Origin of the sequence: Pseudofrankia asymbiotica (genome assembly GCF_001983105.1) — a bacterium.
GTDB lineage: Bacteria > Actinomycetota > Actinomycetes > Frankiales > Frankiaceae > Pseudofrankia > Pseudofrankia asymbiotica.
This window is the reverse complement of the sequence record NZ_MOMC01000014.1, coordinates 230,687-281,180: the sequence shown is the minus strand read 5'-3', so window position 1 is coordinate 281,180 and position 50,494 is coordinate 230,687. Positions and strand designations below refer to the sequence as shown.

Genomic DNA, 50,494 nt, shown 5'->3' with positions numbered 1-50,494 from the left:
ATCCCGACCGGCTGCCGGCGACCTACCGGCGCACCCACGGGATCCGTTACCTCCACGGCTGCTACTCGATCGGCGACGACCAGCTCTGGGGCGTGGTCCGCACCCACAAAAGCGCCGAGAACACCCTGGCCGCCTTCCAGTCGATCCGAGCGGCCCGCCCCGACAACGCCCCGGTCTACGTCATCTGCGACAACCTGTCGGTCAACACCACCCCGAAGATCCTGCGCTGGGCGGCGCGCAACGACGTGCACCTGTGCCTGACCCCGACCTACGCCTCCTGGGCCAACCCGATCGAGGCCCAGTTCGGCCCGGTCCGGTCCTTCGTCATGAACAACTCCAACCACCCCAACCACCCCGCGCTGGCCCGCCACCTRCAGGCATACCTACGCTGGCGCAACACCCACGCCCGCGACCCCTCCGTCCTGGCCGCCCAACGCCGCGAACGCGCCCGCGTCCGCTCCGAACGCCAACAACGATGGGGACGACCACGACCACACGCCGCCTGACCCACCCCGGCACACGTTCGCGGTCAGCGCACTAGCAGCCGAATGCCAGGCCGCGCGAAGCGCGGTGCCCGCGGCCTGGACGGCGTTTCCTACAGGCAACATCGCTACTTCGGCGAGGCGGTCGCGAAGCCCCGCCGATCGGCCGCGGATGGCCTGCCGCGTTGGACCGAGCGTCGGCCCGGAAGGGTGGACCGGGTGCCTGCCCCGGAGGGAAGGTCGCGCGAAGCGCGACACCGGGGGTCTGGGGGTCGCCCCCCGGGGCGATATCGCTACCGCGGCGAAGTTGCCCAAAGGGCAACGAGCAGCGTCGGCCCGGAAGGGTTGGACCGAGCGCCTGCCCTGGAGGGAAGGTCGCGCGAAGCGCGACACCGGGGGTCCGGGGGTCGCCCCCCCGGGGCGATATCGCTACCGCGGCGAAGTTGCCCAAAGGGCAACGAGCAGCGTCGACGGTAGCCCGGGTGGGATTCGAACCCACACTGTCGGTGGTTTGAGCACCGTCTCTCTGCCGTTGGAGTACCGGGCCTGGCTGGGGGAGGTCCCTGGGAGGTCTCCGAGGTGAATGCCGCGTGGCGGTCGCGCGTTGCTGTGGCTCAGGAGGTGCTCCCCCTGATGACTCTAGCCGGGTAGGGTGCGTTTCGACCTCTCGCCCCGCCCGTCGGGGCTCGGGCGGTATCCCGGGATCGGGCCGCGGTGTCGGTGTCAGGCACCCGCCGCGGTGGATGTGCTCCCGGCTCCGCCGTCGCCATGTCGGGTGGAGCGTGACGTCGCCGCGTGCCAGGCGGTGGCTGGCGCCCGGTGGGACCTATCCGGTCCCCGGGGCGTCGCCGCCAAACCATGACGGTGAGCTGCCGCCAACCGGACGCTGGGTGCATCCACGTGCGCCCGGTGCCGGCAGAATGGTGACGACGCCGACCGATCCCCATCGACGCCGACCTCAGGAGAACGTCTCGATGAGCAGCCAGCCATCCTCGACGCCGCGCCGGGTGCTGATCGCCGAGGACGAGGCGCTGATCCGTCTCGACCTGCGCGAGATGCTGCAGGAGGAGGGCTACGAGGTCGTCGGCGAGGCCGGTGATGGCGAGATGGCCGTCGCCCTGGCCGGCAAGCTGCGGCCGGACCTGTGCATCCTCGATGTGAAGATGCCGAAGATGGACGGCATCGAGGCCGGAGCGAAGATCGCCAAGGAGCGGATCGCCCCGGTTGTCATCCTCACCGCGTTCAGCCAGCGGGAGCTGGTCGAGCGGGCGCGGGAGGCTGGCGCGATGGCGTACGTCGTGAAGCCGTTCCAGAAGAAGGACCTGCTGCCGACGATCGAGATGGCCATGAGCCGGTTCACGGAGATCGTGAGCCTGGAGGCCGAGGTCGAGGACCTGCAGGGCCGGCTGGAGGCCCGGAAGATCATCGAGCGGGCCAAGGGCGTTCTGCAGACCGAGCACAAGATGACCGAGCCGGACGCGTTCCGCTGGATCCAGCGGACCTCGATGAACCAGCGCCGCACGATGCGCGYGGTCGCCGAGGCGGTCCTTTCCGGGGAGGCCCTTCCCGGCCAGTGACCCGCGAAGACAGGCCCGACGACGCGGACGACGGCGACCGCGGCGGCGATGGCCAGAGCGCCGCGCGTACGGGCTCGGCAGGGTCGCCGCTGCGTCGGGTGGGGCGGTGGCTCGCCGGGAGCCCGCGGGGGAGCGAGATAGTCGCCACCGACCCGGTGGTCGGTGGCGGGGTCGATCCGGACGGGCCCCTGGTACCGGGCTGGCAGGCCGCCAAGGTGTGGCTCGCGGCGGCGGGGCGGCGGACGCGGCACTCGGCTGGGACGGCGGCGGCCTGGGTGGGGCGGCGGCGGACGCGGCGCGGGCAGGCGCTGCTGGCGGGGCTGCTTGCTCTGTTGGTCGCGCTTCCGACGGGTCTGACGCTCGGCCTGCTCACGCTGCGCGACGGGCGGGCGGGCGGTGGGGCGGGCGGCTCGCGCGGGCCGCAGGTGATGCGGATCGGGGTGATGGCGCCGCTGTCCGGCGACCTCGGCAACATCGGCGGGTCGGTGCGCGACGCGGTGACGCTCGCCGTCGACGAGTTCAACAAGTCCGAGGCGATTCCCGGCTGGAAGGTCGAGCTGGTCGCCGAGAACGACCTTTCCCGGCCCGACGGGGGCGCCGCCGCCGCTGAGGCGTTCGCCAAGGACTCGGCGTTGGTGGGGGTCGTCGGGCCGCTCAGCTCCAACGTCGCCCGGATCGCGGTGCCGGTGCTGGACGCCGCCGGCGTACCGGTCATCTCGCCGTCCAATGGCGATCCCGCGCTCACCGCGCAGGACGAGCCGCCCTACGCCCGCAAGCGCCCCTACGACCGGTACTTCCGGCTCAGCGGCAGCGACGCGGTGCAGGCCAGGGCGGGCGCCGACTACGCCGTGCGAGTCCTGCACCTAACAAAGATCATCGTCGTCGACGGCGGCCCCAGCTACGGGGACACGCTCGCCGGGCGCTTCGCCAGCTACGCCCTCGCGGCCGGCGCCGAGGTGCTGACCACCTACCAGGTGAAGGGCGCCGACGCCGACGGGAAAGAGGTCCAGGAGGTCGCCGAGGGCATCCAGGAGTTCAACCCGGACCTCGTGTACACCTCCACCGGTTACCTGTTCGCCAGCGCGCTGCGCCAGCGGATGGCCGACGAGGCGATCTCGGTCCGGATTCTCGGAACCGACGCCATGCTCAGCGCCCGCTACCTCGATTCCGCCGGCGGGGCGGCCGAGGGCGACCTGGCGACCGACCTCGCCGTGCCGCTGTCCCGCCTGCCCGCCGGCGCCTTCGCCACCGAGTACCTGAAGCGCTGGGGACCGGTCGCCGGCGGCCCGGAGCAGCCCGCCATCCCCGACAAGAAGACCGGCTCGCCGACGCCGACGCCGACGGACGGCGCGACTGGTCCGGCGGCCCCGCCGGGCGGCCCGATTCGGGATGGGCAGGGCACGAACACGCCCGGTGGGTCCGGATCGAGTGCGCCGGGAGCGGTGGTCCCGGGCGACAATGGCTCGGGCCGCGGCGACGAGCCGTCGGCGGTGACCGGGCAGGAGGCTGACATGATCCCCGCGCTGGCCGCCTACGCCTACGACTCCGCTCGCGCCCTGCTGCGCGCCGCCGCCGTCGTGCTCCCCGGCCGGGTGGCGGTCGACGACGCGACCAGGGCGGCGATCACCGCCCAGATCGCCCGAGGCTCGTTCGCCGGCGTCACCGGCCAGGTCGCGTTCGACATCTTCGGCGACCGCCGCGACCCGTCCGCCGTGATCTACGCGATCGTCAACGGCCGCTTCGTCCCCACGGTCATTCCGGCCAAGTAGTCCGCCGCGCCTGGATCTTCGCCGGTCGCCGGCTGTGCCGGTTGCCGGCCGTGCCAGTCGCGGCGGCCGTGCCAGTCGCGGCGCTTGCGCCGGCCACCGAGACCCTCGTGGTCGCCGCCGCGTACCCGAACAGTGATCTTCTGTCCGCCGGACACGGCGTTGGCCCAGCGAGACTACAAGAAGTGACGACACGCTTACATTTAGCTTTTGGTTTGGCCTGATCGACCGTTAGTTTGCCGGCCGTCCGGCGATAGTCGGGCCCGCGTGGGTGGGCGCGGTCGGCATGGCTGGGCGAAGGGGCGGACCATGGGTGGTCTGGGTCGGCGGCTTCGGCTGCTGGAAGCCGCCGCGGCGGTGGCCGCGGTGGCGGTGGCGGCGGCCGGGTGCGGCGGGGGCGGTGACAAGGCCGGGGCGAAGAAGGAGTTCGCGATCGGTTTTCAGGGCCCGCTGTCCGGCGAGAACCAGCAGCTGGGCATCAACGCCTACAACGGCATGCTGACGGCCGTCGACGCGGCCAACCGGAGCGGCAAGCTACCGTTCACGCTGCGCATCGTCGCCTCCGACGACCAGGGTTCCCCCGAGCAGGGCCCGACCGCCGCGCAGAAGCTCGTCGACAACTCACGGGTCATCGCCGTCGTCGGCCCGATCTTCTCCGGGGCGACGAAGTCCAGCGAGCCGCTGTACAGCCAGGCCGGCCTGCTGTCGGTGAGCCCGTCCGCGACCAACCCCCAGCTCACCAGCCTCGGGTTCGGCAGCTTCTTCCGGGTGATCGCGCCGGACACCATCCAGGGTGCCGCCGCCGCGGACTACATCGCCAAGGCGCTCAAGGCCAAGCGGGTGTTCTCGCTCGATGACCGTAGTGACTACGGCGCAGGCCTCTCCACCGCGCTCGAGAAGGCGCTGAAGGCCGACAACGTCACCGTCACCCACGACGGCGTCAACCCGACCAAGGACTACACCTCCGAGACGACGAAGATCATCGCGGCCGATCCGGACGCCGTCTACTACTCGGGGTACTACGCCGAATTCGCGCTGCTGGTGAAGGCGCTGCGCGGCAGGGGCTACGAGGGCAGGATCCTCGCGGGCGACGGCTCCAACGACGACCAGCTCATCGAGCAGGCCGGCGCCGACACGGCCGAGGGCACGCTGCTCACCTGCGCCTGCGGCGACGCGAACTCCGACCCGAAGGCGGCGTCCTTCGTCGCCGAGTTCAAGCGGGTGAACAGCGGCACAAAACCCGGCACCTACTCCGGCGAGGCCTACGACGCCACCGAGGCGATCATCTCGGTGCTCGCCAGGGAGGGCGCGGACGCCACCCGCACCTCCGTCGTCAGCGGATTCCGCGCCATCGACATGCCGGGCGTCACCAAGCAGATCAAGTTCGACAGCCACGGCGAGGTCCTGGGCTCGACGGTGTACGTGTACGAGGTCCGGGACGGCAAGCGGGTCGTCCTCGGCCCGACGAGCGCGCTGCTGAAGCCGTGACCCCTGCCGACGACACCGCGCTGGTCACGCTGGCCGGCGACGCCGCTGGCGCCCCCGTGTCGACGGGGGTGCCAGCCGCTGGGTCCGCGGCCGTGGACGCGTCTGGGCCCGTGCCAGAGCCCGTCGCGCCGCCCGCCGGCTCGACCGCCGCCGGGGACGGCGCCCGCCTGACCGATCTTGCCGGTAGCTGGGACCGCCGGGTGCGCACGGCGAAATGGGGAGCGCGATCCGCGCGTGGGTAGCGGGGGGCAGGTCGCGCGGCTGGCCATCGACGGGCTCATGGCCGGTGCGGTCTACGCACTGATCGCGCTCGGCTACACCCTCGTCTACGGCGTGCTGCGGCTGGTCAACCTCGCGCACGGCGAGGTGTTCATGCTTGGCGCGTTCGGCGGCCTCTACGCGGCGCGGGCCGCGCTGCCCGCCGGGGCGGGCGGTGCGGGCCCCGGTGTCCTGGCCTGCGTCGGGCTGGTGGCGGCCGGGACCGCCGCCGGCGGCCTCGGCGGCGCGGTGGCGGCGCTCGGCCTGGAGCGGGCCGCCTACCGGCCGCTGCGCCGCCGGCGCGCGCCGCGGCTCGCGTACCTGGTCAGCGCCGTCGGCGCGTCGATGTTCGCCGTGAGCCTCGCTGGCAAGGAGTTCGGCCGGCGCGACGTTCCCGTGCCGAACCTGTTCACCGACCGGACCGTGCTGCGCGTCGCCGGCGCACCCGTCTCCGCGGAGGCGCTGGCGGTCGTCACCACCGCGCTCGGCCTGCTGCTCGCCGCCGACCGGCTGGTCGCCTGGTCCAGGCTCGGCCGGTCGATCCGGGCGGTGACGCAGGACGCCGAGTGCGCGGTCCTGCTGGGAGTCAGCCTGGAACGGGTGATCGTCGCGACGTTCGTGCTCGGCGGGGTGCTCGCCGGCGCCGGCGGCTTCCTTTACGCGATGACCTTCCAGGCGTCCTACACCATGGGCTTCGTTCCCGGGATCAAGGCGTTCACGGCCGCCGTCCTCGGTGGTCTCGGCAACGTGCGCGGGGCGCTGGCGGGCGGGCTGCTGCTCGGCCTGGTCGAGAGCTTCGGCGGCTACTACCTGCTCGACGCGGACTATCGGGACGTCATCGCCTTCGCCGTGCTGATCGCCGTCCTCCTCCTGCGCCCGTCAGGCCTGCTCGGCGCCCGCCTCGGACGCCCGGCATGAGCGGCGGTCCGGACGAGCCGGTGGGCCCGCCGGTGGGCCCACCGGCGGGAATGCCGTCGGTCGCCGAGCGGGTGGCCCAGCTGCGCGCCGAGGACCGGCCGCCGGACGGCTGGGCGGGCGCCGCGACGACGACGGGCACGGCGGATGCCCTGGCTGCCGCGGAGGCCGGGAACGTCGGAGACGGCGAGGGTGTCGAGGGCTTCGGAGACGAGGCCGGGCCGGGCCGGTGGGGGCGCAGGCTGGGCGGGTGCCTGGTGCTCGCGGCGCTCGCGGCGCTGGTGACCGGGCCGTCCGGGAACGCGGACCGGCCGCTCGCCGGGGCCAGCGGGTCGCTCGCGGGCGAGCGCGGCGTCCTCTTCCTCGCCGCCGCACTGCTGGCCTGGGCGGGACTGACCGGCTGGCCGCGGCTGCGCGGCCTGCTCGGCCGCCCGGCCGCGTACCTGACGGGCGTCGCCGCCGAATGGACGCAGGACGCCCGGGACCGGTCAGGATCATCCGGCCGGCGGCGCCCGTCGCTGGACGAGGCGGTCTCGCGGCGCGACCGGATGGTGGCGGAGGCACAGCCCCGGCCGGCGACCTCGGCCCGTGTCGGGCCGAAGCGACCGGACCAGCGCGAGGACAGCGCCCACCTCGTGCCACCCTCGGACCGGACCTGGGCGGTCCGGTCGAAATGGGTGATCTGGCCGGCGCCGCGGGTACCCACCGAGCCGCCCGCTCCCACGTCCGCCTCCGGCCGACTCGCCGCCGGGCTCGCCGTGGGCGCGCCGGCGGTGGAGGCGGGAACATCCGGCCGGCGGCGCTGGTACCGGCGCCCCTGGGCACGGTGCGCGGGATACGCGCTGGCGCTGGGGGCCGCGGCGGGCGCGCCGTTGGTCGTCTCGACCACGGTCCGGCAGGCGATGGTCAACGACATCGGGCTGTACGCGCTGCTCGCGCTGGGACTGAGCATCGTCGTCGGGCGCGCCGGACTGCTCGATCTCGGCCATGTCGCCTTCTGCGCGATCGGCGCCTACACCGCGGCGTACCTGTGCGCCCCGGGGGCGATGCCCTGGCACGCGCCGGTCACCGTCTCGCCGCTGGTCGCGATGCCGGCGGCGATGGCCGCGGCGGCGCTCGCCGGCCTCGCGCTGGGCGCGCCGCTCCTGCGCCGGCACGCCGACCTCCTGTCGATGGTCACGCTCGCCTTCGGCGGGGTCGTCCAACTGGTCGCGAACAACGCGGACGGGATCACCGGGGGCGCCGGCGGCGTGTTCGGGGTACCGCCGCCGTCGGTGCGGATCGGTGGTCTCCACTACGGCTTCGGGCTGGACCCGCTGCCGTACTACTACCTGCTGCTCGGCCTGGTCGTGCTGGTCATGGCGGCGCTCGCGGGCTGGGACCGGACGCGGGCCGCGCGGGCCTGTGCCGCGCAGCGCCAGGACGAGGTGGCCGCGGGGGCCCTCGGTGTCCGCGCCGCCGGGATGAGGCTGCTGGCCTTCACGACCGGCGCGGCGGTCGCCGGCCTCGTCGGCGCGGTGCTCGCGGCCAAGCAGTTCTTCAACCCGCAGACGTTCAGCCCGCAGGCCTCGATGCTCGTGCTCGCGATCGTCGTGGTGGGCGGGGCCGGCTCGCGCCTCGGCGCCGTCCTTGGCGCCGTCGTGCTGCAGGGCCTGGCCTTCCTCCTGCGTGACCACGTGCCAGCCGCGGACCGGTTCCTCTACTTCGGCGCGCTGGTCATGATCATGACGGCTCTTCGCCCGCGGCGCCTGCTGCCCGCGGGCCTCCAGCGCGTCGGCCCCCGCGACGGAGGGCCATGACCTTCCCCGAGCCGCGCCGCCGGCCCCCGGCGGTGGTGCCCGCGCGCCCGGGCCCGCGCGTCGGTTGGAAGCCGGACGCGCCGACCGTGCCCGCGCCGAACTCGGCGCCGCCGCCACGGCCGATCCTGGACCTCGCGGGGCTGACGCTGCGCCTCGGCGGCCTGACCAGCCTCGCGGACGTCTCCCTGCGGCAGCAGCGGGGCACGGTGCTGGCCATCGTCGGCCCGAACGGCGCGGGCAAGACGTCGCTGCTCGACTGCCTGACCGGAATCCGGCGTCCGAGCCGCGGCAGCGCCCACTTCTGGCCGACCCGCAGGGTGCGCGGGGCGGAGGGCGCCGGTGCCGAGGCGCGCGGGCCGGTCGAGCTGGTCGGGCGCTCGGCGCCAGCCGTGGCCCGTCTCGGCATAGCGCGCACGTTCCAGGAGACCAGGCTGTTCGACCAGCTCACCGCCCTGGACAACGTCCGGGTCGGCATCGAGGCGAAGGCCGGCGGCGGCACCTGGCGGGCGCTGCTCCCGAGGTCGCGCGAGCGCCGGGAGATCCGCGCGGCCAGGTCCGCCGCGTGGGACCTGCTGGAGTTCGTCGGGCTCGCCGACCGGGCGGGCGACCGGGCGGCCTGCCTGCCGCACGGCGCCCGGCGGCGGCTCGAGATCGCCAGGGCGCTGGGCACCCGCCCGTCGCTGCTGCTGCTGGACGAGCCGGCCGCCGGCGTCACCGCCGTCGACCGGGCCTGGTTCGCCGGGCTGGTCGGCCAGCTCCAGGCCCGCGGTGTGAGCGTCCTGCTCGCCGAGCACGACCCGCGCCTTGCCCTGGCGGTCGCGGACGCGGTCGTCGTCCTTGAGGCCGGCGCCGTGGTCGCGGCCGGCACGCCCGCCGAGGTCGGCGCGAGCCTCGCCGGCCTCGGCGCCTACCGGGCGCCGGGCGCCGCCGGCCGCTGACAGCCGGCAGCCGGCAGCTGGCAGCCGGCAGCTGGCAGCCGGCAGCTGGCAGCCGGCATCGGCGGGTGCCGGGTTCTCGACGTTTTCGACCGGCCAATCAGTGGGGGAGGCGCGCCGAGCGTGCCAAACAGGGAGATGAGTTGGCGGATACGGCGTGCCCGCGTCCGGGAACGCACAACAGCCGGCCGCCGTGCGCGGGCCACGTTGACGTCGTTACCGAACGCTCCTAGCGTCTCACCCGCAGTGTGGGGACCGGGGGCGGGCGAGTAGAAAACGTCCTGGCTTGGGGAAGGCCCGGACGGCGCCAAAGCTCGCCCCCGGATCGCCGCACTAGTGTCCCGCGTCGTCCCAGGTGTGGCCCGCGCCGACGGAGACGTCGAGCGGGACGGACATGGTGTACGCGCCGCTCATCTCGGAGCGGACGAGTGCCTCGACGTCCTCGCGCTCGCCGGGGGCGATCTCGAGGACGAGCTCGTCGTGGACCTGCAGGAGCAGGCGGGAGCGCAGGCCGCGCTCGCGCAGGCCGCGCTCCACCCCCAGCATGGCGATCTTGATGATGTCGGCGGCGGAGCCCTGGATCGGCGCGTTGAGGGCCATCCGCTCGGCCATCTGCCGGCGCTGGGAGTTGTCGCTGGTCAGGTCGGGCAGGTACCGGCGGCGGCCGAGGATCGTCTCGGTGTAGCCGTCCGTGCGGGCGCGGTCGACCACACCGCGCAGGAAGTCACGCACCCCGCCGAAGCGGGCGAAGTACGCCTCCATCTGCTCGCGGGCCTCGTCCGCCGCGATGCCGAGCTGGGAAGCCAGGCCATAGGCCGACAGGCCGTAGGCAAGGCCGTAGGACATCGCCTTGATCCGCCGGCGCAGCTCCGGGTCGACGTCGGCGACCGGGAGGTTGAACGCCTGCGCGGCGACGAACGTGTGCAGGTCCTCGCCGGAGGAGAACGCCTCGATCAGCCCCGCGTCGCCGGACAGATGCGCCATGATCCGCATCTCGATCTGCGAGTAGTCCGCGGTCAGCAGCGTCTCGTAGCCTGAGCCGACGACGAACGCGCGGYGGATCTGGCGACCCTCGGCGGTGCGGATCGGGATGTTCTGCAGGTTCGGGTCGGTCGATGACAGCCGGCCGGTCGCGGCGATCATCTGGTTGAACGTGGTGTGGATGCGGCCGGCGTCGTCGATCATCGGGAGCAGCGACTCGACGACGGTCTTGAGCCGGGCCACGTCGCGGTGGCGCAGCAGCGTCGGGATCAGCGGGTGGTCGGTCTGGACGGCCAGCCACGTGAGCGCGTCCGCGTCCGTGGTGTAGCCCGTCTTGATCTTCTTGGTCTTCGGCAGGTTCAGCTCGTCGAACAGGATCTGCTGCAGCTGCTTGGGCGAGCCGAGGTTGAACGGCCGGCCGACGATCTGGTGGGCGGCCTCGACGACCTTGGTGACCTCGGCGCCGTACTGGGACTGCAGGTCGGTGAGGTAGTCGGCGTCGGCGGCGATGCCGGCGCGTTCCATCCCGGCGAGAACGGTCAGCAGCGGCAGCTCGATGTCACGCAGCAGGCGCGCGGCCGAGCGGCGCTCCAGATCGCCGTCGAGCGCGTCGGCGAGCTCGGCGACCGCGCGGGCGCGCACGGCGTCCACCTCGGCCTCGTCCGCCTCGGCGATGCCCTCGACCTCGACCTCGAGGGTCAGCTGGCCGTCCGACGGGCCTTCCTCGGCCTTCAGCTCCCGGTGCAGGTAGCGCAGCACCAGGTCGGCGAGGTCGAACGAGCGCTGGCCCGGCAGGGCGAGATAGGCGGCGAGCGCGGTGTCGCTGGTGACGCCGTCCAGGGTGAGACCCAGCTCGGCGAGCGCGAGCATCGGGCCCTTGGCGTCGTGTACCGCCTTGGGCCGCGTCTCGTCGGCGAGCCAGGCGGCCAGCGCGTTCTCGTCGGCGGGGACGAGCTGGGACGGGTCGATCCAGGCGGCGGTGCCGTCGGCGGCGGCCAGCGCGATCCCGGCGACCGTCCCGGTGCCGCGGCCCCAGGTGCCGCGCAGGTGCAGGCCCGTGCGGGCGCCGCCGGCCGTGTGCTCGGCGAGCCACTCGGTGACGTCACCCGGGCCGAGGATCGTGTACTCGACCGCGAACCCGCCCTCGCCCGCCGCCGGCTCCACGATCGCGAGCGCCTGGTAGAGCCGCTCTCGCAGCACCCGGAACTGCAGGGTGTCGAACAGGGTGTGTACCGCCTCCCGGTCCCACGGGACCAGCCGCAGGTCCACGGGCCCGCGCTCCAGTGGCACGTCGCGGGCGAGCTCGGTGAGCGCCCGGTTGCGGATCACGTTGGCCAGGTTCTCGCGCAGGGCGGCGCCGGCCTTCCCAGTGACCTCGTCGGCCCGGTCGACCAGGTCAGCCAGGCCGCCGAACTGCTGGATCCACTTGGTGGCGGTCTTCTCGCCGACGCCGGGGATCGAGGGCAGGTTGTCCGACGGGTCGCCGCGCAGCGCGGCGAAGTCCGGGTACTGCGTCGGGGTGAGGCCGTACTTGGCCTCGACCTCCGCCGGGGTGTACCGGATCATGTCGCTGATGCCCTTGCGGGTCATCAGCACGGTGATCCGGTCGGTGACGAGCTGGAGCGCGTCGCGGTCGCCGGTGACGATGAGGACATCCATGCCGGCCGCCTCGCCCTGGGTGGCCAGCGTCGCGATGATGTCGTCCGCCTCGTAGCTGGCGGCGGACATGCTCGGCACGGCGAGCGCGTCGCAGACCTGGTGGATCAGGCTGATCTGGCCGACGAAGTCCGACGGGGTCTCGGACCTGCCGGCCTTGTACTCGGCGTACTGGGCGTGCCGGAAGGTCGGCGCCGGCAGGTCCCAGGCGACGGCGACGTGCGTCGGCTTCTCGTCGCGCAGCGCGTTGATCAGCATGGACGTGAAGCCGTAGACGGCGTTCGTCGGCTGCCCGGTCGTGGTGGAGAAGTTCTCCACCGGCAGCGCGAAGAACGCCCGGTAGGCCAGCGAGTTCCCGTCCAGCAGCAGCAGCCGCCCCGTTCCGGGAGCCGGCGCGGCGCGCGCGGCCGCCGGGGCCGCGGACCTCCCGGTCGCCCTGGCGGGCGCCTTGGCCGGCGACCCGCCGCCGGCCGACCTCGAGGCACGTCTGGCCGGCGCCTTCGCGGGGGCGTCCTGGGGCGCCTCCTGGGCGGCGTCCGCGGGGACGTCGGGCGGGCTACCCAGGTCGGGCTGCGTTGTCTCGGGCTGCGTCGTCGAACCGGGCACCCGGCGAAGTCTAGGCCGCCGGTATGACAATCCACCGACCGCGCCGGCCGTCCGCCCGGCGCCCCGTGGTCCCGCAGGTGCCCGGCGGGCACCATATTGTCGGCTGGTGACTGTCGAGACGGGCGCGGACGGTGCCATTCGGGGCGGGCTGCCAGCCGACGAGGCCGAGCTGGTCGCCGCCCTCAACCTGAACCGCGGCGAGCTGAACGAGCGCATGGGCGTCGAGCTGCTGGAGGCCACGCCGGAGCGGGTGGTCGGCCGGATGCCGGTGGAGGGCAACCGGCAGCCGTACGGGCTGCTGCACGGCGGCGCGTCGGTGGTGTTGGCGGAGACGGTCGGCTCGATGGCGGCGATGCTCACCGCCGGCCCCGAGAACGCGGCCGTCGGCCTGGAGATCAACGCCTCCCACCACCGGGCGGTCACCTCCGGCTGGGTCACAGCGGTCGCGACCCGTCTGCACGCCGGCCGCTCGGTGGCGACGTTCGAGATCAGGATCACGGATGACGGGGGCCGGCCGGTCTGCACCTGCCGGCTGACCTGCATGCTCCGGTCCAGGCCGCCCGCCGGCGGGGTCGTCCCCGGTCGCGGATAGGCCGCGACCACGCCGGTGACCCGGGCCGCTGGCGCTAGTAGCGGCTGGTCGCCGGGCGGGACCGGCGCCGGCCCGCCGGGTCGGCCTCGGCCGCTGCCCGGTCCTCCGGGCCGCCGCCTGGAGCGCCGCCGCCCGCCGGGAGGTCGTTCGGGGCCGTGCCTGCCCGGCCGCCCGCGCGGGGAGCGCTCCTGCCCAGAGCGCCCCAGCCGGACAGGGCCCCGTCGGGCACGTCGCCGGCGGCGCCCCCGGCCTCGTCGTGAGAACCGGGGCCGGGGGCGGCCGCCTGGCCCTGCGCGGCGCGCAGCTTGGCGAGGGTGAAGCGGGCCTGGCCGCAGAACAGCGTCACCGCGCACCGTACCGCCGGGTCGAGCCGGGCCAGGTGCTGGGTCCAGCGGACGGTGATCATCCCCTGGACTCCGCCCTCGCCACGCAGCGGCATCATCAGCGCGGAGGCGATCCCGAGCCGGCGCACCATCTCGTTCGGGATCAGCGGGTGCGCCGCGGCGTCCGGGATGAACACCGGGCCGGCCGCGGCCGCCAGCTCGCTGATCGCCTTCTGGTCCTCTCGGGTCGCGCGCACTCCGAGCTCCGTCAGCGGCCGCACCCCCTCGACGACGGACACCCCGGCGGCCCGGAAGACGGTCGAACCGGGCAGCTCGGGCAGCATCACGGCGACCGCGTCGGCCTGGGCCAGCCCGCGCACGACGTCGGCGCACAGCGTGGCGGCGGCCGGCAGGTCGTGGTGGTGCCAGAACGCCTCGAGCCGTTCCAGTCCGGCGGTGGCCTCCGCGAGCAGCAGCCGCTGGAGCCGGGCGTCGAGCAGCCGCATGGCGTGCCTGGCCAGGGTGTCGAGCGCGGTCCGTTGGCCGGTGGTGAGYCGGCGAGACACCCGGTCGGAGACACACAGCGCGCCGAGCACATGGCCGTCGGCTGTGCGCAGCGGCGCGCCGGCGAAGAAGATCACATGCTTCGGCTCCATCCTGGCCAGGTGCGCGTAGCGCAGATCACGGGAGCAGTCCTGGATCTCCAGGTAGCGGCCGTCCGCGACGATGAACGACCCGGGCCCGACCCGGGCCCGAAGCTCCGCCGTCTGGACGCCATGGCAGGCCTTCGGCCACTCCCGATCATCGTCGATGAACACCAGGTAGGCGAAACCACAGTCGGTGAGCTGGGCGGCGAGGCCGACGAGGGCGTCGAACTCCGGCTCGGGAGGCGTGTCGAGGATCCGGTATCGGCGCAGGGCGTCGAGCCGGGCCGCCTCGCCGGGCGGCTCGGGCGCCACCACCCCGGTCCGCTCCCAGGCTCTGATCGTCTCTTCCGGCACCGTCGGCCGCGTCGCGTGGATGTACGGTCCGTGCGCCTGGCCGGCGGGTCCGCTGTCTCCGCCCGCCTCGTCCCGCCCGGCGGGGTCGGCGGGGCCGGGTGGAGTGGCGGGGCCGGGGGGAGCGGAAGGTCGGCCGGGCTCCGCGGGCGAGGCCTGCTCGCCGGTCCGGTGCCCGTTGCTGGACGGGGTGACGCCGGTCCTCGCCAGCCCCGCCAGGCGTGCCGTGTCCGCCCGCGCCGTGTCGTTCCTGGCTGTGTCGTTCCTGGCTGTGTCGTTCCTGGCCGTGTCCGGGCGGGCCGGGCTGGGCTCGCCCCAGGCGGCGGCCAGCGGGCCCGAGCCGTCCGTCCGCCACGCGCCGGCGCGGTTCTGGCGTACGCCCATGCCGGCGGCCAGCAACTTCTCCAGCTCGTCGGATGGCAGTGGCGGCGACAGTGCGTCGCCCTGCAGGAGGTCGCACCCGAGCTCGGTCAGCATCCTGGCCGACTGCTCGTCCTCGACGCCCTCGCCGACGACCCGCAGGCCCAGCCGGTGGCCGAGGTCGACCACCGACCGCACGATCGCGACGTCCGGCAGGCTGCCGCGGGCACCCGCCACGAAGCTCTTGTCGATCTTCATCTCGTCGAACGGGAGTGCCTTGAGGATCTCCATCGAGCTGTAGCCGGTGCCGAAGTCGTCGAGCGAGAGCTTCACGCCGGCGGTCCGCAGCTCACCGAGCATGGCGGCGGCTCGCGCGGGCTGGGACACCAGCGCGCTCTCGGTGATCTCCAGAGTGAGCATCTCCGGCGGCAGGCGGTGGTGTTCGAGCCGGCGGGCGACCTTGCCGGGCAGGTCGTCGATGATGAGCATCCGCGCGGACAGGTTGGCCGAGATCGGGAGCCGCAGGCCGRCCCTGACCCACCGGGCACACTGGGCGAGCGCCTCCTCCAGCTCCCACCAGGTCAGGCTGACGATCAGCGAGGAGCGCTCGGCCATCGGCAGGAACGAGCCGGGCGGCAGCAGCCCGCGCTCGGGATGGCGCCATCGCATCAGCGCCTCGGCGCCGGCGACCCGGCCGGTCGCCGCCTCCTGCACCGGCTGGTAGTACAGCACGAGCTCGCCCTTGGCGATCGCCGTGCGCAGCTGCGCGTGCAGGGCCAGCTCCCAGGAGYGGACCCCGACCGTCCCCGCCATCCCGGCGCTCCAGACCCCGACGCGCGCCCCGTCGCGCTTGGCGTTCGCCAGCGCCGCGTCCGCGCACGGCAGCACCTTCGCCAGCCGGTCGCCGTCGCGCGGCGCCGCCGCGACGCCCGCCGTGGACTCCAGCTCGATGTTGATGCCGCGGATGCGCACCGGCCCGTCGAGCTGGTCGAGAACCCTCTCGCCGAGCCGCGCCAGCCATTCGCCGTTCGGCTCGTCCGGGCCGCCGATCTCGCTCTCGCCCGACAGCACGAGGACGAACTCGTCGCCGCCGAGCCGGCCGACGAACGCCGGCCGTGGGTGCACCTCGCGCAGCAGGTCGGCGTACTCACGCAGCGCCTCGTCGCCGGCCTGGTGCCCGAGTGCCGAGTTGATCTCTCGGAACCGGTTGATGTCRAGCACTATCACCGCCTGGTCCCGACCGGCGACGAGTGCCTCGGCTATCGCCGGTTCGCCCGCGTGCATGAGACCCGCCCGGTTGGTCAGCCCGGTCAGCGGGTCGGCGAACGCCTGGCCGCGGCCCCAGCTGAAGAACCCGTAGGTGAACATCGACGAGGCGACGATGCTGAACAGGAGGGCCACGTAGGTCAGCGGGTCGGCGTTCAGGTCGTCGCGCGCGGCCAGCGCGGTGGCGAGGGTGAGACAGATGGCGCCGGTCAGCGCGGCCACCCTGCCGACGCGGCGGGACACCAGGCCGGCGTAGCCACCCACCCACGGGAACCAGGCCAGGAAGGCCAGCGGCGTGCGGGTCGGGTCGCCGAGCAGCGCCGTCGTCATCGCGGCGGTCATCATCACCGTGACGATCAGCGCCTTGCGCCGGGGATGGCCGCGACCGGCGCGAAGGACGTAGCCGAGCGCGGCCACGGAGACCAGGAGGGCCGTGAAGGTCTCCGGCCGCAGGTACGACCGCGACATGGGCAGGACGAGCATGAGTAGCAGGAACAGCGTGCCGACCAGCGGGAGCACGGTGAGGTACCCGCGCTCCCGGACCGGGCCACTCCCTCGCATCCGACTAGCCCTCCTCGTCCCGGGACGCCTCGGACAGCGCGGAGGATGAGCGTCTGYGCGCCGCCTTCGGCGTGGTCCCGGCCTAAGGACGTGCCCGCGCGACGGCGGGAGCGAACGGCCCGACCGGGTCCAGGCTGGGTGGGGCCGCCCCCGGCAGCACGGCCCGTTTTCAGTCAGTCACACCATGTCCATCGCGCGGCACAGGGTAACCCGGCCTGCTCCCTTTCCCGGCCGCGAGCGACATGATCTGGCCACGCACCGCACGTGAATGGCAACGCTCCGTGCAGGCCCGGGGGCATACCCGACGTCTTCGGTCGCCATCGATCGGCACGGGAGTGTGACGGCACCGCCCGCGTCGCCGCCACGGCCCGGGCGGGCTTGTCGGGGGGCCAGGCGGCCCTGGTGTGCCGGGCGTCGGCTCGGCACGCCAGGGCCGCCTGGCCTACCTGGCGGAGGGCTCGGTCTCGGCGCCGGCCGCCGCGTCCAGCGGCGGCGGCACGGTTCCGCCGTCCTCGTCCTCGTCTTCGTGCTGGGCCCGGTCCCTGCCTTCGGCCCCGGCCCCGGCCCCGGCCTCGGTCGAGCGCCGGCTGGCGTGGCCGTGCAGCAGCGCGAGCGTGGCGTCGGCGCCGAGAAAGAGCACCGCTAGCCACGACACGGTCGCGACCTTGTCGAACTCCGACACCCACGAGCCGTTGACCGACAGGTTGTAGCGGACCTGCACCTCGATGACGTAGGCCACGGCCGCGGCGAGCGCGACCACCGACCCGGCCCGCAGCAGCACCCGCCCGCGAGGCATCAGCGCCGCCACCAGCGTCACCGCGGCCGTGGCCGCGCCGGCGGCCGGGCTGACGATGAACGCCCCGACGGCCGCCGCCCCCAGGACCAGCGCCGCCACCTGGCGCAGCGGTAGCCGTGGCGTGGCGGCGAACGGCCGGTCCAGGCTCGGCAGGTCGCGGACGGGCGCGCCCGGCCAGCCGGACCCGCGCCGCCGTCGGCCCGTCACACCGAGCAGCGCCAGGCACAGCACCACCGTCACGACGGAGACGGTCAACGCGGCGAAGACGACCCGTTGCGGTGTCCAGGTGAGCTGGACCTTGAAGGTCTCCGACTCCGGGTTGATCCGCCAGCCGTCGGCATAGCCGTCGACGAGCCGGGGTGAGCCGATGTCGGTGTTCTCATCGATCTTGCCGTGCCAGCCGGGGGAGAGGCTCTGCCCCAGCACCAGCCAGAACGGCGTACCCGGCTTGGCCCCGGTGACCGTGAGGACGAACGTCGTCGATCCCGCGACGTCCACCTTGACGGTCGGCGCGGCCGGCGTGGCGGCGGCGGTGCCGGCCACGTTGCCGGACTGGGCCGCGAGGTCGGCCGTGCGCCGCTCGCGGGAGGTGTCCAGGGCGTTGATCGACGTCGCGTCCGGCCAGGTCGTGCCGCCAGCGTCCGAGGCGAAGACCAGCCGGTCCAGGTCGATCCCGGTCTTCGCCCCGTTCGCGGAGCGCACCACGTGGTCGCCGGCGGAGAGCCGCACCGGGGTGCCGCAGGTGCGCACGTCCAGGCCGAGCCGGCCGGACGCGTCCCTGGTCGTGCCGTTGATCCGCACGCCGACCGGCTGGCCGTCGACGGCCAGGAGGTCGCCGCGGCAACCCGTGGAGAGGTCGGCCGGCGGCCGCGCCGTCGACGCGGTCTGGCCCGGGGTTCCTGCCGGATCGGCGGAGCCGATCTGGGAGGTCTGACCGTTCACGCCCGGCAGCTCGATCTCCGCGACGCCGACCGGCGTGGTCAGGGTCGAGCCGGAGATCGTGTCCGTCGTGGTCACCGGGCGGACCGCGTCCACGACGAAGCGGATCTGGTGCCCCGTGCCCACCGGCAGTGGCACGGACACTGTCGTGGTGGCGCCCCGCCTGCCCACCGCGTCGGCGACCGGCGGCACGTCGACCGTGCCGGCCCGCTGTCCGTCGACCTCGACGCCGAGCTTCGTCGGCACCGAGTGCCGCCCGTCGGTCACCAGGGTGATCTTCGCTGTCGACAGGGTGACGTCGTCCAGCGACGTCAGCTGCAGCCAGTTGCCGGTCTGGCCGCCGAAGCCGGGCGACCAGGCCGTCGCGGTGTCGCCGTCGAAGGCGGCCGAGCCGCGGGCGTCGATGTCACCGGGCAGCCGGCCCGAGGACACCACCAGCGGCGGGCCGTCCGGCCGGCCGAGCAGCTTGTCGATCACGTCGTCCGACGCGTACGAGGAGAGCCTCGCGGTGCCGGTCAGGCTGAACGCCCGGTCGGTCGGCAGCGAGAACACCCGGGCGATCGTCGACTCGGTGTCCTCCTTGAACGGCTCGGCCGGGTTCGCCCGGTCCCGCGACATCGTCAGCACCAGCGGGTGGTCGAGCGAGCCCTGGCCGGCCGTGGCGAGCAGGTCGGTCGGCATCCGCAGCAGGTCCTGCGCGACGGCCGGCCTGGCGTCCGCCTTCGGGATCTCCACCTCGGCGAGCCCCACGGCGGACAGGCCGTCGTAGCTCTTCTGCTTGCCGTAGTTGGTCGCGTCGACGGTGATCGTCAGGGTCTTGAAGGTCCGCTCAGGGAAGGTGATGACCTGGCCCTGGTCGGTCCTGGAACCGTCGATGAGGTCGACCGTCACCGGCGAGCCACCGTCGAACGTCAGGGTGACCTTCGTGATGAAGCGGTTGCGCGGGCCGGTGAGGGGCTGCACCAGCTTGATGTGGTCGGTGGTGGTGGGCGCGGCGAGCGTCGTCTGCCAGCGTTCGCCCGCCGGGTCGGTGAACGCGCCGACCCGCCACGCCGTCGTCGGATCGGCGTCGATCGCGTGCACGGGCCGGTCCGCCGGGCCGTAGGCGAACGTGTTGCCGTAGCTCGACGCGGTCACCGCCGCGACCTGCGGCTGCTCACCGGGGGCGGTGAGCACGGCGACCGTCTGGTTGGACGAGTCCTGCTCGGGGAACAACGGCAGCCGGTTGTCGTCCGGGTCCTTCGCCAGCGGCGCGACGCCGGGCTGCTCGACGTAGCCGAAGTTCTCCCGGATACCCGTCCAGCGCTCCGCCCGCAGCCGGTTCGAGTCGCTCAGTAGCAGCTCGGCGCCGTCGGCGAGGRCCTGGTGCATCCCGTCCCGGTCACCCGCGAGCGCCCCCGTGTAGAGCACGGTCCGGTTGTTGTCCACGACGTCGGTCAGCAGGCCGGAGGCCGCCGCGTCGACCAGCGCCTCGCCGTTGCCGCTGACCAGCAGCGGGCGGTCGGTGGTGGCCGCGCGGACGATCGGCGTCGGGTCCCTGACCGCGAAGTCGGCGAGCGTCGGCGGGTCCGGGACGGCCGGGTCGGTGCCGAGGGTGATCTCGTCGAGGTAGGGGATCGTCGTCGTCTCGCTCACCGGCGGCCCGTACGTCGTCGGCTTCTCCAGCCCGTTCGGCGGCCGCGAGGTGAACAGGTCCCAGTTGGCCCGCGGCCGTGGGCCGCGGAAGCGCTCGTACTGGTTGTTGCCGCGCAGCACGACGTCGCCGACGCCCATCAGCCGGGCGACGTCGTAGAGCGAGGACGTCTCGAAGACACCCTCCTGCAGCCGGCGGTCGAGGGAGCGGACGAGGTCGACGCTGCCGGCCTCGCCGTAGGGGACGAGCTCGCGCTGGACCGTCGGGCGGTCCGTCAGGCCGTAGGTGACGGTGTCGAGCGTCGAACCCCAGCGGTAGTGCGCGAAGTCGGCGCCTGGCAGCTCCAGCACCCGGGTGGCGTTGCCCTTGGCCCCCAGCGCGTCCGCGAGCTGCTGCTCGTAGTCCGGGACGTTCTCGGGCCGCTGCAGGCCCTGCTCCAGGAACTGGCCGCGGAACAGCGGCGCCATGTCCAGCGCGAGCAGCACCAGCACGACCACCGTCACGGCGGTCGGCAGCGCGGAGCCGGGGCGCGCCCGGAAGACCATCCGCTGCCGGCGCCGCCGGCCGCGCGTGCCGCGGCCCGCCCCGCCGGCCGGGGAGCGGCCCGCGGCGGCCCGCGCCACCGACCGCTCGGTGAACGCGGCGAGCGCGCCCGCCAGCAGCACCGACAGGCCCAGCACGACCAGCGGCGCCGCGCGCGGCAGCGAGCGCAGCGCGAGCCCCGCCGTCGACCCCTCGGCGAAGTCGCGGAAGAACCGGCCGAGCGGCGACGGGTTGTCGTACGGGTACACCCCGACGGCGACCGTCGTGCCCAGCACGACCAGGCCGACGAAGTAGGCGCGGTGGCCCCAGCGGATCAGCGACGCGGCCGTGAGCCCCAGGAGCGGCACGGCGAAGCTCACCATCAGCAACCACAGCGCCTGGGTGTAGCCGACCGCGGGGGTGACCCAGGGGCCGAGCGCGTCCTCGCCGTAGAAGAACCAGTTGCCCAGGCCCCGCAGTACCTCGGAGGCCTGTGAGCTGCTGGCCACCGTCTTGACCGTCTCGGTGAACGCCAGGACGTTCAGGCCGTAGCCGGCCTGCGTGTAGAGCCCGGCCACCCACCAGGCGTTCGCGAGGATCGTCATGATGACGGCGCGGCTGATCAGACCGGCGGTGGCGCGCAGCGTCGCCTCGCGGGTGCCCCACACCGCGAACGGCAGCCAGAGCATCGGCGCGAGCATGATCAGGATCAGGCTGGAGGCGTTGATGCTGCCGACCGAGGTGACCACCAGCGCGAACGTGGCCGGCCAGCGCCACGCGTCCGCGCCGCGCCAGCTGCCCTTGCCCTCGCGGGCCTCGCGCAGGCCGCGCACGGTGATCCCGATGAACCAGCCGAGGCCGGCGTAGGGCAGCAGGATCGCCGAGATCCGCGCCTCGTACTCCAGCGAGTACGGCGTGAGCATGTAGCCGAACGCGGCGACGACCGAGTACCGGTCGGGCCAGCCGAAGGAGCGCAGCAGGAACAGCACGCCGGCGCCGGCGACGAACAGGATGGTGCCGGTCCACAACCGCTGGGCGACCCAGTCCGGCAGGCCRACGACGTCCAGCACGTAGTACCAGAGGCCCTGCGGGAACAGGTAGCCGATGTTCTGGTGGGTGACCGTGCCCATGCCGACGCCCGGGTCCCACATCGACACCGCGCGGCGCAGCAGCCGGCCCGGGTCGAGGTAGAGGTACGCCTTCGTGTCGGCGCCGATCTCACCGGGCGACGTGCGCAGCAGCGGCAGGTAGGCGACGGCGGCGAGCAGCAGCGTCGCCCAGGAGGGCCGCGACGGCCGCCAGGCGCGCCATCCCCGGCGACCGCCCGTACCGGGCGCGTCGGCGCCGGTCGGCTCCGCCACGGCCGCGGTGGTGTCATCGGTCGCGAGGGTCGTCGTACCGGCGGTACCGCCGGTACCAGCTGCGGTCCCGGCCGCGTCACCGCCGGGATCGCCAGGCCCGGAGGGGCCACCCGGGTCCTGCGCTGTCAAGGTCACCGCAGCGGCCCGTGCAGCCGGTCGAGACCGCCGGGGCGGGGCGCGCGGCGGCTGTGCTTGGCGGCCTCCTGGACGAGTGCCGCGTACGTCTGGCGGGCGGTGTTGGCCCAGGTGAACGTCGCGGCGTGCGCGAGCGCGCCCGCGACGAGCCGGTCGCGCAGCCCCTGGTCACCGATCACCCTGCCGAGCGCGCCGGCGAGGTCGCGTGGCTCGACCAGCAGGCCGGACAGGCCGTCGGCGACGGCGTCGGTGTGCCCGGCGATGTTGGTCGCGACGGACGGGGTCCCGCAGGCCGCCGCCTCGGTGATCGTCATGCCCCAGCCCTCGCGGGCCGAGGCGCTCGTGAGCACCCAGGCCCGCCGGTAGAGCGCGAGCAGGCCGTCGTCGTCGACCCGGCCGGGCAGCTTCAGCCACTCGGTGGCGCCCGCGGCCCGGATCTGGGCCTCCAGCGCCGGGCGTTCGTAGCCCTCGCCGACGATGATCGCCTCCATCGTCGGGTGCTGCTGGCGCAGCCGGATCAGCGCGTCGACGAGGATGTCGAACCGCTTCACCGGCACCAGCCGGCCGACCGCCAGGACCAGCGGATGCGGCGAGCGTTCGCCGAGCGGGGCGTAACGCCCGTCGATGCCCGGCGGGATGACGGAGATGTTCGCCGGGGGCAGCCCGAGCATCTCGATGATCTCGTGGCGGGACGACTCGGACAGCGTCAGCATCCGGGTGCGCCGGTACAGGGGCGGCGCGATGGTGCTCTCCAGCGTCTCGCCGATCTTCGCCAGCGGTGGCTTGAGCACCATCCGCCACATCTCGCCGTGCACGTGGTGCAGGAACACGACGCGGGGGCAGGGCGCCCACACCGGCGAGAAGAACGGCATGCCGTTCCAGATCTCCACCAGGCCGTCCCAGGGCCCGCCGTGGCCGAGCGCGCCGGAGATCGCCGAGCGCGGGAACACCATGTACCGGCCGGCCTTGCGCACGACGGAATAGCCGTTGCGGGTCGCGGTCTCCAGGTGGCCGGGGGCGTGCGCGGTGCGCATGCTCACGTCGACGCCGGCCGCGGCCCAGGCGGCGGCGACCTGGTCGGCGTGCAGCTCGGAGCCGCCGGCCTCCGGGTCGTCCAGGTCGCGCCAGGCGAGCATGTGCACGCGGCGCACGCCCGAGCGCTCGACCAGCTCCGCGAGGGTGGGCTCGCGCGCCTCGATCCACGGCGCCTGGCGCGGCTCGGCGAGCCGCACGGCCGAGCCCGGCCGCCCGCCGCGCGCAGGCTGCTGGCCGGGGACGGTCCTGCCCTCGTCGATGGTGCTCATGCGGGCGCCACCTCCGTGGCCGCGCGCCCCGCGCCCGGGGCGGACATCGTCCGGCGGGCCGCGCGGGCGACGAGCAGCCCGGTGACCGCCGCCAGCACCGCCTGGACCGCGAGGTCCATCCGGGCGGTGGTGACCGGCGAGCCGCCGGCCAGGGCGATCAGCCCGGCGGCGGCCGCGGCCGTGAGCCCGAGCGCGACCAGCACCGCGCGCGAGCCCAGGGCCAGCAGGTAGTGGGTGAACAGCACAGTTGCTCCGAGACAGGTCATCGCTGCGGCCAGGGGAAGGAGAGCGCCGGAGGCGTCGGTGAAACGCGGCCCGAAGGCCAGGGACAGAAGGGTCGCGGGCGCGGTGAACGCGGCCACGAGGAGCGCCGCGGCCGGCAGCGCGAGGATCGCCAGCGTCGCGCCGAGCTGGTGGAGGGCGTGCTCGCCCAGGTGGCGGCGGTCGGCCGCCTCCGGCAGCAGGAAGCCGGCGAGCACCACGGCCCCGAACATCAGCACCTTGCAGGTGACGGACACGGCCGCGTACTGGCCCGACTCGCCGGGGGACAGCCGGCCCTGGATCAGGACGTCGACGTTCTGCAACAGGGCGAGGAAGGCCAGCGCCGTGAGCGCGGCGCCCAGCTCCGCCGCCAGCCGGCGCTCCCCCCGCGCGGCGGCCGCGGCCCTGGCCCCCCAGGCCGGCGCGGGCGGCGTCTCGGCGGCCTGGTCGCCCTCGGCGGCCTGGGCCGAGCCGGCGCGGGTCGTCGGTCCAAGACAGCGGCGGGCGTGTGCGAGCGCGGCCAGCACGCCCAGGAGGACCGCGATGGCGGCGCCCGTCTGCGCCAGCCCCGCGAGTACCAGGCCCGCCGTCGCCGCGCCCTTCACCGCCGCGTCCACCAGCAGGTTCGCGGCGAGCTCGCGGTAGCGGTGGGCCGCCTGGAGCAGCCCGCGGTCGACGCACAGCAGGCACCAGGCCGCGCCGGCGGTGAGCGTCTCGGCGACCCCGCCGGGCCCCGGCAGCGACAGCTCGTGGGCGAGCGGCCCGCGGGCCACCAGCGCGAGCACGGCGACCGCGACCACGCCCCACAGCCCCGTGCGGCGCACTCGCGCCGCCCAGCCGGCGACCAGGTCGGCCCGGCCGGTCCGGGTCCAGGTGGTCACCCGGCGGACGACGCCGACCAGCAGCGCGCTGCCCGGCATGGAAACGATCATGAAGAGGGCGAACAGCTGGGCGGTCGCTCCGTAGGAGCGGGTGCTCATCGCGCGGGCGATGACGAGGGTGACGCCCAGGTTCGCGACGTTGGCGAGCAGACCGGCGAGCGCCAGCGGCGTCGCCCCGCGAACCGCGCCGCGCAGCCGGCCGCCACCGGCCGCGGCGGACGTGGGCGTGGCGGCCGTGGCGGACGTCGGCACGACGGGCGCGGGGGTGGTGGCCAGGGGGGCAGTGGCCGTGGCTGGGGCGGATGTGGGCTCGGCGCCCGGAGCGGGCGGGCCCTCGGCCGGCCCGAGCGGTTCGGCCGGTCTGGCCGGTCCGGGAGCCTCCGATGCCGGCTTCGCCCAGTCCACCGGGTCCCCCGCGGGCTGCCCGGCCGCGAACAGGCCGGCGGGGTCGTCGTCCCGGCTCGCCGGACGACGCGTCGGTGTCGCTCGCGGGGGAACGTAGGGGCGCCGTGACATACTGTTACTGTCACGCGGTGTAGCCGACCGCGCCCCCGGTATCACCGGTGGCGTGGCCGGCGCTGCCGCCGATGCCGCTGTCGGTGCACGGCGTCCCACCCAGGCGCTGCCGCGGGCCGGGGTGGTCGCGCCGAACCGAGGACCGGTCACCGAATCGTCAGCGCCTGCCCCGCGGTCTCCCGCTCCAGCGCGAGGTCCGCGTCCACCATCATGTCGACGAGGGCGGTGAAGGTGACCGTCGGCTTCCAGCCCAGCTTGTCCATGGCCTTCGACGGGTCACCGACCAGCAGGTCGACCTCGGCCGGGCGGAAGAACCGCGGGTCCTGCTTGACGTAGGGCTCCCAGTCGTCGATGCCGACCCGGGCGAACGCGGACTGCAGCAGCTCGCGGATGGAGTGGGTCTCCCCGGTCGCGATGACGAAGTCGTCCGGCTCGTCCTGCTGGAGCATCCGCCACATCGCGTCGACGTAGTCGCCCGCGAAGCCCCAGTCCCGGCGGGACTCAAGGTTGCCCAGGGTGATCGAGTCCTGCAGCCCGAGCGCGATACGGGCGACGGCACGGGTGACCTTCCGGGTGACGAACTCGATTCCGCGGCGAGGCGACTCGTGGTTGAACAGCATCCCGGAGCAGGCGAACATGTCGTACGACTCGCGGTAGTTGACCGTGAGGTAATGCCCGAAGGTCTTCGCGACGCCATAGGGCGAGCGCGGGTGGAACGGCGTCGTCTCCCGCTGCGGCGTCTCGCGGACCTTGCCGAACATCTMGGACGAACTCGCCTGGTAGAAGCGCATCCGGGAGACATCGCTGCCGGCGGTGATCCGCMGCGCCTCGAGGATACGCAACACACCCATCCCGGTTGTCTCGCCCGTCAGTTCGGCCTGTTTCCAGGACAGTCCGACGAAGGAGATGGCGCCGAGGTTGTACACCTCGTCCGGCTGTGAGATCTCCACAGCGCCGATCAGTGAGGACAGGTCGGTAAGGTCGCCCTCCAGCAGCTGGACGCCTGGGATGATCCGCTCGACGGTGGCTACCTTGGGGTTGGACTGGCCCCTGACCAGTCCAAACACCTCATAGCCCTTGGCCGTGAGCAGTTCTCCCAGATACAGACCATCCTGGCCGGTGATCCCTGTAATGAGCGCGCGGGGCACGATCACCCTCCTGTCTGAGTGCGGCACGCTGCCGTCGAAAAGGTTAGCGTTCGGTAAAGCACGCAGGTCAGCCGGGGGACGTGGTCGTCCCCACGAGGGGACGACCCGCATCTGTCGGACGAACCAGCCCAACAATCGCGGGAAGCAACGCCTGGCCAACGATGCGCCCACCCGGGGCGGTAATGTGCACGCCGTCGTCCCGGGTGAGGACGCCGTTCACGTGGTCCGTGTACCGGTTGCCCGGCGTGAGAACCCCGTTGAGATCCGCGATGGTCGCCACGCCCCGGTGCCGGTCGGCCGCCGCGCGCAGCAGCTGGTTGAACCGGGCCACCCGCGCGGGCTTCGTCTCCGGATACTGCGACCCGTCCGGCCCCTCGCGGACGGCGACCGCCGGTGTGGTGAACAACACCACCTTCGCCCCGCGCGCGGAGAGCGTCGTGATCGCCAGGTCCAGCTGCGCGGCGAGATAGGCGTCGAACTTCGGCTCGCCGACATGGGTCCATTCGCCGTCCATCAGCTGGTCGGTGACCTCCCAGCGGCCGGCGAGCAGCGCCGCGATATCCGGATTGACCTCGTTCACCCGCTTGGTGAACCGCGCCGGCCACTGGTCGCAACCGATCGTAGTCGGCCCGGGCTTGCCGTCCAGCTTCCTGGTCGGCAGCCGCGCCACCCCGCAGCCGAGCATGGACGCGTCCGCGAGCTGCACGTTCATGGACGCGGCGACGTCGCCGAACTGGCTGCCGAGCAGCGTCGTCGCCAGCGAGTCCCCGGCGATGAGCATCCGCAGCGGCCGGTTGCCCTGCGCGTCCGGTGCCGCCGTGGGCAGGGCCCCACCCGCCTGGACCCTCGCCGCCAGCTTCTCCAGGTCCGCGGGGCTGCGGGCGCCGGACGCCTGGGTGCTCGTCGCCAGCACCGCCACCGCGACGACACCGGCCATCACCGCCGGCGTGGTGACCATCGGCATCGGGATGCGGATCGATCGGCGCCGGATCGGGTTCTCGATCAGGTAGAACGACAGCAGGGTGCAGGCCATGGTCGCGGCGATCCTGGCGGCCAGCAGGGCGGGGCCGTGCAGGCCCGTCCGCCCCGCGGTGACGGCCAGCAGGACCGGCCAGTGCCACAGGTAGAGACCGTAGGAGATCTTTCCGACATAGGTCAGCGGCGCGATCGACAGCGCCTTCGCCACCGCCGAGCCCGGCACCTCGACGATCGCCGCGACCAGCACCGCGACGATGATCGCGACGCCGAGGAAACCGCCGGCGTACAGCCCGCGCGACTGGCCGTCGACCGTCGCCCACAGCGCCACCAGCGCCACCAGCGCCACGCCGCCGGCATACCCGAGCACCTTCTTGCCGCGCGCCGTGAACCCGGCCCGCCGCTGCGCCCGCCACACGGCCAGCGCCGCGCCGGTCAGCAGCGCCTGCACGCGTATCTCGGTGCCGTAGTAGATCCGCGACGCGTCGACGCCGACGAGCAGCAGCACGATGCCGATCAGCGCGCTCACCTCGGCGCCGAGCACGGCGACCGCCAGTGCCGCCGACTGTGCCTTGCGCCGCTGGCCCTTCCACTTGTCGACCGTGCGCGCGCTGTGCCGCATCAGCAGGAACACGATCAGCGGCCAGAGCACGTAGAACTGCTCCTCGACCGCCAGTGACCAGGTGTGCAGCAGCGGCGACGGCGCCGAGAAGTGGTCGAAGTAGCTCTGGTTCGACAGCGCGAACCGCCAGTTGGCGACGTAGAACAGCGACGCCAGCATGTCCAGGCGGATCTTCGCGATGTCGCCCGGCGCGGCGAGGAACCGCGCGTAGGCGGAGACCGCCAGCAGCAGGAGCAGGAAGGCGGGCAGGAGCCGGCGGGCCCGGCGCGTCCAGAAGTCCTTGAGATCGATGCGCCGGGTGGCCCGGTACTCGGCGACCAGCAGGCCCGTGATCAGGAACCCGGACAGCACGAAGAACGTGTCCACGCCCAGCAGGCCGCCGGGGACCCAGGACAGCCCCGCGTGGTAACAGATCACCGCGAGCACCGCGAGCGCGCGCAGCCCGTCCAGCCCGGGGGAGTGGACGATCGGCGCGAGGAAGGTCCCGGTGGTGTCGGAGTCTCCCGGGCCGATCGCGGTCGTCGCCGGCGCGGCCGCCGGGTCCAGGAGCATCAGCCCCGTGGTCTTGGGCTCCTCCTCCAGGTCGAACTCGTCGTCGCGGCCGCCCGCGCGCGCCTCTGACGGGCGCCGGGTGTAGGTCGGGTCCGGCGCGCGCGTGGACGCCGGGCCGCGCCCGCGGGCGGCGCGCTCGATGGCGCCGCGCGCGAGCGTGATGGTGTGCTGGCCGGCGTCCTCGTCGGGCACGCGCCGGCCGTCCGGAGGCGTCCCCCCACGGCGTGCCTCCCCGCGCGCGGAATCCTCGCGCCTGGGGTCCTCGCGGCGCGCGTCGCGGGGGCGTCCGCCGCCGGCGCGCGTGGACCGGTCGCCGCCGCGGGGACTCCCGCCGGGACGGCGGAGCCGATCCGACGGGAGGTCCGCCGGAGGCTCTGTCGGGGGGTCCGGATCGCCCGCGGCGCCGCGTACTCGCATGGCGCGCTCGCCGGTGGCCCCGCGGTAGGGGCCGGCGGGCGTGCGTGCCGCGTCGCGCCCACCGCGCCCACCGCGGTCGCGCCCGGAGCTGTCCTGGCCCGCGGCATCGTGGCCGCGGCCGGCGCGCCGGCCGCCCTCGCGCCCGTCGCCGTGCGAGCCGGCCCGGTGCCAGTTCCCCCGGCCCGCCCCCGCGCGAGAGCCGTCGCGGCGGTCGGCACCCGCGTCGCCGTGTTCGTTGTCGTAGCTGTCGTCCCGGTGCTCGTCACCACCATGGGCGTCACCGCCGCGGCCGTTGTCCTCGCGTCCGCGACCGTCCCGCTGGTCGTCGTCGGGGCGGCCGGCTCGGGCGGGTGAATGATCGCGGAAGCGGGCGGTGTCGGAGATCCGGACGGTGTCAGCGTCCTTGCCGCTCAGCCGGGGCCTCCTCCCGCTCGTCCGCCAGTCGAGATCGGCGGCCCGCCTTCCAGCTGACCGCTCTGCGAAGTATGCGGTAGCCCCGACGTGGTCCCGCGCGCGCGTCCTCGGCTATACCGCACCGTGAGCCTCCGGCCGCGCGAGGCTCCGCCATCGTCGCGCGGCCTTCGGCTGGTACCGCACCGTGAGCCTCCGGCCGCGCGAGGCCGCGCCTCGCGGCCAATCGTCACACCTATCGCGCTCAGATGACTGGAGGCGCCTTGGTACTTTCCGGCCGTGACCGAGACCGCTACCGCGCCGGTTCCCGCGGAGATCCCCGAGACCGGCGGCCCATGGCCGCGGAGTCAACGCTGGTGGCTGCTGTTGGTCCTGATCGTGGCTGTCGGTCTCGGTGTCCGGCTGTGGTACCTCTTCGGCTGGATGCACCCGGTGGTCGTCCAGGGCGACCCGCTCTACTACCACCAGGCGGCCAACCTCTTCGCCGACGGGCGAGGCTGGCCCGACCCGTACGAGCTCAAGCTGAACCACCGGTACGTCCCGGACGCGCAGCACCCGCCGCTGACCAGCGCGCTGCTCGCGCTGCCGTCCCTCGTCGGCCTCACGACGTTCCTCGAGCACCAGGTGTTCGACTGCCTGCTGGGGACRCTGACCATCCTGGTCGTCGCGCTGACCGGTAGGCGCGCCGCCGGGCCCGCGGCCGGGCTGGTCGCGGGTGGGCTCGCCGCCGTCTACCCCGGCATGTGGATCAATGACCCGTTGCTGATGTCGGAGACGACCGGGATCCTGGCCTGCTCGATGGTGCTCTGGCTCGCCTACCGGTTCTGGGACCGGCGCGGCTACCTGGACGCCGCCCTGCTGGGGCTCGCCACCGCCGCGGCGGCGCTCGCGCGGGCCGAGCTGCTCCTGCTCTCCGTCTTCCTGGTGACGCCGCTGGTCCTGATGGCCCGCGCGCCCGGGGGGCTGCCGGTGGCGGAGGCGGCGACGGCGTCCTGGGGGCGCAGGGCGGGGATGCTCGCCGCGGCCGGGGCGGCCTGCGTCCTGGCGATCGCGCCGTGGGCGGTCTACAACCTGACCCGGTTCAACGAGCCGGAGTACCTGTCCACGGGTCTCGGCACCACGCTGGCGGTCACGCACTGCGACACGACCTACCACGGCCCCTTTCTCGGCTGGTGGGACTTCAAGTGCATCCTGAAGATCAAGAACGAGCCGACGGAACGCTCCGAGCGGGATGTCTTCTACCGGGAGGCCGCCTACCGGTACATCGGCGACCACAAGGCCGAACTGCCCAAGGTCGCCCTGGCCAGGGCCGGACGGACGTGGGGGGTGTTCCGGCCGTTCCAGCAGGTCCGGTTCGACACGATCGAGTCGCGGCCGGCGGGGCTCAGCAAGGCGGCGCTGTTCTCGCTGTGGGTGCTGATGGCCGCGGGCGCCGTCGGCGCGGTGCTGCTGCGCCGACGCCGCGCGCTGCTGCTGCCGCTGCTCGCGCTACCGGTGGCGTTGACCGTCGCCTCGACGATGGTCTACGGGACCAGCCGCTTCCGCGCCGTCGCGGAGCCGGCGGTGGTCCTGCTCGCCGCGGTCGCGTTCGCCTCCATCCGCGCCCGCTTCGTTCCCCGCGGCCGCCACAGCGGATCCCGGGCGACGGCACGCGCCGAGCAGGCGGGCCAGGAGCGGGAGCATCCGCAGGCCCCGGCTCCGGCCCTGTGAGCGCGGCCGATCCGCTGATCACCGTCGGTCCACCCGTGGTCCTGGGTGGTTGTCCACGGCGCCTTCCGCGAGGCGGGAACGGAGCCGGCTGGTACCTTGCGACCGTGCCGGACCGCAGCCATCCCCGGCCCGCGCCATGACCGGGGCCGGKCTTCGCCAGCTCGGGCGCCCGGACGACCCGACGACCGTCGCTGTCGACGCGGGCACGACCATCGTGTCCGAGGCGCCGCAGGCTCCCGCGGACGCGGGCCCGGCCACCACGCCGGCTGGCCCGCGCCGGGACGCGACGATCTTCCCCGGGTTCGACGGGTTGCGGGCCATCGCGGCGCTGCTCGTGATCGTCGTGCACGTCGGTTTCGTGACCAACCTGACGCTGCGGACCTCGCTCGGGCCGTACGCCGCGCGGGCCGAGATCGGCGTCGCGGTCTTCTTCCTGATCTCCGGCTTCCTGCTCTACCGGCCGTTCGTGGCGCGCCACCTCGCGCTGGCCGACCACGGCGGCGGCCGGGACGTCCCCGACGCCGGAGGCTTCCTGCTGCGCCGGTTCATGCGGATCGTCCCGCTGTACTGGCTGGTGTTCGTGGTCAGCCTGGTCGTCGTCACCGACAGGATGCTCGTCGCGAACATCCCGAGCCTGATCGAGTGCCTGCTGTTCGTGCAGGGCTACCGCAAGTCCTGGGCGCTGCAGGGCCTGACCCAGGCCTGGTCGCTCGATGTCGAGGTCGCGTTCTACCTGTTCGTCCCGCTCTACGCGTGGCTGCTCGGCCGACGGGTGCGCACGCCGCGCACCCAGCTGTGGCTCGAGCTGACCGGCGTCGCCGGGCTCTACCTGGTGGGCACCCTGGTGCACTGGCGGATGATCGGCACAACCTTCGGGCCAGCCGACAACTGGTCGGTGTGGCTGCCGGTGTGGTGGGACCTGTTCTCCTCGGGCATGTTCCTCGCGGTCGTCTCGGCCTGGTACGGCCGGCAGGGGCGCCACCCGCGCTGGTCGACGCTGCCGTTCTCCGGCACGGTCTGCTGGCTGCTCGCGGCCGTCTGCTACTGGGTGGCCAGCCGGAGGATCGGGCTGCCGCTGTGGCCGATCTACGACGTCACCGTCCGGACGGACATGGGCAAGCACCTGTTCTACGGGCTGTTCGGCTTCTTCCTGCTGCTGCCGGCGGTGTTCGGCCCGCAACGGCGAGGGCTCGTACGCCGGTTCCTGGCCAGCCGGGTGATGACCTTCCTCGGTTCGGTCTCCTACGGCATCTACCTGTGGCACCAGACCGTCATCGACGTGGTGATGGCGCGCGGCGGCTGGAAGATCTGGCAGGTCTCGTTCCTTCCGTTCTTCGCGGTGGTGGTCGTGATCACCGTGGCGCTCTCGACGCTGACCTATTACCTGGTTGAACGGCCATGCCAGAACCTCGCGCGCGACTGGGCCCGGCGCTGGAAGAACCGCCCCCGCCGCGACCGCGGCCGCGCGGTGAGCGCGCCCAGCTCCTCGGCCAGGCACAGCGCCTCGCCGTCCGGCCGTCCGGCTCCGGCTCTCCTGGTGCCCGTTCTCCCTACGCCGGCGTCCGCGGTGTCCGCGTCGACGACGCCGGCGTCCGCGGCGGCCCCGGCGTCCCCGGCGATGGGGTCGACCCGTGAGCTCCTGGTCGCGGGCGGACCGGACGAGACAACCATCCCGCCCCTCCCCGAGCCGCACCAACCGGATAGAGTCGGGTGGCGGGATGACACGGGCGGCCGTTTCGCCTCGAGCGACTGACCGTGGTCGCCGCCTCGTAGCCAGATTTCCCATGCTGTGACGCCGCCTCGGAGGGCCGCCCTCCGGACCCCCGATGCCGGGCTTCGCCCGGCCTGCGAAGTCGCGGGGTCCTTCGGACGTGGACCTGCCACAGGCTCCCGTTGACCTCGCCGGAGAGGCTTCCCTAGACTGGGAGTCAGCACGAGGGTCTGTGGGTCTCGGACCGAGCAGATCCACCGAGCAGTCGTTATCGGTTCTGACAGTGTCGTTGTCAGCGCAATGTCGTTGTAGCGCGTTCTCTGTCCCTCCGTCCCGGCGGTTCGACCCGGCTCTCGCGCTGACGTCAACCCCTAGTCGGARCCGACCCCTTGACGAGCACCACCGACGTTCGACCCGTGGAGAMCGTGACCAGCCCGCAAAGCCCGACCACACCACAGGTCGCGGTCAACGACATCGGCTCGGCCGAGGACTTCCTCGCCGCGGTCGACAAGACGATCAAGTTTTTCAACGACGGTGACATCGTCGACGGCACCATCGTCAAGGTGGATCGCGACGAGGTGCTGCTGGACATCGGTTACAAGACCGAGGGTGTCATCCCGTCCCGTGAGCTATCGATCAAGCACGACGTGGACCCGCACGAGGTCGTCTCGGTCGGTGACCACGTCGAGGCTCTCGTCCTCCAGAAGGAGGACAAGGAGGGCCGGCTGATCCTGTCCAAGAAGCGCGCTCAGTACGAGCGTGCCTGGGGCACGATCGAGAAGCTCAAGGAGGAGGACGGCGTCGTCACCGGCACCGTCATCGAGGTCGTCAAGGGTGGTCTGATCCTCGACATCGGGCTGCGGGGCTTCCTTCCCGCCTCGCTGGTGGAGATGCGCAGGGTCCGCGACCTCCAGCCCTACGTGGGCCGCGAGCTCGAAGCCAAGATCATCGAGCTGGACAAGAACCGCAACAACGTGGTTCTGTCCCGCCGGGCCTGGCTGGAGCAGACGCAGAGCGAGGTTCGCTCGGAGTTCCTGTCGCAGCTGGCCAAGGGCCAGATCCGCAAGGGTGTCGTCAGCTCCATCGTCAACTTCGGCGCGTTCGTCGACCTCGGTGGGGTCGACGGTCTGGTGCACGTCTCCGAGCTGTCCTGGAAGCACATCGACCACCCGTCCGAGGTGGTCGAGGTCGGCCAGGAGGTCACCGTCGAGGTGCTCGACGTCGACCTGGACCGCGAGCGGGTCTCGCTGTCGCTGAAGGCGACGCAGGAGGACCCGTGGCGCCAGTTCGCCCGGACGCACGCCATCGGCCAGGTCGTCCCGGGTCGGGTCACCAAGCTCGTGCCGTTCGGCGCGTTCGTCCGCGTCGACGAGGGCATCGAGGGTCTGGTCCACATCTCCGAGCTGGCCGAGCGCCACGTGGAGATCCCGGAGCAGGTCGTCAACGTCGGCGACGAGATCCTGGTCAAGGTCATCGACATCGACCTCGACCGGCGCCGGATCAGCCTCTCGCTCAAGCAGGCGAACGAGGCCTCCGGGCTCGCGGGCGACGGCGAGACGTTCGACCCGAGCCAGTACGGCATGGAAGCCAAGTACGACGAGGCGGGCAACTACGTCTACCCCGAGGGCTTCGACCCCGAGACGGGCGAGTGGCTGCCGGGCTTCGAGGAGCAGCAGGCCGAGTGGGAGCGGCAGTACGCCGAGGCTCAGACCCGCTTCGAGGCGCACCAGGCGCAGATCCGCGCCGCCCGCGAGGCCGAGGCCGCCGCGGTCGCGCCGAGCTCCTACACCTCCGAGTCGCAGCAGCCGGCCTCGGCGATCGACGAGGAGGCGCTGCGCCGCCTGCGCGAGCAGTTCGGCAGGGGCTGACGGAGCCGACCCCTGCTCGCTGCGCGCGATCGGGGGTGGCCTGTTCGCACTCTGACGAGTGCTCCCAGGCTCCCGCGTGATGTTGCTCCGGGGCCGAGCCCCGGACCCCACGGTCGGGGGCTTCGCCCCCGACACCCCTCACGGGGTAACTGTGGGGATGGCTTGATGTGAAAGCGCCCCCGCCGGGTTCCGGCGGGGGCGCTTTTGTCTCCCCCGCGCGGCCGCGTGCTCATCCTGTCCGGCGTTACGGGGCGTCCTGTCAGACGTCAGCGCTACGACCAGCATCGTTTCGTGACGCTGACGTCTGACAGGACGTTGGGTCTCTCAGGCGCTACTCGGTGCCGGTCCAGGCCAGGAGGCGGGCGCCGAGCACGGCGGTCTGGAGGACGTAGCGGTCCGCCGGGGAGGTGGGGTCGTGGCGGGTCAGCTGGTGGATGCGGGCCAGGCGGTAGGTGAGGGCGCGGACCGAGAGGTGCAGGCGGCGGGCGGTGGCCAGGGCGACGGCGCCGGTGGCGAAGTAGGCGTCCAGGGTCTCCAGCAGCTGGCCGGGTCCGCCGCGGGCGCTGCGCAGCGGGCCGAGGACGGTCTCCACCAGGTCAGCGAGTGGCTCCCGGTCGCGCAGGAGCACCTTGTAGATCAGCAGGTGGTCGGTGTGCACCGCCTGGCCGGTCAGGCCCAGCCGGGCGGCCAGCTCGGCGGCGCTCGACGCCTCGCCGAAGCCGATCCGCACGCCCGTCACGCCGGTGCGCGCCCGGCTCACCCCGACCCGCCAGCTGGGAACGCCCGCCAGCGCCGCCGTCAGGGCCGCGACGGCGCGCGGCGCGCCGGGGGCGGCCGCCGCCGCGACGGCGGGCAGCGGCGTGAACCCGGAGGCCCGGCCGCCGCCCGCGGTGCTGTTCGGGCCGTCCCGGCCGCCCGGCCGCGCTGAGCCGGGCGAGCCCAGCCCGGCGGCGACGGCCGGGGCCGGGCTTCCCGGTGTCTCCGGCGGGACGGCCGGGGCGTCGGCCTCCGCCTCCTGCGGGACGACGCAGACGAGCTGGCCGCCCTTCGCGACCACGAGCGGTGGCGTCAGGCAGGTCATGCCGAGCGCGGCGTCGACCGCCCTCGGTGTCCCGCGACCATCGACGAACCGGCGCTCCCCGGCGGCGACGAGGACCAGGTGCGGAGCCTCCAGCCGTAGCCCGAACGCCGCGGCCCGCTCGAGCACGAGGCCCGGGTCGGTGGCGGTGCCGGTGAGCAGGTCGTCGACGAGCTCGCGGCGCAGCGCCTCCTCGGCCCTGGCCCGGGCGGTGCGAGCAGCCTCGTAGCCCTCGCAGACGGCCGCGACCGCGTCGTCGCTCGCTCGCAGGACCGCGCCCGCCGCGGCCCGCGTCTGCTCGGCGGCGCCCGGTGCGTCGTCCCGCGGCCCGGTCCGCCGCCCGGCGGTCCGGGCCGCGGCGGTCCGGCCGGGCGGGAGACGGGTCGCCGGCAGCGAGGGCCAGGCCCGCCAGGTTGCGGAGAGGTACAGGTCGACGAGGGCTCGCAGCGACGCGCCCGACTCGGCCGCGGCCTGGCCCAGCTCCCGGAACCGGGCCAGCTCGTCGACGGTCAGCCGCCGGCCGGTGCCGGCGGCGGAGGCGAGGGCCGGGAGGTAGTCGCCGAGCAGGCCGGCTGGCAGCCGGGCGTCCTGGGCGGCGAGCACCGCGGCGCGTGGCAGCCGGGTCAGGCTCGTCCCCGGCAGGCCCGCCGCCTCGCTGAGCTCGTCGTCGACCGTCATCCGCCCTCCTCTCGCGCACGGGCCGCCGCCCGGCCACTCGTGGCCCAAAAGGCGAGCACACGGTGCGGCACCGCCCGGTCTGCCACGGCCGCGCATGCCTTCTTCTTGCCGAGTGTCGGCAACTTGAGGATAGCGATTCCCACCAACATTGGTGCGCTGCTGCCGGGACCCGGAAGGGTTCCAGGCGTTGAACTGGATGCAGGTCAGGTTGACGCCTCGACGGAGCCCGGCGCGGACCGGGATCGCGAGCCGGACCCAGCCCGACGGCCGGACCCGCCGTCCGCGACCCGCCGTCCGCGACCGCCCCCCATCCGCCGACTACCCGGACTCTCTAGGAGACTCAGCCGTGCACGTCCCCTTCTGGGCCTGGGCAGCCTTCGTCGCCGCCCTTGTCGCCCTTCTCGCCGTCGACCTGCTCGCGCACCGGCGGGCACACGTCATCAAGCTCCGCGAGGCGGCGCTGTGGAGCGCCCTCTGGGTGAGCCTCGGAATCGGGTTCGCCTTCGTCATCTGGGCCTGGCAGGGGCCGGCCGCGGCCGGTGAGTACACCGCCGCCTGGCTGCTGGAGAAGAGCCTGTCGGTCGACAACCTCTTCGTGTTCGCCCTGATCTTCAGCTACTTCCGGGTGCCACGGGAGTTCCAGCACCGGGTGCTGTTCTACGGCGTGCTCGGCGCGCTGGTGCTGCGGTTMGCCTTCATCGCGGGCGGCATGGCGCTGCTGAGCGCCTTCCATTTCGTGATCTACCTGTTTGGCGCGTTTCTGGTCTACACCGCGATCAAGATGGTGCGGGACTCCGGCGTCGACGTGGACCCGGGGCAGAGCCGCGCGGTGCGGCTGCTGCGCCGCGTCGTCCCGGTGACCGACGAGTACCAGGGCCAGCACTTCCTGCTGCGCCGGGCCGGCAAGCTCGTGGCCACGCCGCTGCTCGCGGTCCTGGTCGCGGTCGAGACCGCCGACGTCCTGTTCGCGTTCGACTCCGTGCCGGCGGCGCTGGGCGTGACCGACCAGACCTTCCTCGTCTACACGGCGAACGCGCTGGCCATCCTCGGCCTCCGGTCCCTGTTCTTCCTGCTCTCGGGGGCGCTGGACCGGTTCCATCACCTGGGCACGGGCCTCGCGGTCATCCTCGCCTTCATCGGGGTGAAGATGCTGCTCACCGACGTCGTGCACATCCCGATCGCCGTCTCGCTCGGCGTGATCGGCGTGCTGCTGGTGGCCTCGGTGGTCTGGTCGCTGGTGACCCCGCCGCCGGCCGACGACGAGGACGCCGGCGACGGCGACGACGACGGCGAGAACACGGCCGGCGCGAAGATCGGCGGCGCGGGCGGCGCTGGCGAGGACGCCGCCGTCACGGCTGCCGGCGCGCCGGCGCTGGCCGGGGTCGGCGCGAGCCAGCCGGACGGCCCCGGCACGGCGGCCGGCCCACTGGAGCCGGCGGCGGCGCGGGACACCGAGGCTCCGAGCGGCCCGCCCCGGGCGGGCGGCTGACACGGACACCGCCGGGACGCGACGACAACGGAGTCTCCCGTCCCGGCGAGGAATGCCCCGGGGCCGGCACACCACCTGTGCCGGCCCCGCGGCCTGTGCGCGGCCGGGGCCGGCGCGGCCGGCGCGGCGGGCACGGCGGCCGGTACTAGCCGGGCTCGCCTCCGGCCGCCCCGGGCTGCGCGGCGCGCCGGCGCACGCGGGACCGGACGGCCTGGACGGCCAGGCGCAGCGCGCCGACGGCGAGCAGGAGCAGCAGGCCCTCGGTGGCGTGGCTGTCCAGCCAGGTGACCAGGCCGCGGGCCCAGGGCGCCACGGCGCGGGCCGCCAGCAGGTAGGACGTCGTCGAGATGACCGTTCCCGGGATGAGGAAGCGCAGGAAGCGCCGCCAGGGGACGTCGCCGCCGCCGAGGGCCGCGTCGACGGCCGCGTTGGTGTTGACCAGGCAGAAGTACAGCAGGGCCCGCTCGGTCGAGCGGCGCGACAGGGCGTTCGCGAGGCGCTGGCCACCGGGACGCAACRTCATCAGCGAGCGCAGGTTCGCCCTGGCGATCCCGAAGTAGCCGATGTCGACCAATGCCCGCAGCGGTATCGCGATCAGCAGGGTCGGCAGGACCGGGGCGGAGCCGCCGACCAGCAGCAGGATCGACGGCGTCGGCCGCAGCGCGACGAGCAGCAGCGGCGCGCTTGACGCCAGCCGGGTCGACAGCGCCAGGCCCAGCACACCGCCGCCGATGAGCACCGCCAGGAGCACGGCCGGCCACACCCTGGCCGCCCAGACCCCGGCCGCCCACGGACCGGGTCGGGCCGGCGCCGGTGCCGGTGCCGGTGCCGGTGCCGCCGGTGCCCGCGAAGCCGCCGGTGCCCGCGAAGCCGCCGACGCCGCCGGTGCTGGCGACGGGCCCGGCCCGGTCTCGATCGGTGCCGGCTGCTCCTCCACCGGTCCAGCATGCCCGTCCCGTGCCCTCCGCCCGTCCCCGTGCTCCCCGCCGTCGGGTAGGGCAGACTCGGCGGCGTGCTGACGGTGGGACTTACCGGTGGAATCGGGTCGGGCAAGAGCGCCGTGTCGGCCCGGCTGGCGGAGCACGGCGCGGTGGTCGTCGACGCGGACAAGCTCGCGAGGGATGTGGTCGCGCCTGGCACCCCCGGGCTCGCGGCCGTCGCCGAGGCGTTCGGACCGGGTGTGCTGCTCCCGGACGGCGGCCTGGACCGCGCGGCGCTCGGGCAGATCGTCTTCGCCGACCCGGCGGCGCGCCGGCGGCTCGAGGGCATCACTCACCCGTTGATCCGGGATGAGACCGCGCGGCGGTTCGCCGCCCCGGTGCCGGACGCGATCGTCGTGCACGACATCCCGCTGCTGGTCGAGGCCGGGATGGGGGAGGGCTACGACCTGGTGGTCGTCGTCGAGGCGCCGCGCCAGCTGCGGCTGGAGCGACTGGCCAGCCGGGGCCTGCCCCGTGACCAGGCCGAGGCGAGGATGGCCACCCAGGCCGACGACGCGGCGCGCCGCGCCGTCGCCGACGTCCTGCTCGACAACTCGGGTGACCTGACCGGCCTGTACGCCCAGGTCGACGCCCTCTGGCATGATCTCGTCGCCCGCCGCGATGCCGGGCCAGGAACRGACGCCCCGCTGTGACCAATGGCCAGAGCCATGAGTACAGGAGGATCATGTATTTAGATTCGCTAAAGAAGTAGCGTCCGCATATGGCACGCGAATGGGACGCCACGACGTACGACAGCCTGCCCCTCCCGCATGAGCGGTGGGGACAGCGCACGCTGGCCCGGCTGGAGCTGGACGGCACCGAGACCGTGCTGGACGCGGGTGCCGGTACGGGTCGAGACACCGTCGCGCTGCTGGAGGCGGTGCCGGATGGCCGCGTGATCGCGTTGGATGGGTCCGAGAAGATGCTGGCCGCGCTGCTAGCCCGGCTGGCTGACCGGCCGGACCTGCGTGACCGCCTGACGGTCCTGCGCGCCGATCTGACAACGCCCCTGCCGCTGCGTGAGCAGGTCGACGTTGTCTTCAGCGTCGCGACCTTCCACTGGATCCCCGACCATGACGCGCTGTTCAAGAACCTCGCCGCCGTCCTGCGCCCGGGCGGCCAGCTGGTCTTCGACTGCGGGGGCCACGGCAACATCGCCGCCGTCGAACGGGTGCTCGGTGATCTCGTCGCCGACCGGCCGCCGGTCTGGCCGTTCGCGGCCGCCGAGGAGACCGCTGACCGGCTCGCCGCGGCGGGCTTCGTGGGTGTCGAGACCTCGCTCGACCCCGACCCGACGCGGCTCGACGACCCCGCCACGCTCCGCCGCTTCCTGGAGACGATCATCCTCGGGATGGACCTGGACCGGCTGCCCGTCGACGAACGCGCGGGGTTTGTCAACGCCGTCGCGGAACGGCTGCCCGAGCCTGTCATTGACTACGTCCGGCTGACCGGTACCGCCCGCCGGGCCGGCTGAGGCCGACGGAGGCCGACGGAGGCGGGCACCGGGGCGACCGCCTGAGACAGCCGGACGGCCCCGCGGCCGGGATCAACGTCATGGCCGCGGGGAGGTGTGTCATGCCGGAGATGGGTACCAAGGCTGGACAAGGTGCGCCGGAGGCGGAAAGGTCGGTCACGTTGCGCACCATCCGGGGGCTGGGCTGGCGCGTACGTGTCGCCCGGCCCTGAGACCGCCACAAGGGAGCCGACGTGCACCTCGAGCCCCGCAGCATCGCGACCACCCGGCAGACGCCCTGTGCGCTCCCGCCGAACATCCTTGAGCGGATCATCCGCAACGGCACCGAGGAGCAACGGGACTGGGCGCTGGGCACCCTGTCGCTGGACACGACCAACCGCATGGTCCGGCTGCAGACCGCGCAGATCGCGGCCGCGCTGCCGCGGCGCCGGCCGCGCCCGGTGCCGGCGTCGCCCTCCGCGCGCCGCACGATCGCCGACGCCCAGAGCACCGAGACGCTGCCTGGCAAGACCGTGCGCACTGAGGGGCAGGCGTCGGTCAGCGACGTCGCCGTGAACGAGGCCTACGACGGGCTGGGCGCCACCTTCGACTTCTACTCGGCGGTCTTCCACCGCGACTCGATCGACGACGAGGGCCTCGCGCTGCTCGCGACGGTCCACTACGGCGACCACTACGACAACGCCTTCTGGAACGGCGAGCAGATGGTCTTCGGTGACGGGGACGGCGAGCTGTTCAACCGGTTCACGATCTCGCTCGACGTCATCGGCCACGAGCTCACCCACGGCGTGACCGAGGACGAGGCGGGGCTCGCCTACCTGAACCAGGCGGGCGCGCTCAACGAGTCGGTCAGCGACGTGTTCGGGTCCCTGGTGAAGCAGTACAAGCTGGGCCAGAAGGCGGGGGACGCCGACTGGTTGATCGGCGAAGGCCTGCTCGCGCCCGGTGTGCAGGGGGTGGCACTGCGTTCGATGAAGGCGCCGGGAACCGCGTTCGACGACCCGGTCCTGGGCAAGGACGACCAGCCGGCGAACATGTCCGGCTACGTCCGCACCACCTCGGACAACGGGGGCGTGCACACCAATTCGGGTATCCCGAACAAGGCGTTCTACAACGCCGCGATCGCCTTCGGCGGCCACGCCTGGGAGAAGGCCGGCAAGATCTGGTACGAGACGCTGCGCTCGCCGCAGCTGCGTACGAACGCCTCATTCGTCGCGTTCGCGAACCTGACCGTCACCCAGGCCAGGACGCTCTTCGACGCCGACGCGGTCAGGGCCGTCCAGGATGCCTGGCGCGCCGTCGGCGTCAAGATCTGATTCTGCGTCAGGACCTGACAGCCCGCGTCCGGTCTCGCCGGGGGCACGGGGCTGTCGGCCCTGTCTGGGGCCGGCACCTCGCCGGGCCTCCGGCGGCCGGAGGCCCGGCCGCCGCGTGCGCGGGAGGACAATCGCCGTATGACTGAGGCCGAGCGGGTGCGAGTCGTGCTGGAACGATCCGGCGGGTTCGCCGGCCGAACGATCCGGCGCGGCCTGGACACCGAAGACCTGCCCGCCGTGGAGGCGGACCGGCTGCGGGCGCTCGTCGCCGCGCTCCCGGCGACCTCCGGGCCGGTCGGGGCCACCGCGCCCGACCGGTTCACCTACGCGGTCGAGGTGGACGTGAGTGGCCGCCGCGGGTTGCACCACTTCGCGGAGCCGGTCCCCGCCGAGGCCAGGGACCTCGTCCAGCTGCTCTCCCGGGCCCCGCTGCTGCCCGCCTCCCGTTAGGCGGGTGGAGCCTCGCGGGAGGGCCGCCCGGTCCCTCGCCGGCCGGGTACCGGCCCGCCATCGGGGACCAACTCGCCCGTTTGACGATCGACTCCCCGAAAAATGGTCCAGGGCAGGCACGGTCGGTTCTCGCGAAGATTCCTCTGGGTTTTTCGCGCCTCTCACCCAGCGTTTCMGGGGTGAGGTCTCGGGTATTCCACTGGCCTTACCGTCGAGCACGTCGGAGGCTGCCGTGTTCCAAATCCTGTGGATCGTGATCGGCGGGGCGATCGTCGGTCTGCTCGCCCGCGCGCTGATGCGTCGGGGGAGCGTCCCGCTGTGGGCGACCGTCTGTCTGGGTATTATCGGCGCCCTTGTCGGTAATGTCATCGCCAGTTGGATCGGGGTACGCCACACCGGCGGAATCGACTGGATCCGCCATATTCTTCAGATCGGCGTCGCCTGTGGGCTCGTCGCGCTGGCCGCCCCGTTCTTCCTGCGCAGGCGCACCGGGGGCGGCGTCGGCGGCGGGCCGTCGATGTTCGGCGGTGCTGGCCGCCGCTCCCACAACCGCGACCGCTCGCACATCGACCTGCGGTAGTCCCCCGGGTGAGCAGCCCGGTTCTCCCAGTCCGCCGGCCGAGGGCGCCCGAGCCCCGGCCGGCGGACGCATGCGCGGGGAAAACGATTTGTCCGTTGCCGAACGGTCTCGCATGCTTGTCCGGCGCGCATACCTGAGCCGGCAGGTTTCCGGTGACGACGACGCGCGGACGGACGGCCCGCGAGTGGAACGCCTGCCCGCCGCATGGAAATAGGAGCAACAAGTCATGAGTCCCGTGGCCCGGCTCGGTGGTGGGCGGTCGCCGATCTGGATGTGGACCCGGCCGGAGGGCGTGGAGAGCGCCGCTCTGGACCAGCTGCGCGCGATCGCCTCGCTTCCCTACATCCACCACCACGTAGCCGTCATGCCGGACGTGCACCTGGGCAAGGGCGCGACGGTCGGCTCCGTCGTGGCGATGCGGGAAGCCGTCTCCCCGGCGGCCGTCGGCGTCGACATCGGCTGCGGGATGGCCGCGCTGCGCACGAGCCTGACCGCGTCCGACCTGCCGGACGACCTGGGCGCGGTGCGGTCCGCCATCGAGGCCGCCATCCCGGTAGGGCACCGCCATCACGCCGATGTGTCCACCAGGGTTCGCCGCAGCGCCGACCTCTGGGATGCCTTCCCGGGTCTGCACCCGAAGGTCTCAGGCCTGCTCGGCAGGGCGATGACGCAGCTCGGCACCCTCGGGTCGGGCAACCACTTCATCGAGCTGTGCCTCGACGCCGACGACGCGGTCTGGATGATGCTGCACTCCGGCTCCCGCAACATCGGCAAGGAGATCGCCGACGCGCACATCAGGGTCGCCAAGGGCCTGGCCCACAACACCGGCCTGCCCGACCGGGACCTCGCGGTGTTCCTCGCGGGCACGCCGGAGATGGCCGCCTACCGCCACGACCTGCGCTGGGCGCAGGAGTACGCGTGGCGCAACCGGCAGACCATGCTCGCGCTGTACGCCGACGCGCTGCGCGGCTTCTTCCCGTCGCTGCGGGTCCCGTGCCCGCCGGCCGAGGGCCCGCACATGGGCGAGGCGGCCTTCGCGAACGTCAACTGCCACCACAACTACGTCGCGGAGGAACATCACTACGGCGCCGACGTGCTGGTGACCCGCAAGGGCGCGATCTCGGCGCGGGCCGGCGAGTACGGCATCATCCCCGGCTCCATGGGCACCGGCTCGTACATCGTCCGCGGTCTGGGCAACCCGGAGGCGTTCGCGTCCGCGCCGCACGGTGCCGGGCGGCGGATGAGCCGGTCCAAGGCGCGCAGGACGTTCACCCTGGACGACCTGCGCACCCAGACGGCCGGCGTCGAATGCCGCACCGACCCCGGGGTGCTCGACGAGATCCCCGCCGCCTACAAGGACATCGACGAGGTCATCGGCTTCAGCGGTGATCTTGTCGAGGTGGTCGCGCGGCTGCGTGCCGTCCTCTGCGTCAAGGGCTGAACCGGGGGCGGGACCGCCGCGGCCGTCATGGTCATGGCTCATGGACGGAGGACGTTCACCGGAACGGACCTTACGGTGGGTCCCGTTCGTTGGACAATACGTTCCAGCACATGGCGGTTCCGGCCGGCCAGTGGCCGCGTGTCACGACGTGGCCACTGGCCCCAGGGGAACAGGGAGGGCACCCGTGCCCGACGTCAGAGCGGTTCCAAACGACTACCTCACCGGCCCCGCGAGCCCGGCGGAGCCCCTCGGCCTCGCAGAGGCAGACCCGGCAATTCCCGCGCAGTCCGCCGCCTACCACAGCTTCGACGCCGAGCGGCTGGAGATCCAGACCGGCGCGATGCGCGTCGCCGCCACCTTCGAGCCACCGATGCTCTCGATCGACGGCGACATCGACGTGTCGGTACTGCCGGCACTCGTCGGCACACTCGCGAAGGTCGCGCACCACGGCCGCGGCGACGTCCGCATCGACCTGGCGCGGCTGCGCCGCGTCGACGTCGGCGGCCTGCGGGCGCTGGTGGCCTCCGCGGGCAACCTGAACCGCGACGGGCGGCGCCTCGTGCTGCACGCCGCGGCGCCCTGGCTGCTCGGCCTGCTCATCGTCACCGGCTGGGACGACGCCCCCGGCCTGCGCGTGCTCCCCGGCCCGGTGCCCGCCGGGTAGCAGCGGCTCGGGCACTCAGAAGCCCGGATCCCGACTGTTTCCGGGAGATGAACCAGGTCAGGGCCTCTGTCGCCGCACCTGTCGGCTACGCGGCATAGAGATCCTCTGGGCACCAACTGTGTCTAACGTCCCACCATCGCGCAGCTTTGGGGGACAGAATGAAACGAGAGATCGCGACGTCACTGCTGGCGGCCCTCGCCGCCGCCGGACTCCTGCTCACCGCTGGCTGCGGAGGTTCCTCGGGGTCGCCCGGAGACAAGGCCACCCCGAGCGCGTCGACCTCTGCCGCGCCCGTCCAGGCGACGGCGGCCACGCCGTCCGAAGAGCCGTCCGCGGACGCCTCGTTGCCGCCGGGGGCCCAGCAGGGCCTGTTCGACCTCAACGACGACGGGACGCTCGACCCCACCTGCGGCACCGAGGACTTCGGCGCCGGGCTGGTGCTGCGCATCCCCTGCGGGGACTTCAGCGGGTACGCCCACACCCCGGAGGACGGGACCACGCTGGTGCCGAACTCGCTCTACCGGCTCCCCGGGCCTGACGTCGACCTCACCGGGATCTCGGGCGGGAACCTCCAGGCCATCGACGAGACGGGCCGCGAGGTCTTCATCCTGATCTTCAACAGCGATGCCCTGTTCGAGACCGGAAGCGACGTCATCGGCAGCACCGACACGATGGACGCGACCATCAGGCTGATCAACGCGCACTATGCCGGCGGCGAGATCAAGGTGCGCGGGCATACCGACGCGACGGGCTCGGCGAGCGTCAACCAGCCCCTGTCGGAGCGCCGGGCCGCCGTCGTCCAGCGTTATCTCACCGACCACGGCGTTCAGGCCGCCTCGGTCACCTCCGTCGGGTTCGGGAGCACGCGCCCCCTGGTCGAGGAACGTAACCCGGACGGCTCCGTCAACGCGGCGGGCCAGCGCTTCAACCGCCGCGTCGAGATCGTCGTCCGCCTCCCGAAGAAGTAGCGCCGGCCAGGCGTCGCCTGGGCACCAAGCAGCGGCGCCAGGCAGTGCCAGGCGGCGCTAGACGGTGCCAGGCGGCGCTAGAGGTGCCAGGCGGCGCGACGGTGCCAGGCGACGCTAGGCGGCGCTGGTGGCGCCGATGACGGCGGTGAGCTGGGCGGCGTCCGCGGTGGCGGACTTCTCGGCACGGCCGGCGAAGATCTCGCGGAGGAAGACGCCGGTGTGGCTGGCCGTGTTCGCGGCGACCGTCTCCGGGGTGCCCTCGGCGACGACCCGGCCGCCGCCGGTGCCGCCCTCGGGGCCCATGTCGATGATCCAGTCCGCTGTCTTGATGACGTCGAGGTTGTGCTCGATGACGATGACGGTGTTGCCGGCGTCGACCAGGCGGCCGAGCACGCCGAGCAGCTTGCGGATGTCCTCGAAGTGCAGGCCGGTGGTCGGCTCGTCGAGGACGTAGACGGTGCGCCCGGTGGAGCGGCGCTGCAGCTCGGAGGCGAGCTTGACCCGCTGCGCCTCGCCGCCGGACAGCGTCGGCGCGGACTGGCCCAGCCGGACGTAGCCGAGGCCGACATCGTTGAGCGTGCGCAGGTGGCGGGCGATCGCCGGGACCGCGGCGAAGAACTCGGCGGCCTCCTCGATCGGCATGTCGAGGACCTCGGCGATGTTCTTGCCCTTGAAGTGGACCTCGAGGGTCTCCCGGTTGTACCGGGCGCCGGTGCACACCTCGCAGGGGACGTACACGTCCGGCAGGAAGTTCATCTCGATCTTGATCGTGCCGTCTCCGGAGCACGCCTCGCAGCGGCCACCCTTGACGTTGAACGAGAACCGGCCGGGCAGGTAGCCGCGCACCTTCGCCTCGGTGGTCTCGGCGAACAGCCGCCGGATGTGGTCGAACACGCCGGTGTAGGTCGCCGGGTTGGAGCGCGGGGTCCGCCCGATCGGCGACTGGTCGACGCGGACGGCCTTGTCGAGGTGGTCGAGGCCGGACACGGTGCGATGCCGGCCGGGGACCTCGCGGGCGCCGTTGAGCTTGTTGGCCAGTACCGCGGCCAGGATGTCGTTGACCAGGGTCGACTTGCCGGACCCGGAGACGCCGGTGACGGCGACCAGGCAGCCGAGCGGGAACGAGACGGTGACGTCGCGCAGGTTGTGCTCGCGGGCGCCGTGGACGGTGAGCGTCCGGCCCTTCGTCGGCGGGCGGCGCACCGCCGGGACGGCGATGGACCGCCGGCCGGACAGGTACGCGCCGGTCAGCGACTCCTCGCTGGTGAGCAGGTCGGAGACGGGCCCGGAGACGACGACGCGGCCGCCGTGCTCGCCGGCACCCGGGCCGATGTCGACGACCCAGTCGGAGGCGAGGATCGTGTCCTCGTCGTGCTCGACGACGATCAGCGTGTTGCCCATGTCGCGCAGTCGCACCAGCGTCCTGATGAGCCGGCGGTTGTCCCGCTGGTGCAGCCCGATCGACGGCTCGTCGAGGACGTAGAGCACGCCGACGAGGCCGGAGCCGATCTGCGTCGCCAGCCGGATCCGCTGCGCCTCGCCGCCGGCGAGGGTGCCGGCCGCGCGGTCGAGGGAGAGGTAGTCGAGGCCGACGTCGAGCAGGAACGCGAGCCTCGCGTCGATCTCCTTCAGCACCCGTCCGCCGATCGAGCGCTCCCGCTCGGTCAGGTCGAGGTCCTTCAGGAAGCCCGCGCACTCGCCGATCGACATCCCGGAGACCTCGGCGATCGAACGGCCGCCCACCGTCACCGCGAGCGACTCGGGCTTGAGCCGGGCACCGCGGCACGAAGGGCACGGCACGTCGCGCATGTAGCCCTCGTAGCGCTCGCGGCTCGTGTCCGACTCGGCCTCGCGCAGGCGGCGCTCCAGGAACGGGATGACGCCCTYGAAGCTCGTGTAGTACGAGCGCTTGCGGCCGTAGCGGTTGGTGTAGCCGACGTGGATCTCKGTGTCGCCGCTGCCGTGCAGCACCGCCTTGCGGGCACGGTCGGGCAGCGCCTCCCACGGGGTGTCCATCGAGAAGCGCAGGTCCTCGGCCAGCGCCGACAGCAGCCGCTCGAAGTACTCCTTGTTGTGCCCGCCGGACCAGGGGCCGATCGCGCCACCGGCGAGCGACAGCGTCGGGTCGGTGACGATGAGCTCCGGATCGACCTCCTTGCGGGTGCCGAGGCCGGTGCACTCGGGGCAGGCACCGTAGGGGGTGTTGAACGAGAACGAGCGGGGCTCCAGCTCCTCGAACGACAGGTCGTCGTAGAGGCAGGCGAGGTGCTCGGAGTACATCCGCTCGCGGTCCTCGTCCTTCGGGTCCCGGTCGACGAAGTCGAGCAGCACCAGGCCACTGCCGAGCCGCAGCGCCGTCTCGACCGAGTCGGTGAGCCGGCGCTTGGCGGTTTCCTTGATCGCGAGCCGGTCGACGACGACCTCGATCGTGTGCTTCTTCTGCTTCTCCAGCTTCGGCGGGTCGGTCAGCGGGATGACCGTGCCGTCCACCCGCGCGCGGGCGAAGCCGGAGCCCTGCAGCTCGGAGAACAGGTCGACGTACTCGCCCTTGCGCCCGCGGATCACCGGGGCCAGCACCTGGAAACGGGTGCCCTCGGGGAGCTCCATCAGCCGGTCGACGATCTGCTGCGGGGTCTGCCGCGCGATCGGCCGGCCGCACTTCGGACAGTGCGGGCGTCCGGCCCTGGCGAACAGCAGCCGCAGGTAGTCGTAGACCTCGGTGATGGTGCCGACCGTCGAGCGCGGGTTGCGGTTGGTCGACTTCTGGTCGATCGAGACGGCCGGTGACAGGCCCTCGATGAAGTCGACGTCCGGCTTGTCCATCTGCCCGAGGAACTGGCGGGCGTAGGCCGACAGTGACTCGACGTAGCGCCGCTGCCCCTCGGCGAAGATCGTGTCGAACGCGAGGCTGGACTTCCCCGAGCCGGACAGCCCGGTGAAGACGATCAGTCCATCGCGGGGAAGGTCGAGGTCGACGTCGCGCAGGTTGTGTTCGCGCGCACCCCGCACGACGAGACGATCCGTCATCCGCGTTCCCTCACGTCTTCTCGGCTTCGTCGGCCCTACCTGCGCCAGATCCGGCATCGCGTCCTGAGACCGAGGGACAGCACCACGGCGCTCGGAACGCCGACCGTGGGCTCAGACCCATGGTCCTGACCCGGCGATGCTCCTTGCCCGGTGCTCACCTCGGTACGGACAACCCGGACCCGAGCAAAGGCACTCCCAGCGTACGGATGGGATACGACACTTCTCGGATGCCGGACGCCTTCCCGAACGCCCGTTCGATACTAGCGGCCGGTATGCGGGTGTCCGTGGAGGGGCCACGCCGGTGCCACCACCCGAGTCGGCGCGGCCGGCGCGGGACGGCGGCGGGCGGCGCGGGACGGCGGCGGGCGGCGGGCGGCCGGCGACGGGCGGCGGACGGGGTGCGGAGCGGGTGGGGGGCTGGTGCCCGCGCGCCCTCGTCACGCCGTGGACGGCCTCCGGCCTCCGGCCGCCAGCGGTCCCGTCCCGCTCCGCCCAGCCGTCCGGGGCCTGAGTCGGGTGCGATTTCCACGAGATCGGCATGACGATTCCGGGGTGGACACAATGTTCCTTTTCGCCCCTCAGGTCATGATTCGGATCCGTATGCTGACTATGCTTCATCTGGTCGGAACGAAACATGGGATGAGATAGCCAGTTGGTATGGCGTGACCGGCGTCATACCGTTTCCCCGACTCGCCGGAAAGAATTTCCGGCCGTGCCCGTCCCAGGTGGTTACCGTGAGTCCGGTCGTCAGAACGCTGGTCGCAGAAATCACGACGAAGAGCGGCTGGCCCGCGCCCAGGAGGGCGGAATATTGCACAGCCTGCTCGCGGTCGTCGTCTCCTACGGCGGCTCGCCTCACCTGAACGGACTACTCGGCGCGCTCGCCGGCATGGCGGGCTGCCGGGTCGCGCTCGTCGAGAACAAACTCGGCGGGCAGCACGGCGCCGTTCCCGATGGTGTGCGGGTACACGCCGGGCACGGCAACATCGGCTACGGCGCGGCGGTGAACCTCGCCGTCAAGCGCTCCCTGGCGGCCCCGCCGCCGGGCGACGGCCCGCCGGGCGACGACTCACCCGGCGGCGTTCCGGACTGGCTGCTGGTCGTCAACAGCGACGTCACCATTCCCCCCGACACCCAGGAGATGCTGCCGAAGCTGCTCGCCCAGGCGCCGGCCGACGTCGACGTCCTCGGGTTCGCGATCCGCGCGAACGACGGCGGCCCGGGGCGGTCGACGGCGGTGCTGCCGACCATCGGCACCAGCGCCTTCACCGCGCTGCGCGGGGAGGCCGCCGCGGTGGTGCGCTGGCCGGCGCTCCGGTACCCGGTCGGGGCGTTCTTCGCGATTCGCGGGTCCGCCTTCCTGCGGATCGGCGGCTTCGACCCGTCCTTCTGGCTGTACTACGAGGAGACGGACCTGTTCGCCCGGCTGCTCGCCGCCGGCGGGCGGATCGACTGGTGCGACGACGCCTGGCCGGTACTGCACACCGGCGGTGGTACCGCGGGCTGGGACGCGGAGCTCCAGCGCGAGCTCGGCCGGGCGGCCGTGGCCTACGCCTCGCGCCACCGCGAGACCACCGGCCGCGGCTGGCTGCCCGTCCACGTGGCGCAGCTCGCCCTGCTGGCGGTCCGCAAGGCGGTCCTCGGCCGGTGGCCTGACGCCCGACGGGCCACCTGGATCCTCGCCGGCCTGTTGCAGGCGGCCGTGCTGCCCCGGCGGGAGCCCGCGTCCCGGTCGCGCTGGCACGCGGTCCCCACCCGGACCCGGATCGCGCTCGCCGGCCTCGACATCCCGCCGCGCCCGGCGGCCTTTGGCGGCCCTCGGAGAGAATGACGACGCCGGAAACGTCGGGCGCGGCCGCGGCCCGCAGGTGGCAGTGCTGGAGGAACGATGAGCGTGCGCGGGTACACGGGCGATGTCACGGTGGGCGGACCGGCGGACGTGCGGGAGCTGCCCGGCCTGACGGTCACCAAGGTCGCGGTCGGACCGTTCGACAACAACTGCTACCTGCTGCGCTGCGCCGCGACCG

Annotated in this window: 33 protein-coding genes and 1 tRNA gene (1 of these 34 only partly in view); 23 read left to right on the top strand and 11 right to left on the bottom strand. The window is 73.2% G+C overall.

The genetic code is table 11. The annotated features are described in order from the left end of the window. On the top strand, window positions 1-506 hold a 506-nt coding region (locus BL253_RS07935), incomplete at its 5' end, for a transposase (protein ID WP_198946202.1). Window positions 507-956: 450 nt separating this feature from the next. Here the strand turns inward: BL253_RS07935 and BL253_RS07930 are convergent. After that, window positions 957-1,029, bottom strand: a tRNA-Leu gene (locus BL253_RS07930). Between the two features lie 427 nt (window positions 1,030-1,456). Between BL253_RS07930 and BL253_RS07925 the strand changes: the two genes are divergently transcribed. From BL253_RS07925 to BL253_RS07895, 6 genes are all read left to right on the top strand, one after another. After that, complete coding sequence (locus BL253_RS07925) at window positions 1,457-2,059, top strand: ANTAR domain-containing response regulator (protein WP_081438087.1); 603 nt, start codon at window positions 1,457-1,459, stop codon at window positions 2,057-2,059. Further along, window positions 2,056-3,828 carry a branched-chain amino acid ABC transporter substrate-binding protein gene (locus BL253_RS07920; protein WP_241834607.1) on the top strand — a complete coding sequence of 591 codons (1,773 nt, stop codon included), beginning with the start codon at window positions 2,056-2,058 and terminating at the stop codon, window positions 3,826-3,828. The genes BL253_RS07925 and BL253_RS07920 overlap by 4 nt, the downstream gene beginning before the upstream one ends. Window positions 3,829-4,134: 306 nt before the next feature. After that, window positions 4,135-5,313, top strand: a complete 1,179-nt coding sequence (locus BL253_RS07915) for a branched-chain amino acid ABC transporter substrate-binding protein (RefSeq protein WP_076814923.1) — start codon at window positions 4,135-4,137, stop codon at window positions 5,311-5,313. 234 nt (window positions 5,314-5,547) lie between these two features. Further along, window positions 5,548-6,489 (top strand): branched-chain amino acid ABC transporter permease, encoded by a 942-nt coding sequence (locus BL253_RS07905; RefSeq protein ID WP_076814918.1) that lies wholly within the window; start codon window positions 5,548-5,550, stop codon window positions 6,487-6,489. After that, a complete protein-coding gene (locus BL253_RS07900) occupies window positions 6,486-8,285 on the top strand; it encodes a branched-chain amino acid ABC transporter permease (RefSeq protein ID WP_241834606.1) in 1,800 nt (599 codons plus the stop codon). The genes BL253_RS07905 and BL253_RS07900 overlap by 4 nt, the downstream gene beginning before the upstream one ends. Then, the gene (locus BL253_RS07895) at window positions 8,282-9,223 is read left to right on the top strand and encodes an ABC transporter ATP-binding protein (protein WP_081438086.1); all 942 of its coding nucleotides are present in this window, start codon (window positions 8,282-8,284) and stop codon (window positions 9,221-9,223) included. The genes BL253_RS07900 and BL253_RS07895 overlap by 4 nt, the downstream gene beginning before the upstream one ends. A 330-nt stretch (window positions 9,224-9,553) precedes the next feature. Here the strand turns inward: BL253_RS07895 and polA are convergent, their stop codons facing one another. Then, window positions 9,554-12,226 carry a DNA polymerase I gene (gene polA / locus BL253_RS07890; protein WP_076815023.1) on the bottom strand — a complete coding sequence of 891 codons (2,673 nt, stop codon included), beginning with the start codon at window positions 12,224-12,226 and terminating at the stop codon, window positions 9,554-9,556. Between the two features lie 343 nt (window positions 12,227-12,569). Here polA and BL253_RS07885 point away from each other — a divergent pair, with 343 nt between their 5' ends. After that, window positions 12,570-13,055 (top strand): PaaI family thioesterase, encoded by a 486-nt coding sequence (locus tag BL253_RS07885; RefSeq protein WP_076814914.1) that lies wholly within the window; start codon window positions 12,570-12,572, stop codon window positions 13,053-13,055. A 34-nt stretch (window positions 13,056-13,089) separates the two neighbouring features. On the opposite strand, the gene BL253_RS07880 is transcribed toward BL253_RS07885, so the two are convergent. From BL253_RS07880 to BL253_RS07855, 6 genes are all read right to left on the bottom strand, one after another. After that, complete coding sequence (locus tag BL253_RS07880; protein ID WP_076814911.1) at window positions 13,090-16,563, bottom strand: EAL domain-containing protein; 3,474 nt, start codon at window positions 16,561-16,563, stop codon at window positions 13,090-13,092. Window positions 16,564-17,005: 442 nt separating this feature from the next. Continuing rightward, the gene (locus BL253_RS07875) at window positions 17,006-21,949 is read right to left on the bottom strand and encodes an alpha-(1->3)-arabinofuranosyltransferase domain-containing protein (RefSeq protein ID WP_076814909.1); all 4,944 of its coding nucleotides are present in this window, start codon (window positions 21,947-21,949) and stop codon (window positions 17,006-17,008) included. Beyond that, window positions 21,946-23,253: a glycosyltransferase family 4 protein gene (locus tag BL253_RS07870; RefSeq protein WP_076814907.1), complete on the bottom strand. Its 1,308-nt coding sequence runs from the start codon at window positions 23,251-23,253 to the stop codon at window positions 21,946-21,948. Before BL253_RS07870 ends, BL253_RS07875 begins: the two co-directional genes overlap by 4 nt. Beyond that, complete coding sequence (locus tag BL253_RS07865; protein WP_241834605.1) at window positions 23,250-24,911, bottom strand: hypothetical protein; 1,662 nt, start codon at window positions 24,909-24,911, stop codon at window positions 23,250-23,252. Before BL253_RS07865 ends, BL253_RS07870 begins: the two co-directional genes overlap by 4 nt. Window positions 24,912-25,057: 146 nt before the next feature. Continuing rightward, a complete protein-coding gene (locus tag BL253_RS07860) occupies window positions 25,058-26,059 on the bottom strand; it encodes a GDP-mannose 4,6-dehydratase (protein ID WP_076815019.1) in 1,002 nt (333 codons plus the stop codon). 67 nt (window positions 26,060-26,126) lie between these two features. Beyond that, entirely contained in the window at window positions 26,127-28,400 is a 2,274-nt protein-coding gene (locus tag BL253_RS07855) for an acyltransferase family protein (protein ID WP_274535193.1), read from the bottom strand. Between BL253_RS07855 and BL253_RS41780 the strand changes: the two genes are divergently transcribed. The 4 genes from BL253_RS41780 (at window position 28,374) to rpsA (ending at window position 34,325) form a co-directional block, all read left to right on the top strand. After that, the gene (locus BL253_RS41780; RefSeq protein ID WP_131831457.1) at window positions 28,374-28,979 is read left to right on the top strand and encodes a hypothetical protein; all 606 of its coding nucleotides are present in this window, start codon (window positions 28,374-28,376) and stop codon (window positions 28,977-28,979) included. The genes BL253_RS07855 and BL253_RS41780 overlap by 27 nt on opposite strands. Before the next feature lie 336 nt (window positions 28,980-29,315). Beyond that, window positions 29,316-30,746 (top strand): glycosyltransferase family 39 protein, encoded by a 1,431-nt coding sequence (locus tag BL253_RS07845; RefSeq protein WP_076814903.1) that lies wholly within the window; start codon window positions 29,316-29,318, stop codon window positions 30,744-30,746. A gap of 136 nt (window positions 30,747-30,882) precedes the next feature. Further along, window positions 30,883-32,499, top strand: a complete 1,617-nt coding sequence (locus tag BL253_RS07840) for an acyltransferase family protein (protein WP_076814901.1) — start codon at window positions 30,883-30,885, stop codon at window positions 32,497-32,499. 347 nt (window positions 32,500-32,846) lie between these two features. Next, entirely contained in the window at window positions 32,847-34,325 is a 1,479-nt protein-coding gene (gene rpsA, locus BL253_RS07835; RefSeq protein WP_076814899.1) for a 30S ribosomal protein S1, read from the top strand. A 331-nt stretch (window positions 34,326-34,656) separates the two neighbouring features. Here the strand turns inward: rpsA and BL253_RS07830 are convergent, their stop codons facing one another. Next, on the bottom strand, window positions 34,657-36,081 hold the full coding sequence (locus tag BL253_RS07830; protein WP_076814897.1) for a PucR family transcriptional regulator: 1,425 nt from the start codon (window positions 36,079-36,081) through the stop codon (window positions 34,657-34,659). 346 nt (window positions 36,082-36,427) lie between these two features. Here BL253_RS07830 and BL253_RS07825 point away from each other — a divergent pair, with 346 nt between their 5' ends. Next, window positions 36,428-37,570, top strand: coding sequence for a TerC family protein (locus BL253_RS07825; RefSeq protein WP_081438085.1), 1,143 nt, complete (start codon window positions 36,428-36,430; stop codon window positions 37,568-37,570). A 145-nt stretch (window positions 37,571-37,715) separates the two neighbouring features. Here the strand turns inward: BL253_RS07825 and BL253_RS07820 are convergent, their stop codons facing one another. Further along, window positions 37,716-38,321, bottom strand: a complete 606-nt coding sequence (locus BL253_RS07820; RefSeq protein WP_081438096.1) for a hypothetical protein — start codon at window positions 38,319-38,321, stop codon at window positions 37,716-37,718. Window positions 38,322-38,591: 270 nt separating this feature from the next. Between BL253_RS07820 and coaE the strand changes: the two genes are divergently transcribed. From coaE to BL253_RS07780, 8 genes are all read left to right on the top strand, one after another. Next, a complete protein-coding gene (gene coaE / locus BL253_RS07815; RefSeq protein WP_076815015.1) occupies window positions 38,592-39,203 on the top strand; it encodes a dephospho-CoA kinase in 612 nt (203 codons plus the stop codon). Between the two features lie 68 nt (window positions 39,204-39,271). Beyond that, window positions 39,272-40,024, top strand: a complete 753-nt coding sequence (locus tag BL253_RS07810) for a class I SAM-dependent methyltransferase (protein WP_076814893.1) — start codon at window positions 39,272-39,274, stop codon at window positions 40,022-40,024. A 233-nt stretch (window positions 40,025-40,257) separates the two neighbouring features. Continuing rightward, window positions 40,258-41,337: a M4 family metallopeptidase gene (locus tag BL253_RS07805; protein ID WP_076814891.1), complete on the top strand. Its 1,080-nt coding sequence runs from the start codon at window positions 40,258-40,260 to the stop codon at window positions 41,335-41,337. 138 nt (window positions 41,338-41,475) lie between these two features. Beyond that, complete coding sequence (locus tag BL253_RS07800; protein WP_076814889.1) at window positions 41,476-41,787, top strand: protealysin inhibitor emfourin; 312 nt, start codon at window positions 41,476-41,478, stop codon at window positions 41,785-41,787. 232 nt (window positions 41,788-42,019) lie between these two features. Further along, window positions 42,020-42,367, top strand: a complete 348-nt coding sequence (locus tag BL253_RS07795) for a GlsB/YeaQ/YmgE family stress response membrane protein (RefSeq protein WP_076814887.1) — start codon at window positions 42,020-42,022, stop codon at window positions 42,365-42,367. 226 nt (window positions 42,368-42,593) lie between these two features. Beyond that, the gene (locus tag BL253_RS07790; protein ID WP_076814885.1) at window positions 42,594-43,808 is read left to right on the top strand and encodes an RtcB family protein; all 1,215 of its coding nucleotides are present in this window, start codon (window positions 42,594-42,596) and stop codon (window positions 43,806-43,808) included. 184 nt (window positions 43,809-43,992) lie between these two features. Then, window positions 43,993-44,472: an STAS domain-containing protein gene (locus tag BL253_RS40180; protein ID WP_076814882.1), complete on the top strand. Its 480-nt coding sequence runs from the start codon at window positions 43,993-43,995 to the stop codon at window positions 44,470-44,472. Window positions 44,473-44,630: 158 nt separating this feature from the next. Next, window positions 44,631-45,440 (top strand): OmpA family protein, encoded by an 810-nt coding sequence (locus BL253_RS07780; protein ID WP_076814880.1) that lies wholly within the window; start codon window positions 44,631-44,633, stop codon window positions 45,438-45,440. 114 nt (window positions 45,441-45,554) lie between these two features. Here the strand turns inward: BL253_RS07780 and uvrA are convergent, their stop codons facing one another. After that, window positions 45,555-48,467, bottom strand: a complete 2,913-nt coding sequence (gene uvrA / locus BL253_RS07775; RefSeq protein WP_076814878.1) for an excinuclease ABC subunit UvrA — start codon at window positions 48,465-48,467, stop codon at window positions 45,555-45,557. Between the two features lie 712 nt (window positions 48,468-49,179). On the opposite strand from uvrA, the gene BL253_RS07770 reads away from it, so the two are divergent. Together BL253_RS07770 and BL253_RS07765 are read left to right on the top strand one after the other, a co-directional pair. After that, the gene (locus BL253_RS07770) at window positions 49,180-50,298 is read left to right on the top strand and encodes a glycosyltransferase family 2 protein (protein WP_338013694.1); all 1,119 of its coding nucleotides are present in this window, start codon (window positions 49,180-49,182) and stop codon (window positions 50,296-50,298) included. Window positions 50,299-50,355: 57 nt separating this feature from the next. Then, window positions 50,356-50,494: the start of an MBL fold metallo-hydrolase gene (locus BL253_RS07765; RefSeq protein ID WP_076814874.1), read on the top strand. 527 nt of this gene lie beyond the right edge of the window; only the first 139 of its 666 coding nucleotides appear in the window; the start codon lies at window positions 50,356-50,358; its stop codon lies beyond the right edge, outside the window.

Bases quoted from the DNA above. Each gene is read 5' to 3' on its own strand.
- BL253_RS07895 (WP_081438086.1), top strand. From the start codon at position 8,282: ATGACCTTCCCCGAGCCGCGCCGCCGGCCCCCGGCGGTGGTGCCCGCG.
- BL253_RS07870 (WP_076814907.1), bottom strand. From the start codon at position 23,253: ATGAGCACCATCGACGAGGGCAGGACCGTCCCCGGCCAGCAGCCTGCG.
- BL253_RS07900 (WP_241834606.1), top strand. From the start codon at position 6,486: ATGAGCGGCGGTCCGGACGAGCCGGTGGGCCCGCCGGTGGGCCCACCG.
- BL253_RS07790 (WP_076814885.1), top strand. From the start codon at position 42,594: ATGAGTCCCGTGGCCCGGCTCGGTGGTGGGCGGTCGCCGATCTGGATG.
- BL253_RS07915 (WP_076814923.1), top strand. From the start codon at position 4,135: ATGGGTGGTCTGGGTCGGCGGCTTCGGCTGCTGGAAGCCGCCGCGGCG.
- BL253_RS07830 (WP_076814897.1), bottom strand. From the start codon at position 36,081: ATGACGGTCGACGACGAGCTCAGCGAGGCGGCGGGCCTGCCGGGGACG.
- BL253_RS07865 (WP_241834605.1), bottom strand. From the start codon at position 24,911: ATGTCACGGCGCCCCTACGTTCCCCCGCGAGCGACACCGACGCGTCGT.
- BL253_RS07800 (WP_076814889.1), top strand. From the start codon at position 41,476: ATGACTGAGGCCGAGCGGGTGCGAGTCGTGCTGGAACGATCCGGCGGG.
- BL253_RS07780 (WP_076814880.1), top strand. From the start codon at position 44,631: ATGAAACGAGAGATCGCGACGTCACTGCTGGCGGCCCTCGCCGCCGCC.
- BL253_RS07810 (WP_076814893.1), top strand. From the start codon at position 39,272: ATGGCACGCGAATGGGACGCCACGACGTACGACAGCCTGCCCCTCCCG.